Raw genomic sequence first — 54,891 nt, forward strand, 5'->3', positions numbered from 1 at the left:
GCCGCCCTGCACGCGAAAAAAAACCTCGCGTGCAGGGCGGCGGCCGCGCGAAGCGGTCATCTTGTCAAGCGATTTCGACGTTCAATCGTAAAAAAATCGACAGGCTTAAGTCCGGTAGATTGGGGGGTGCATGCACTTGATGATGACCGGTATCAGAATCAGCGCGAGCCAAATGACAAATGGGGAAATGATGCTGAAAGGCTGGCGGGTCAGACAGAAGCGGATATCGCGAGCGAGTTGCGTGAGCCAGTGCGCGATTCACATAAGGGCATAGCGCCAATCCACGTCGATGACCCAACTCAGCACACCCGCACCAACCCCGACGGCAGCTACACGTGGGTAAAAGATGATTACCAGGGCAATGAAGTGCAAGGGCCAGACTAGCAACCGCAGATCGATCCCCCTGTTCCCGACATTGACGATGATGGGGGTGATGATGATGACGACGACGGCGGCGGCGATGGTGACGGCGGCGGTGGTGACGGCGGTGACGGTGGTGATGGTGGTGGTGACGGCGGTGAGGGTGGCGGCGACGGAGACGAGGGAGACGACGAGAATATGCCCTTAGCCGTTGCCCCTGGCGGCTCTGCATCGGACCGTAACGAGTGGGCTGCATTAATGAGATTCGTCAACAACGATGCAAGCGTCGAAGAAAACCCAAGCGCGGTACACGACGCCCCCATCCATGATGCGCCTGAAGCACTGGCAATTATTGGCACTCCTATGTGGGCACATATAATCGAACTCGTCTTGTAACTCGGCAACGACGCAAAACGCGCGATCAGCTCGGCCTCGCAGCGCTGGTAATGCGCGAGCAGGTCGGCGCTGATCATCTGCATGGGCGACTTGTCCGGGCCGTCGATCCGGTGCATCTCCAGGATCAGCGGTCCATCGCCGCTCACAAGCACCCGCGATCACGGCTTCGAGCTCCCCCTCATACTTGAAATGCACCAGGTGGTCGCGCGCCAAGGCCAGCACCTTCTCGCCGTCGCTGGCACCGGGATCGAGCGCACGCGTGGCGAACGTCGGCCGGGCCGGTGCCGCCGTCAGGCATGGGCAGTAGACCGGAACCTTGACCTCTTGCATGACCCGCGGCGCACCGGCGCAGGAGGTGAGTAGCACCAGAGCCAGCAGGATCAGCAGCAGGTATCTCATCGGATCGACTTCAGGATAAACACATCGACCGACTCCTCAGTCGCCATGGGCCGAGGCAGCGTGACGAGCACTATCTGGTACAGCGCCAACGCGTGGCGAAAACGCCGGCATCATCGCGCTTGACGTTGGTGCGACATATGTCACATAATAGTGGCACTCGTCGCACACATAAAGAGTCCCATGGCCATCCCCTCCATCTCCGAACTGATCGTCCTCAAATCGCTGTGGCGGCAACAGCCCCTGAGCGCGCGCGAAATCCACCAGCAGGTCGAAGCCGAACTTGGCTGGTCGTACTCCTCGACGCGCAAGACCCTCGAACGCATGCTGGAAAAAGGTTCCATCATCCAATCCACCCTGCACGGCGTGCAAGTCTACCAAGCCGTGCTGGAAAAAATCGGCACCCTCGCCTCCTTCGCGCACGACTTCGGCAAGCGCGTGATGGAGATGGACGCGCCCTTGCCGGTCACGATGTTCACCGGCAGCAAGCTCGTCGATGACGCCGAGCTGACCCGGCTCGAGCAACTGCTGAGCGACTGGCCCGACGACAACGGTGACGAGCAATGAGCCCGGCCGATTTGCTGATATCGCGTTTCCTGCTGGCCAGCGGCGGTTGCCTGGCCGCCGGCCTGGCCGTGTGGGCGGTGACCACGCTGTGCCGGCGCAAGCTCCCCGATTTCGCCGCGCAGCGCTCCCTGTGGCTGCTGAGCCAGATCACGATCGTGGCGGCCTTCCTGGTGATCTTGCTGCCGCATAGCGAACGCCTGCGCATCATCCCGCAGATCGACCTGGAGCCTGCCACGCAAGCGAGCGTGCCCACCCCAGCCACCACGGCCACAGCGGCGCCAGCGGCCAGCAACCCGGCCAAGCCAGGCATCCAGGCGAACGACAAACCCTGGCTTGCCAGCGGCGCGCAAGCCTGGCTGCTGGTCTACCTGCTCGGCCTGGGCTATTCGATCATCAAGCTGGTGCATGCCCGGCGCATGCTCAACGGCCTGGCCGCGACCGGATCGCGCATGGACGCCCGGCACCCGCACGAGGGCTTCGCCGGCCCCGCGCAAGCGGCAGGCACGCCGGACGTGATCGAAGTCGACGCCCCCATCTCGCCCATGCTGTTCGGCCTCATCAAGCCGCGCCTGCTGCTGCCGCGCCACCTGCGCAGCCTGGCGCCGGTGCAGCAGGAATTGATCGTGGCCCACGAACTGACCCACTTGCGACGGCACGACTTGCAATGGATGAGCGCCGGCGTGCTGCTCCAGACCCTGCTCTGGTTCAACCCCTTCATGCGGCTGCTGCGGGTGAACCTGTCGTGGGCGCAGGAACTCGGCTGCGACCGCGACGTGTTGCGCGGTCGTCCCCAGGTCCAGCGCAAGGCCTACGCGGCGGCATTGGTGGCGCAACTGCGCCTGCAGCACCACACGGTGGCGACAGCGCTGGCCTTCGGCGGTGTCAGCGAGCGCAGCGTGGCGGCCCGCATCGCGCTGATCCGCGAACCGGCCAGCACCCCCCGTACCCCGTGGGCACGTTGCGCCGCGCTTGCCAGCCTCGCAGGCATCGTGCTGGGCAGCCTTGCCTTCCAGCCCGCGCTGGCCTGGCGCATCGACGCCGCCCCGCATGCGGTACCGAACGCATCGCTGTCGCGGGCCAGCGCCAGCGCGCCAACCGCCCTGCTGAGCTGCACGGAAATGATCGACGCCGCCAGCGGCCAGCGGCTGGTACACGAAGGCCAGTGCGACGAGCGCGTGACGCCGGCGTCGACCTTCAACATTGTCGTCAGCCTGATGGGCTACGACAGCGGCTTTTTGCGCGACGAGCACGCCCCGGTACTGGCGTTCAAGGAGGGCTATGCCGACTGGATCGATTCCTGGCGCGCCAGCACCGACCCGACCAGCTGGATGCGCAATTCCACCGTGTGGTACGCCCAGCAAGTCACATCCCACCTTGGCGCGGCACAAGTCCAGCGCTATATCGATGGCTTCGACTACGGTAACCGCAAGGTACTGGGCGAGGCCGGCAAGGACAAGGGCCTCCCGCTTTCCTGGATCAGTTCGACCCTGGCAATTTCACCTGTCGAACAGGTTGCCTTCCTGCGCAAAATGGTCAAGCGCGAGCTCGGGCTGACGCCGGCAGCGTACGACATGACCGCCCGCATCACCAGGCTCGACAACCTGCAAAACGGCTGGGAAATCCACGGCAAAACCGGCACCTCGGCGCCAGTCACCGTTGCTGGACAAGCTGACACCAAGCACGAATATGGCTGGTTTGTTGGCTGGGCAAGCAAGGACGGCCGCACCGTGATCTTCGCGCGCCTGGTGCTCGATCCACGCCAGGAAGGGCACGCGGCCGGCACCAGGACCAAAAAAGCCTTCCTGCGCGACCTGCCCGCCCGCCTGGATGCACTTAACTAAACCCACCTCACCAAGGAGACAACATGAAACACCTGCTCATTGCCACGCTGCTGGCCGCCTTGCCGCTCACGCCAGCGCTTGGCGCCGACTGGAACGACCCGCAAGAACCGTTCGCCCTCTTCGGCAACACCTACTACGTCGGCGTGCGCGGCCTGAGCGCGGTACTGATTACCTCCCCTGCCGGGCACATCCTGATCGACGGCGGCAGTCCCGAGTCAGCCGTCCAGATCGTGCGGCACATCGGCCAGCTGGGCTTCAAGATCGGGGACGTGAAGTACATCCTCAATTCGCACGAGCACTTCGACCACGCCGGTGGCATTGCCGAACTGCAGCGCCTGTCGGGCGCCACCGTGCTGGCCAGCGTACACGGCGAGCAAGTCCTGCGCACCGGCGCCACCAGCAAGGGCGACCCGCAATACACCAACCTGCCGCCGACCACGGCCACCGTGGCCAGCACGCGCGCCGTCAAGGATGGCGACATCGTCAAGCTCGGCCCCTTGTCGGTCACCGCGCACGACACGCCAGGCCACGCGCAGGGCGGCACCAGCTGGACCTGGCGCTCGTCCGAGGGCGGCAAGACGGCCGCCATGGTGTATGCCGACAGCCTGAACGCGATCAGCGCCGGCCCGTTTCGCTACAGCGCCAGCACGACCTACCCGCAAGCGCGCGCCGAGCTTGAAAAATCGATCGCCACCGTCGCCGCGTTCGATTGCGATGTGCTGGTCTCGGCCCATCCAGAAGGGAGCGAGCTGTGGGAGCGCCTGGCCCAACAGCCGACACTGGGCAACGCCGCCTTTATCGACCGCAACGCCTGCCGCGACTACGCCAACGCTGCGCGCGACAGGCTGGCACGCAAGCTGGCCGCCGAAGCCGCCCAACAGTAAACACCCTTTGCATCGACCACCGCCATCAGAAAAGGAAGCACCGCTGTGTCCACTTCGCCGAAAAAATTTACCAGCCACATCGCCCTGGCCCTCATCGCGGCATGCTGCGTGCCCCTGTCCAGCCGGGCTGCCGACGACAGCGTGCGCCTGCGCGCCATTGTCGACAAAGCCATCGGCCCCATCATGACCGAGCATGACGTACCGGGCATGGCGGTGGCCGTGACGGTGGGCGGCAAGGCCTATTTCTTCAACTACGGGCTGGCCTCGATCAAGGACCAGACCCCGGTGAGCGAGGCGACCCTGTTCGAACTGGGCTCCATCAGCAAGACGCTGACGGCAACGCTGGCCTCGTACGCGCAGGCGAACGGCAAACTGTCGCTGGACGCGCACCCGAGCGCCTACATGGCGCAGTTGAAAGGCAGCGACATCGACAAGGCGAGCGTGCTCAACCTGGGAACCTACACCGCCGGCGGCTTGCCGCTGCAGTTTCCAGAAGACATAAAGGACGCGCAGATGCCCGACTACTTCCAGCAATGGAAAGCACAAGCGGCTCCCGGCACGCAGCGCCGCTACTCCAACCCCAGCCTGGGCCTGTTCGGGCAGGTGACCGCGCTGGCCTTGGGCAGCGATTTTGACGATGCGATGAAACAGCTGTTCGCGCAACTGGGCCTGACCAGCAGCTACCTGCACGTGCCATCGAGCGCCATGGCCAACCAGGCGTGGGGCTACGACGAGAACCAGAAAGCGCGCCGGATGGACCCGGGCGTGCTGGCGAAGCCAGCCTACGGCGTGCATTCGAGCAGCGCCGACATGATCCGCTTTATGCAGGTCAACATCGCACCGGGCCAGCTGGACGAGCCGGCGCGGCGCGCGGTGCAAGGCACCCATGTCGGCTACTTCAAGGTGGGCCCGATGGTGCAGGGGCTCGGCTGGGAGCAATATCCCTGGCCTGTCAGCCTCAAGCAACTACAGGCCGGCAACTCGCGCGGCATGATCACGCAAGCGAACGCGGCCAAGCGCATCAGCGCGCCCAAGGCGCCCTCCACGCCGACGCTGTTCAACAAGACCGGTTCGACGGGCGGATTCGGTAACTACGCGGCATTCGTGCCGGCGAAGAAGATCGCCGTCGTGATCCTGGCGAACAAAAGTTACCCGATTCCCGACCGCATCAAAGCGGGCCATGCGATCCTGGAGCAGCTTGCGCCATAATGCGCCCCTGGACGCGGCCCTGATTCCGGGCCAGATTGGCGCTCTGCGAATAGGTAATTGAGCGGAAGCGCCCCGAACCGCGCGAACATCGATTGCCATGCGGCATGCGACACCTGCGCTGCCTCATCGCCCCAGTCGCCATCGCGCTGCGGCAGATCGAGCGCTTGCGCATACAGCCGCGCCAGGTGACGGCGGGCGATCGGCACCTGCGCCTCGCCCGGCTGCAAATCGCCTTCGGCCCACTGGCAAAAATCCCGGGCCGAATGGACGAAGATTGTTGTGCTATCCATCTTGCCCCTGTTCACGCAGCCATGTGAGTTGGCGGACACTGGAAATCCCTCATGGCGCGACCTCTGCCCGCGCGGCGCAAACCAGCGCCGCGATGGCCGCCCGCAACGGGCCGGCCAGCGCCGGATCGGCCGCGATGTGCGCTGCATCGAATCCCCGGTTGGCAAGCGCAATCACCGGTGAGGCCGCCGCAATCACCTTCCACCCCATCGTCGTGAGGATTTCCGCCAACGCGGCATGCGCATGCACCGCCCGCGCCGACGTATTGATCAGCGCCACCGGCTTGCTGCCCAACTCGGCGCAGCCAACCAGCCAGTCCAGCGCATTCTTGAACGCACCGGGCACGCCATGCGCGTACTCCGGACTGGCCACGATGACGCCATCGGCCGCGCTCAGCAAGCCACGCAGCGCGCGCACGACTGGCGGCGGCGCGGTCTCGATATCGGGATTGAAAAACGGCAACTGGTCCACGCCCTCGTACAGCACAATCCGCACGCCTGCGGGCGCCAGCGCGACTGCGGCGCGCAGCAGCATCGTATTGGCCGAGTCCCGACGCAGGCTGCCTGACATGGCAATCAAGGTAATCATTCGTGGAACGTTGCCGATGAGAAAAACACCATCGTAACAGAGCCGGCCGGCCGCGAAGCGCCATGCGCGTCAGCGCTGAGCGCGTTTCGGCAAGCGCCGCCAGCGACGCGCAAAGCCGTTGATGCGTCAACGGCCTTGTCGTTTGAAACGTGCAGCCTCAGGAAGAAGGACCGCGATCGGCCGTGGCCGGATCAATTGACAGCAGCTTGAGCATGGCTTTATTGAAAGCTGGCAAGTCATCCGGCTTGCGGCTGGTGATCAGGCGGCCGTCGATGACCACTTCTTCATCGGTCCACTCGGCGCCGGCGTTGCGCAGGTCGTTCTGCAGGCTCGGCCAGCTGGTCATGTGCTTCGCCTTGGCGACGCCGGCGTCGATCAGGGTCCAGGGACCGTGGCAGATGGCGGCAATCGGCTTTTCTTCGGCGCCGAAGGCGCGGATGAAGTCGATCGACGCCTTGTCGAGGCGCAAGGCGTCCGGGTTGGAGACGCCACCGGGCAACAGCAGCGCGTCGAACTCGCGCGGCAAGGCTTGCGCAATGTGCAGCTCGACCTCGAAACTGTCGCCCTTGTCGGCATGGTTAAAGCCCTGCACCTTGTCACCCTTGGCCTTGGGCGAAATCAAGGTCACCGTCGCGCCGTGTTCTTCCAGGAAACTACGCGGCGAGGTATATTCGATTTGCTCGACGCCATCGGTCATCAGTACCGCAACGCGTTTGCCCTTGAGGGCCTGGCCATTGTTTTGTTCCATGTGAACTCCTTTGCACTATTAATTTATAGCTAATATCGAAGGAGGAGTGTAAAAGCCCTTGCGCAACCGTGTCGCCCGCTTCGACATGAGGGGACCTCGAAAAACCTACTGCGCGGCGTCATTTTCGCCCTGCGATGCTCACCGTACCTTCGTACGGCTGCGCTTCTCGGGCGAAACTGAAGCCGCTCGCTACGGTTTTTCGAGGCCCCCACTATAGCGCGCCGAGCACCCGCAAGCGCGTGCGCAGCCGGCTCACCTCGTCGGCCAGGTCGAGCACGAGGGCGGCGATTTCTTCGTTGGCGTCCAGGTCGCGCTCCAGGCTCACCAGGCGCCGCGCGCGCTGCAAGTCGCCGCTGCGAAAGCGCCACAGCGCGCGGGCTGGTTCGTCGATGCCCAGGGCGATGATGTCGTCCGCGCCCAGCAAGCCGTCGCACACATGGCGCACCACCCAGTCAGGTTCGACGCCGCAGGTGTACGCCAGTTCGTGCAGGTCGAGCGCCGCGTCGTCGAGCAGCACACCCACGATGGTGATCGTTTCCATCGCTTAGGCCCCCGCCTGCGCGCGCGGATTAAACGCCATCTCGCGCGCCATGGTGCGATACAGTTCGCGCGCCCGGTCGCTGGTGGCCGGCGGCAGCACCACCTCGACAATGAGATACAGGTCGCCCGCCGGATTGCCCGGAATGCCGCGTCCCTTGAGCCGGAGTTTGCGCCCCGTCTGCGAGCCGGCCGGCACGATCACCTCGAGCTGGCCGGACGGCGTCGGCACATGGATGGTGGCGCCGAGCGCGGCCTCCCACGGCGCCACCGGCACGCTGGTGTACACGTGGCGGCCCTCGACCCGGTAGCGCGGAGCGGGATGGAACTGGATTTCCAGGAACAGGTCGCCCGCATCCGCGCCGCCGCTGCCCGGATGCCCCTGGCCCGCCAGGCGCAGTTGCTGGCCCGGCAGCACGCCCTTGGGAAGGTTGACATTGACGGTGCGTTCGCGCGTCACCACCCTGCCCTGCGCATCATGCTGGGGCACGCGCAGGGTCACCGCGCGGGTCGAGCCGTGATAGGCGTCGCTCAGGTCGATGGCGATGGCCGCGTGGATATCGTCTCCGCGCGCCTGAAAGCCTTGTGCGCCGGGACGCCCACGGCGGCCCACGTGGGCGAACAGCTCGGAAAAGAAATCGCTGGAACCGGCCGCGCCGCCGTTATCGACACCGGAGCCCCAGTCGGGCGGCGGGCGGAATTGCTCACCGGCGCGGCGGGTGCGGCCAAGCGCGTCGTAGGCGGCGCGCTTGTCGGCGTCGCCCAACACGCCGTAAGCCTCGTTCACTTCCTTGGTCATGTGCTCGGCGTCGGGCGCGCGGCTCACGTCGGGATGGTATTTGCGTACCAGCTTGCGGTACGCCTTCTTGATGTCCTCGGCGGTGGCGCCTTTGTCGATACCGAGGGTCTTGTAGTAGTCCTTGTATTCCACGGGCGGCGCTCCAGGATCGGTTTTTGATTATCCTACAACGCGGCCGAAGGACGCAGCGCACGCTTGCCTTGTGTATTTACCAAGCGATTGACCAAGCTGTTTACCGGACGCGGCGCACCGACGAAATCATGTTGCCCATAGGACCGAGACGCTCGTAACGGCCGGGCCCGTAAGTCATGCAGCGCCCGCCGAAATCGGCGTGCTTGCAAAACTCCCAGCGGCCGCGATGCACGATCAGGGCGTCGGCGCGGTCGTTGAAACCGACGTCGGTCAGGTCGCGCGTATCGTCGCGCAGCACCAGGCGCTGGCCCGAAAAGCCGCTGGACGAAAACAGCTCCACATCGCCATCGCGCTGGCCGCCGCCGTCATCGTCGACCAGGCGCGCCGACGACACCCGCCCGCGCAGGCCGCGTCCCAGGTCCTCGTAACGGCCCGGCGCGAAGATGCGGCAGGTACCGCGAAAGCCGGCATCGCTGCACAACTGCCAGTTGCCTTCGATGACCTGGGCGCTGGCGGCGCTGTCGTTGAAATCGATCTCGTCGAAATCGTCGGCGGCGCGCCGCAGGCGCTTGGCGTCGCCGTCCAGGCCACGTTCCGAAAACAGCGCAATCATCCCGCGCTTGCCGTCACGCGGGCGGGCGCCGCCATGTCCGCGTTCGGGCATGATCTCGCGCGCCGACGAAATACGGTCGTTGAAGCGCTCCAGGGTCGGATACTCGCCCTCCTCGTACACCGCGCAGCGTCCTTCGAAGCCGACGTCCTCGCACAGCTCCCAGCGCCCCGAGCGCACGATCATGCTCGAGGCGCGGTCATTGAAGCCGGTATCGACCAGGTTGGGGGTGGTGGCGCGCAAGGTCATCTCGCGGCCATCGAAACCATCGCGCGAAAACAGGGTCAGTTCGCCGGCGTGGGCAAAAGCGGTGGCGCCGAGCAGCAGCGCGAGTGCGAAGGGAGTTTTGAGCATGGGATGGTCCTCGATATGCGATGCCCCGATTGTGGACCATCCCGCGCCCGCGGCGCCAGTGGCCAGGCACGAAGATGTGTAACAAGTCTTTACGCGGCTCTTGTTAAAGCAACACCCGCCGACCCTGCACGCCATTAGCCGGTAAAATCCCTGTTTGCTTCCAGCGCCGCTCCCATGTCCGCCATTCTCGCCCAGCCCGCCCCTATCCGAACCGAAGTTGCCGCCATGTGGCGCCTGTCCTGGCCCGTGCTGGTCGGCCAGCTGGCCAGCGTGGGCATGGGCGTGGCCGACGTGGCGATGACGGGCCACGTCAGCGCCAGCGAACTGGCCGCCGTGTCGCTCGGCGCGTCGGTCTGGTCGATCATCCTGGTGACCGTAATGGGCACCATGATGGCGATTAACACCGTGGTCGCGCACGAAACCGGGGCCGGGCAGTTCGGCCGCATTCCGCACGTGGTGCGCCAGGGGCTGTGGATGGGCCTTGGCGTGGGCCTGGTGGCCTGCCTGGCGGCCAACCTGTCGACGCTCGTGTTCGACCATATCGGCTTGACGCCGGACGTCGCCGCCAATGCGTCCATGTTCGTCCATGCGATCAGCATCGGCATGCCGGCCTTTGCCTGCTACCGCGCGCTGTACGGCTACACCGCCAGCATCAACCAGACCAAGCCCGTGATGGTGATCGCCGTGTGCGGGCTGCTGTTTAACATCTTCGTTAACTGGCTGCTGGTGTTCGGGAACTGGGGCATGCCCAAGCTGGGCGGGATTGGCTGCGCGGTGGCCACCGGGATCTGCCTGTGGCTCATGCTCGGCGCCATGCTGGCCTGGATCCGCATCGCCCCGGCCTACCGCCAGACCTACCCGTTCACGCAATGGGAAAGGCCCAACTGGCGGGAAATCGGCAGCATGCTGCGCCTTGGCCTGCCGGTCGGCGTGACCTACCTGGCCGAAGTGAGCGCCTTCGGCGCGGTCAGCCTGATGATCGCGCGCTTTGGCGTGGTGCAGGTCTCGGCCAGCCAGATCGCGCTCAATTTTTCGTCGCTGGTGTTCATGGTGCCGCTCAGTTTCGGCATCGGCCTGATGACCCGCGTCGGCCACGCGCTCGGCGAAGGCAACGCGGTGCGCGCGCGCTTCGTGGCCTGGGTTGGGGTGGGCATGTCGCTCGCCTTTGCGCTGCTGTCGGCGGCGCTGATCGCCGTATTCCGCTGGGAGATCGCGCGCGCCTACACGTCCGACCCGGCGGTGCAGGAACTGTGCGCCCACCTGCTGCTGTTCGCGGCGCTGTTCCAGTTGTCCGACGCCACCCAGGTTGCCACCTCGAGCGCCATCCGCGGCTACAAGGTCACGCGCCAGCCGATGCAGATCCAGCTGCTCGCGTTCTGGGGCTTCGCCATGCCGCTCGGGTATGTACTTGGCCTCGCGCCAGGGTGGTTCGCCTGGTCGCCGGCGGCGCCGATGGGCGCCGCCGGTTTCTGGATCGGACTGGTACTGGGCCTGACCGTGGCGGCGGTGCTGCTCACGTGGTCTTTACAGCACCTCTCGCGCACCCGCGCGCAGGCCTGAGCGGGTGCGACCGGGGCCGGCCCCGGGGGTGCCCACGGGTGCGGAACTCTGGTATTGTCCTCAGTTCTCCACATCCACCTTACCCGAGACATCCATGCGATTTCTGCTCTGTTTTTTAGCCGCATTGTCCAGCGTTCCCGCATCCGCCGAACGCCTGACACTGGACCGCATCCACGCCGACCCGGCGCTGGCGGGACCGGGCGTGCGCAACCTGCGCGTGTCGCCCGACGGCGCGCGCGTGACCTACCTGCGCGGCCGCCAGGACAACCAGTTCCAGCTCGACCTGTGGGAATTCAACATGAAGGACAAGACCTCGAAGCGCCTGGTCGACTCCAAACTGCTGGTTCCGAACGAGACCATCTCGCCCGAAGAACAGGCCAGGCGCGAGCGCGCGCGCACCGCCAGCTTGAGCGGCATCCTCAATTACAGCTGGTCGCCGGACGGCAAGCAGCTGCTGGTGCCGATCGGCGGCGACTTGTACCTGGTCGACGCGGCCAAGCCGCAGGCCGCGCGCAAGGTCGCCTCGGGCAATGTGGCCGATCCGAAGATTTCGCCCAAGGGCCGCTATGTCTCGTTCGTGCGCAAGCAGAACCTGTACGTGATCGACCTGGTCTCGGGCGCGGAAAAACAGCTCACCACCGACGGCGCCGGCACCATCTTCAACGGCGAAGCCGAATTCGTGGCGCAGGAAGAAATGGGCCAGCGCACCGGCTACTACTGGGCGCCGGACGATTCGGCCATCGCCTACAAACGCTACGACGAGTCGCCGGTGCCGGTGGTGCGCCGCTTCGAGATTTTTGCCGACCGCACCGACGTCGTCGAGCAGCGCTACCCTGCAGCCGGCGATGCCAACGTGCTGGTCGAGCTGATGATCGTTTCGCCGGCCAGCGGCGCGCAGCGCAAGGTCGACCTGGGTCCGAACCGCGACGTGTACCTGGTGCGCGCCGACTGGAGCGCCAACAGCAAGCAGCTGGTGTACCAACTGCAGTCGCGCGACCAGAAGCGCCTCGACCTGATCTCGGTCGATGCCGCCACCCTGGCGCAACGCACCCTGCTCACCGAAACATCGACAACCTGGGTCAGCATCCATGACGACCTGCGCTTCCTGTCCAAGCGCAACGCCTTCCTGTGGGCGTCCGAGCGCAGCGGGCGCAATCACCTGTATTTGTACGACCTCGATGGCAAGCTGCTGCACCCGGTATCGGGCGGCGAATGGGGCATCGACAATGTGCTGGCGGTGGACGAAAAGGCCGGCCGCGTGTACGTCGCCTCGAACCGCGACGCGGTGATCGACAAGCAGACCTACGCCCTGGCGCTCGACGGCAGCGGGGCCGACAAGCCGGTGCGCATCACCAAGGGCGACGGCTGGCACGAAGCGGCGTTCTCGCGCAACGGCGAAGTGTTCGTCGACACCTTCTCCGACCCATCGACCCCGCCGCAGATTTCGATCCGCCGGCCGGACGGTTCGATGGTCGGCTGGCTCGAACAGAACGAGCTCAATGCGGCGCACCCGTATGCCAAATACAAAGCCGACCACCTGGCCACCGAATACGGCACCATCAAGGCCAACGACGGCCAGACCTTGTACTACTCGATGATCAAGCCGTCGGACTTCAGCGCCGCGAAAAAATATCCTGTGTACCTGTCGACATATGGCGGGCCGCATTCGCAGCACGTCTCGCGCAAGTGGGGCAACTACTTCGACCAGTACATGGCGCAGCAGGGCTTCGTGGTATTCCGCCTCGATAACCGCGGCTCGTACCGGCGCGAGCGCGCCTTCACCGATGCGATCTACAATGGCCTGGGCAAGCACGAAGTCGAGGATCAGCTGACCGGGATCGACTGGCTGGGCAAGCAGGGTTTTGTGGACGCCAAACGGATCGGCGTATTTGGCTGGAGCTATGGCGGCTACATGACACTGCGCCTGCTGGCGGCGGCATCCGACAAGATCGCGATGGGGGTCTCGGTCGCGCCGGTGACCGACTGGGCGCTGTACGACACCCACTACACCGAGCGCTACGTGGGTGGCACGCCGAAAGGGCAGCCGGACGCGTACAAGGCCAGCGGCGTGTTCGCGCACCTGGACGGCTTGACCTCGCCGCTGCTGCTGGTGCATGGCATGGCCGACGATAACGTCCTGTTCACCAACACCACGCGCCTGATCGATGGCCTGGTCAACCGCAACGTGCGCTTCGACCTGATGACCTACCCGGGCGCCAAGCACGGGATTTCATCGCGGCCGGGGCAGCGCCACGTGTACGGCACCATCGAAGCGTTCTTCAAGAAGAACCTGGCCGACGCGCCGAAGTAAGCGGAAGAAAGCGCCAGACCAAAAAAAGCCGCGAAGTTCGCGGCTTTTTTCATAGGGAGCGGACCAATTAGTTGGTCGCATCCTTGACGGCTTCTTTGAGGTCGCCGATTTTTTCCTGGGTTTTGCCTTCGATCTGGTTTTCCAGGCCTTTAGCTTGCTGTTCGGTGCTACCGACCAGTTTGCCAGCTTCTTCCTGAATTTTGCCGCCGATGTCTTGCAGTTTGCCGTTGACTTGATCTTTGTTCATGGTGAAGCTCCTTGAAGTGCTCATAGCCAAGAGTGGCGATGTAGTGAAGCCATCTTACTGCTGAGTTCAAAACAGATCAGTTCGTTTCCGCACATAAGCCAACAATTAATTCTACTCAACAAAAATCCCCAACCGGGGTCAGAGCTTTAATTAGCAACAAACCGCGATTGCTGCACACCGGCTCGCTTCGATCAAAAGGGAATTCCCAGCTAAAGGCGGAAAATGGGATAAATACTTGCAAAAAAGCATCAAATAGCGCGCGGATGCGGTAAACGACATCGGGGTCAGAGCTTTAACTAGAAATATTTCTAGTTAAAGCTCTGACCCCGGTTGTAGGGGGAATCAGCGCTGGATCAGCGGTTTCCTTGGTCCTTGAGCACTTCTTTGGCGTCGCCGAATTTTTCCTGGGTTTTGCCTTCGACTTGCTTCGACAGCCCTTTGGCTTGCTGTTCGCTGCTGCCGATGACTTTGCCGACTTCTTCCTGGATCTTGCCGCCGATGTCTTTCGCTTTGCCTTTAACTTGGTCCTCGTTCATTTTCGGTACCTCATATGGTGAGTGAAACTGCGGGGCGCACCGACTGTGCGACGGACCCAGAATAGGACATTCCTCTGAACCGTTCCGTTCGCTATCTAACCATACGGCTTGCGCCAGACACTCGCCAACCAAGGCTGCTGTTCGCGCGGCAAGCCTTCCGGGCGATAGTAATGATGCAGCGAGGAAAAGCCGGCCGCTGTCATGTACGCCTGCCAGGTGGCGAAATCATAATAGCTGCCGTAGCGCGGCCCGTTCCAGCCTTCCCGGTTGTCGCCGCGCGGGTTGGAACTGAACAGCACGCCGCCCGGTTTCAGGGCCGCGTACACATCGTCGAGCACCTTCGGCAACGCGCGGCTGGGCACGTGGAACAACACCGCGTTGGCGAAAATGCCGTCGAACAGGCCGGCCGGCAGATCGAGATGCACGAAGTCCTGGTGCCACACTTCGCAGCCGCTGTAGGCGCGCGCCATGGCCGCGAACTCGCCCGAACCATCGAGGCCGATGGCGCGGTGGCCAAGGGCGCTGAAGGTCTTGAGGTCGCGCCCCGGCCCGCACCCCAGGTCGAGCAGGGTGTACGGCGCCGCGCCTTCGATGGCGCCCAGCAGCGCGCCGATGTTCTGGCTCACGTCATGGTCCACCGTGCCGCGGAAGAACTGCTCCGCGCTGGCGTCGTAGTGCGCCAGCGTCAGGCGCGTGATGGCGTCGATGTCCTCGCTCATGGCGCCCCTACCACACCTTCACGCGCTCGGCCGGCGCCAGGTACAGGGCCTGGCCCGGCTTGACGTCGAACGCCTTGTACCACGGCGCGAGATTGCGCACGATGGCGGTGCGGTATTCGGCCGGTGCGTGGCCGTCGGTCAGCACGCGCTGGCGCGCGGCCGCTTCGCGCACCTTGGTCTGCCAGGCCTGCGCGTAACCGAGGAAGAACTGCTTGTCGGCGTCGGCCGGCGCATCCTGCCCCAGCGAGGCCTTGTAGGCGTCGTACGCCGCCGCCACGCCGGCCAGGTCGGCCAGGTTTTCGCTCAGGGTCAGCTGGCCGTTGACCGCCAGGTCGGGGAACGGCTTGTAGGCGCTGAACTGCGCCACCAGCTTGTCGGCGGCGCCTTTGAAGTGGGCCATGTCTTGCTTGGTCCACCAGTCGCGCAGGCGTCCCTTGGCGTCGAATTGCGCGCCCTGGTCGTCGAAGCTGTGGCTGATTTCGTGGCCGATGATCGAGCCGATGGCGCCGTAGTTGGCCGCGTCGGACGCCTTCGGGTCGAAGAACGGCGGCTGCAAAATCGCGGCCGGGAAGTTCATGCCGTTTTGCAGCGGCAGGTTGACCGCGTTGACCAGTTGCGGCGGCATCGCCCACGCGGTGCGGTCGACCTTTTGCTTGAGGCGCGCGATCTCCTGCGCGTAATGGAATTGTTCGGCGCGCACGGCGTTGCCAAGCGCGTCCCCCGGCAGCACTTTCAGGCCCGCGTACGAATGCCAGCGGTCCGGGTAAGCCACGCCGACGTGCATGGTCTTGAGCTTTTCCTGGGCCTGGGCGCGGGTGGCCGGGGCCATCCAGTCCAGCTGGTCGATGCGCTTGCTGAAGGCGGCAATGATGTTGCCGACCATTTTCTGCACGCGCGCCTTGTTCTCGGCCGGGAAGTGGCGTTCGACATACAGGCGGCCAACAGGTTCGTCGAGCGCTTCGTTGGTGGCGGCCAGCGCGCGCTTCCAGCGCGGCGATTGCTGCGGCGTGCCGCTCAAGGCCTTGCCGGAAAATTCGAAACGCTGGTCGGCGAAGGCTTTTGGCAGGGTCGCGGCAAAGTGATTGACCTGGTGGAAGGCGAGGAAGTCCTTCCAGGTCGCTACGTCGGTGCTCTCGACCAGCGCGGCGGCGCCGGTCAATGCGCCCGGGTGCCAGACGATGAAGGTCGGCTCGCCTGCCAGGCCCGCGCTCTTGAAGAACGCGTTCCAGTCCATGCCCGGCGCCTTGGCGGCGAAGTCCTTCCGCGTCCAGCTGTTGTTGGCCTTGACGATGTCGGCCGAATCTTCACGGCTGGCGTGCGAGCGGGCGATCTTCATTTCGAGCTCGAACACCTTGGCGGCGCGCGCGTCGGCGTCGGCGTAGCCGGCCAGCTTGAGCATGGCGCCGATGTGCTGCTGGTACTTGGTGCGCAGCTCGGCCATGCGCGGGCTGTCGGTCAGGTAGTAGGCGCGGTCGGGCATGCCCAGGCCGCCCTGCAGCAGGTAAGGCGTGTTGCGGGCCGGGTCGTTCAGGCCCTGGGCGATCCACAGGCCGAACAGGTTTTCGGTGAAGAAGTTGGTGGCGTTGAGCGGATCGACGTCGGCCCGCAGCGATTGGCCCAGCGCGCGCGTCAGCGACGCCTTGTCCTTGATGGCGTCGATTTTCGCCAGCAGCGGCTTGAGGGGCGCGACGCCTTTCGCTTCGATGGCCGCTTCGTCCATGAAGGTGTTGTAGAAGTCGGCGACCTTGCGCGCGTCGCCCCTGGCTTTTTTATCGGCCGAGACTTCCTCGATCAGCTTGACGATGCGCGCATTGGTCGTTTCGGCCATGGCGGCAAAGGCGCCCCAGCTGCTGCGGTCGGCCGGGATCTCGGTCTTGGCGAGCCAGTCGCCGTTGGCGTAGGCAAAGAAGTCGTCGCCCGGCAGCACCGGGGCGGTGATGGCTTTGGCGGCCGGCGCCGCGTCCTGGCCGGCGCCATGGGCGGGCGCGAAGGCGAGCGAGGCGCCGCACAGGGCGAGGGTCAGGGCGGTCTTGAGCGGGGTCCAGTGTGTTTTCATGTGTGCTTCCTTGTTCCGATGTTCGGTTATTTTAGCGCCGCGCGCACCTGCGGCAGCAAACGGGTTTTCTGGGCGGCGCGGGTGCGGATGGCATTGGCCACGCGTTGCGCTTCGACCTGGGCATCGGGGCCAAAGTTCTGCTTCACGTACGCTTCCATCATGTCGGCGTGGGCCGGATTGGAGGAGGACGATACCACGCCCGGGAAAAAGCGGTTCTGGCCAACCGATTCCTGGTCCTTCATCAATGCCGCGCGGTTGGCGGTGGCAAAAGCCCATGCCAGCTCCACGTGTTCGGCGCGCGCCACGGCCGGCACCAGGGTGGAGGTCAGCTGCGCCGGCAGCTCGGAAGAGAGCGCCATGTTCAGGGTGCGCCGGGCCAGGACCGGGTCGTGCGCCAGGGTCATCGAGCGCGCGTAGCGGTTGCGTTCTTCGTCAGTCTGGGCTTGCGCCACGCGGCTGGCCAGGGCCTCGTAGGTGGCGGCGTCGCCGTAGCGGCCGGCCACGCGCATGACGAAGTCGATCATCGACGGCGGCACGCTGGCCGGGTCGTTGAGGAAGCGGGCAAAGCGGGCGCGCCCTTCGGCGATCACGGCCGGGTCGCCAATCTTGGCCAGCGCGCCGGCCAGCAGGGCGCGCAACTGGCGCTCTTCGGTCGATTCGCCCGCCTTGTCGTCCCAGCCGAGGCGCGCGAACTTGGGTTCGGCCAGGCTGGTGATGTAGCGCCGCACCAGCGCCCGTTCCGGCTCGCCTTCGGCCAGGGTGTCGAGCGTGGCGAGGTTGTCGAGCATGGCGTTCCATACCGCCAGCCGCGGTTCGTCGGCGTAGGCCGATGCCAGCTTGATGTAGCTGGCCAGCTGCAGGCGGTCGGCCTGCACCAGGCTCCAGGTGTCGCCCAGCAGCTTGAGGCGGGTGGTGTCGGGCAGCTTGGCGGCCTGCCCCGCCAGCGCGTCGAAGCCGGCCTTGTCGTACTGGACGCGGAAGTAGCCGACGCTGGCCGGGTCGATCACCAGTGTACCGTCGCACGACGGCTGCGTGATGCTGGTGCTGGCGCCGGAGAACAAGGCGTAACTGGCCTTGCCGCCCACGCTGCCCACTTGCACCGGCACGTTCCACAGGCGTTTTTCAGGCGCCGCTTCGTCGAGGCGGAACTGTTCCTGCGAGAGCGTCACTTTGCGCTTGCCGTTCTCGCAGCTTTGCTCGACCTTCAGCAGCGGGAAGCCGGGCTGGGTGGTCCAGTCGGAGGCCAGCTTTTCGACCGGTTTGCCGGAGGCTTTTTCGAGCGCGGACCAGAGGTCGGCGGTGGTGGTGTTGCCGTACTGGTGCTTGGCCATGTAGGCGCGGATGCCCTTGCGGAAGGGTTCTTCGCCCAGGTAGGCTTCGAGCATGCGCAGGAAGGCCTGGCCCTTGGCGTAGGTGATCGCATCGAAGGCGTCGGCGGCCTGCGCTTCGGTCAGCACCGGGGTCTGGATCGGGTGCGTGGTCTTGCGCGCGTCGAGGTTCATGACGCTTTCGCGCTCGGCCAGGGCGCCCAGCTGCACGCGCCACTCGGGATGGAAATGGTCGGTGGCCTTGGTCGCCATCCACGAGGCGAAGCCTTCGTTGAGCCACAGGTTGTCCCACCAGCCCATCGTCACCAGGTTGCCGAACCACTGGTGCGCCACTTCGTGGGCGTTGATGCCGAACGAGGTCTGGCGCACGCTGTCGGGGCTCTTTTGCGGGTCGACCAGCAGGGTCGATTCGTTGTAGACGATGCCGCCCCAGTTTTCCATGGCGCCGTTAAAGCCGCCGGGGATGGCTATCTGGTCCAGTTTCGCCAGCGGGTAAGGAACGCCGAAGTAGTTGTTGTAGTAGCGCAGCAGGTCCTTGGTGGCGCCCAGCGCGTAGGCGGCCGAGGGCAGCTTGCCTTCGGTGGTGACGATGCCGATCTCCACGCCGTCCTGCCTTGCGCTGACCCGTTCCAGTTCGCCCGCGACCAGCACCAACAGGTAGCTCGGCATCTTGGGGGTGACGCCGAAGTGGAAGCGTTGCAGGCCGCCGTCGAGCTTTTCCTGGCGCTCGAGCGGGGTGTTCGAGTAAGCCTTGAAGCTGGCCGGCAGGTCGACGGTGAGCTTGAAGGCGGCGCGGAAGGCCGGTTCGTCCCAGGTCGGCAGCAGGCGGCGCGTGTCGGTCGGCTCCATGTTGGTGGCGATCATGGTACGGGCGGCGCTGCCGGCCTTGTACTTCATGTGGAACATGCCGCGCGCTTCGCGGTTGATCAGGCCGTGGAATTTGAGCGCCAGGTTGTAGCGGCCCGGCGCGAGCGGCTGCGCAAGCGCGAAGCTGAGCGTTTCCTGTTCCTTGTCGACGACCGGCGTCAGTTTGAGCGCGCCGATGTTCTTGCCGGACAGGCTGGCGGCGTCGATCTCGATGTCGACCGCGTTGAGCATGATGCGCGAGGTGGTCTTGAGGACTTCGATTTCGACCGTTTCGGAGCCGAGGAAGGTATTGGCGGCCAGGTCGGGGATCAGGTGGGCGGCGTACTGCACCGGCACGATATCCTTGGGCAGCTTGCCCGGCGTGGTGGCAAAGGCGTACGGGGCTTCGGCGTGGGCGGCGAAGGCGGTGCAGGCCAGCGCGATGGCGGCGCCGAAGCGGCGCTGTTTCAATAATGTCATCTCGGTTCTCTTTTCGTGGCGGCGCCAGGGCCGGCGCATTTTTCCCAGCCTGCACTTTAATCGAGCGCGGAGAGAAATGCTTGTCAATTGCGATGAACTGCATGATATGCCGCCAGAGCAGCGAAAAGCGGGAATGGCACGCAGGCCGCCGTCCGGCCGCTACCAACCTTGGCGCGGCCCGGACCAGCCGATGTCCTCGGTCAAACGGGCGCGCGCGATCGGCGCATCGCCTGGTCCGACGCTCAGGCCTGGTCGTACGAGAATTGAATCCCCGCCGTACCGCCGGTCTCGATAAACAGCTTGATGAACGCCGGCACGGTGTCATGGCGCGCCCAGTCGCGCTGCAGTTCGCAGAACATCTGCACCACGCTGATCATCTTCCCGCCGGCCTGCTCGATGCGGCGCAACGCAGCCTCGTGCGCCGCGCTGGAGGTGCCGCCGACGGCGTCGACGACAACGTAGACGTCATAGCCGTCGCGCAGGGCGTCCAGCGCCGGGAAGGTGAGGCAAGCCTCGGTCCAGAGTGCCGTCATGATCAATGGAACACTGGACACCGATGTGCAGGACTTGAACGATCTGTTTTACTTTGTGCAGGTGGTCGAACATGAGGGGTTCGCCCCGGCCAGTCGGGCGATCGGCGTTCCAAAATCCAAACTGAGCCGGCGGATTTGCATCCTCGAAGAACGGCTCGGGGTGCGTTTGCTGCAGCGCTCGACGCGCCAGTTTTCCGTCACCGGGATCGGCACCAGCTATTTTTTGCATTGCAAGGCGATGCTGGTCGAAGCCCAGGCGGCCCAGGATGCGGTCGACCGCACCCGGGCCGAGCCGAGCGGCGTGGTGCGCATCGCTTGTCCGATTGCGCTGCTGCATGTGCGGGTCGGCACCATGCTGGCCGAATTCATGGCGGCGCATCCCATGGTGACCCTGCACCTGGAGGCCAGCAAACGGCGCATCGACCTGGTGGCCGAGGGGACCGACGTCGCCATCCGGGTCCGGGTGCCGCCCTTGCAGGACAGCGACCTGGTCATGAAGGTGCTGAGCACGCGGCGCTGGTGTGTCGCGGCCAGCCCGGCCTTCCTGGCGCGCCACCCGGCGCTCCACCTGCCCGCCGACCTGGGCGGCGTGCCAACCCTGGACTGGGGCAGCCCCATGGCGCAACCGACCTGGCACCTCGATGGCCCGGACGGCGCGGTAGCCAGTGTCCGCCACACTCCGCGCCTGGTGACCGACGACATGATCGCCCTGAGGGCGGCGGCGCTGGCCGGTGTGGGCGTGGTGCAGTTGCCGCTGATGATGATCGCAGAAGAACTGCGCCAGGGGACGCTGGTCATCCTGATGCCGGACTGGTTTCCCCGGGGCGGGATCATTCACGCCACCTATTCGTCGCGGCGCTGGCTGCGCCCGGCCGTGCGGACCCTGATCGACTTCCTGGCGGCGCGCTTCGCCCAGCTCGACGAGGTGTGATCGGCGCGGTGGTGGCGTGCCCGCAGAAATCGCTATATAGTCACGCTGCCCATGAGTCTATCTCAGTAGACCGGAGTCGCTGCTGACGCGCCTGGCAAGCGAGTGCTTCCTCGCGCCTTGCCCTCGCTTGCCATGCATCGCCTACGCGTATGTCGCCTACGCGTATGTCGCGATCCGCTTCCCCGATCTACTGAGATAGGTTCGTAGCGCCATGCAATCAACTGGAGACAGAATGACCCTTGAAGCCCTGCTGCAAAATCCGAACGCCCTGCCCTCCGCGCCGAAAGTGGTCGCGGAACTGATCAGCAGTTTCGACGACCCGGATGTGGCGGTCGAAGAAGTCGCGCGCAAGCTCTCGCTCGACCCGGTCCTGAGCGCCAAGCTGCTGCGGCTGGCCAACTCGGCCTACTATCACGTCTCGCGCCGGATCGGCAATGTGGGCGACGCGGTGCGCATGCTCGGGTTTGTGACGGTGCGCACACTGGTCATCAGTTCGGGCCTGGTGGGCAGTTTCAAGACCGTGCCGGGACTCGACCTGAAGCATTTCTGGCGCTACAGCCTGCACACGGCGGTGGCGGCCAAGTGGATCGCCAAGCAGATCGGCGCCAATACCGACCTGGCCTTCACGATCGGGATGATGCACGGGATCGGGCAACTGGTGATGCACGCGGGCGTGGCGCAGCAGGCGCGCGAGCTCGATCAAACGGTCGGGCCGTACGACAACGGCCGGATCGCGGCCGAGCGGGCGCTGTTCGGCTACGATTTCGGCATGGTGGGGGCGGAACTGGCGCTGCGCTGGAAGTTCCCCGACCTGTTTCACCAGACCTTGCGTCATTTTCCCGATCCCACGCCGGAGTCGCCCTCGTACCGGATGGCGTCGGTGATTCACCTGGCCGTGCTGCGCGCGCGCTATGAAGAGCGCCAGCCGAACGATGAGGAACTGGCGGCATGCTTCACCCAAGCGCTGGCCACCGGGCTGGGCGTGGCGCCGGAAGCCTTGTTCGCGGGGATTCCGCCGCTCGGGGAGCTCAGTGGCGGGCTGGAAGAACTGATCAATTAAGCATTTTTTCAACCTGGCAAAAAATATTTCGGATTTTTTTGAAAAAACCCTAAAGTTCCGCCCGATCCCGACGTTATGGAAGGACACGCGGTAATCTTTATCAATTTTTGGCCAGGTGAGCGCATGACCTCCAACGAAGTTCTCTCGATGTACGAAAATATTGCTGGCCTGACTGGCAAGATGGCGCTTGCGGCAAAAGCAGGCGACTGGAATGGCATGGCGAACCTGGAAACGCAGTGCAAGCAACATGCGGCGGCGGTCAAGACCGGCGTGCCTGCACTCGATGGCGCGCCCCGCATGCGCAAGATCGACTTGCTCAAGCAGATCATGGCCAATGACCGCGCGGTGCGCGAAATTACCGAACCGTGGCAGTTGTCCGATGTGATGTGCGCGACGCACTGAGCTGCTTGAAAATGTGACCGAAAAGATGTCAACGAAAGCGCCCGAGGGCGCTTTTTTGCTGGCTCGCTCCGGTCATTACCAGCTTTACCCCGCCACAGCCACCTTCAAGGCCAGCGCAATCCCCTCGGCCGCCTGGGTAATCTCGGGCAGCGACGGAAAACTCGGGGCGATGCGGATATGGCTGTCGTCCGGGTCGACCCCGTACGGATACGCGGCGCCAGCCGGCGTGAGCGTAATGCCGGCTTCCCTGGCCAGCGCGATCGTCTTCCTGGCCGCACCCGGCGGCGTGATCAGGTCGATAAAATACCCGCCCTTCGGCACCGTCCACGATACGCCCGGCACATCGCCCAGGTGCGCCCCGAACTGCGCCAGCACGGCGTCGAACTTGGGCTTGAGCAGCGCCGCGTGGCGCATCATGAGCGCTTCCACGGTCGCGCTGTCTTTCAACAGGCGCACGTGGCGCAGCTGGTTGATCTTGTCCGGGCCGATGCTGCGAATGCCCGCATGCCGGGTCCACCAGGCGATATTGGCCGGCGACGACGCCAGCGCGGCAATGCCCGACCCGGCCCAGCTCACCTTCGAGGTCGATGCGAACACGATCGCCCGGTCCGGGTTGCCCGCCCTGGCGCATGCGCCGATGACCTCGGCGACACGCACGTGTTCGTCGGTCAGGTGATGGAAACGATAGGCGTCGTCCCACATCAGCCGGAAGTCGGGCGCGGCGGTTTGCATGGCGGCGAGACGGCGCACCACCTGGTCCGAGTAGACCGCGCCGGACGGATTGCTGTACTTCGGCACGCACCACATGCCCTTGATGCTGGCGTCATTGGCCACCAGGCGCTCGACGACCTCCATATCCGGCCCGTCGTCGTTGAGCGGCACGTTGATCATCTTGATGCCGCGCGCTTCGCAGATCGAAAAATGGCGGTCGTAGCCCGGCACCGGGCACAAGAACACGCTCTGCTGGCCAACCCAGGGCTGGCCGCCCGGCACGCCGTTCAACAGCGCAAACACGATCACATCATGCATCAGCGACAGGCTGGCGCTGCTGTCGACAACGACCTGGGCGCTTGGGACGTCGAGCAGGCTGCCGAACAGCGCGCGCGCTTCGGGCAGGCCCACGCCCAGGCCATCATTGCGGGCGTCGGCGCCATCGGCCGCGCTAAAGCCGGGCAAGGCGTCGAGCAGGTCGTTGGAGAGGTCGAGTTGTTCGGGAGATGGTTTGCCGCGCGACATGTCGAGCTTGAGTCCGCGTTGCAGGAACAGCGCGTATTGCGCTTGTGCCGGGTGTGTTGCCGTCGTCATGTGCTTGCCTTCAGTGAAGGGGGTCACCGAAGAGTATAGCTTGAAGGAAAATTGATCGCTGGGGGAGGACAGAATTCTGGAGAGCGATCACCAGGTATCTCCTGGTGTCGCCTCTTGCCGGTTGCATCCGGCGTCCGCTGGCGCATCGTTGGCTGGCGGACCGCTTCCGGGGACAGGCGTTTCTTCAACGATTATCTGCTTGCCGCGCCACGCTATCGTTGGTGGCTGCGCCAGATCCTGGGCCCGTTTTTGCAGTCCCGCAGGACCACGGAAACCAGTATAGCGCAGTTTTAAAAGTTGTGTAGACGACTTTGTGCGCGTGTACATCTTTTTTTCAACATTTTTATATATGCAAGGAAATCAGCTCGCATCGGGCTCGGCATCAACCGCCGCCGCGGGCGCTTTCGGCTTGCGTTTGAAGCGCGCGGCGAGTCCGGCGAACATGCCCGTTTTGGCCGCTGCGGGCGCGTCGGCCGGTGCGGCGCCCTCGGCGGACAGCGCAGCCTTGCGCTTGCGCCGGCGTAGCAGCAACCAGACGGCCACGGCGGTCACCAGGATCGCGCCTGCGGCAATGCCGATCAGCATCCAGGGAGACTCCTCCCCTTTCTTGGCGGCGTTCTTTTTGGCGAGCGCCGCGCGCGACAGGATCGGCGGCGCGGCCGAGCCGGCCGCATGACCGGCCGGCGCGGCCGCATGGCTGGCGGAAGCCGCGTCATGCCCGGCCGCCGCCGCATGGCTGGCGACGACACTCTTGCCCTCGATCGCCCGTTGCAGCAGTTTGACCTTTTCTTCGAGCTCCACAATCCGGGCCGACAGCACGCCATTCTTGCGGTCGAGATCGACGCACGTCTTGAGTTGATCCTCACTGATCTGGGGACAGGATGGCGACCCGGCCGATGGCAGTTGCAAGACCCGCACCGGGCGCGGCGCTGGCGTTGGCGTTGGCGCAAGCCTGGCGGGCGCGGCAGGCAAGGACGCAGGGACCGGGACCGGGACCGGGTCCGGTGCCGGAACAGGAAGCGGAACCGGCGCGGGCGGCGGCGCCGGCTGCGGATCGCGGCTGAGCCACAAGGTCACTGCGCGCACTTCGCGCTTGCCGCCTTCGCCGAGCATGAGGAACAGATGCACATAATCGCTCTCGACCGGCTTGACCGAGGTGATGTGCAGAAACTGGCGACCGTCGCGCCGCATCACCGACAAGGTCAGGTTCGACAGCACCGGATGCATGCGCACATTCGCGCCGCGCCACACATCGGCGTCGGCCAGGCGCACCTGCACGCTGGCGCCGCGCTCGGGCGATTCGGCCAGCGCCGTCAGTTCCACATCGGCCACCAGCGGCTGCCCGATGTACGAACGCACCTGGGCCTCGCCCAGCTCGGCGGCGTGGGCGCTGGCCAGCGCGCCGGCCAGTATCAGGCGGAGAATCAAGATAATGCCGGACCGGGCCAGCCGGGCGATTCGCGAATGGTGCATATATGGTAATGTTGTCCAGCTAATGACGAAGGAGCGGAGAAATCTGTAGCCCTGCCGTAATTAACGTACGCCGAGATAAACTCTTTAACCGCAATCCCAAATAAACAGGTAACGAAATGGAAACAAGAATCGAAAAGGACAGTTTTGGCCCGATCGCGGTCCCGTCCGAGCGCTTGTGGGGCGCGCAGACGCAACGCTCGCTGGAGCACTTCGCCATCTCAAGCGAGCGCATGGCGCCCGAGCTGGTGGCCGCCCTGGCCCAGGTCAAGCGCGCCGCCGCCGCCGTCAACCGCTCGCTCGGCCGGCTGCCGGCCGAGCAGGCCGACGCCATCGTCAAGGCCGCCGACGAGGTGCTCGACGGCCAACATCCCGACGAGTTCCCGCTGGTCGTGTGGCAGACCGGCTCGGGCACGCAAAGCAATATGAACATGAACGAGGTGCTGGCCAACCGCGCTTCCGAACTGAGCGGCGGCGCGCGCGGCGAAGGCCGCCTGCTGCATCCGAACGACCATGTGAACCTGGGCCAGTCGTCCAACGATATTTTCCCGACCGCGATGCACGTTGCAGCGGCCCAGGCCGTGGTGCAGGCGCTGCTGCCAGCCCTGGCGCGCCTGCGCGGCACGTTCGAGATCAAGTCGCGCGAGTTCGCCGACATCGTCAAGATCGGGCGCACCCACTTGCAGGACGCAACCCCGCTGACCCTGGGCCAGGAATTCTCGGGTTATGTGGCCCATCTGGAATACTCCGAGCACGCGATCAAGTCCACCCTGCCCGGCCTGCTGCAACTGGCCGCCGGCGGCACGGCGGTCGGCACCGGCCTGAACACGCACCCGGATTTTGCGGCCCGCATCGCGGCCGAAATCGGCTCGCGCACGGCGCTCAGCTTCAAGACCGCGCCCAACAAGTTTGCGGCCCTGGCCGGGCATGACGCGCTGGTCGGCACCCACGGCGCCCTGAAAACCCTGGCCACGGCCTTGATGAAAATCGCCAACGATGTGCGCTGGATGGCGTCCGGCCCGCGCTCGGGCCTGGGCGAGATCAGCATTCCCGAAAATGAGCCGGGCAGCTCGATCATGCCGGGCAAGGTCAATCCGACCCAGTGCGAAGCGCTGACCATGCTGTGCTGCCAGGTGTTCGGCAACGATGTCGCCATTACCATGGGCGGCGCCTCCGGCAACTTCGAGCTGAACGTGTTCAAGCCGATGATCGCCCATAACTTTTTGCAAAGTGTACGTTTGCTGGCCGACGGCATGCGCTCGTTTAACGAGCATTGCGCGCACGGCATCGAGCCGAACCGCGAACGCATCGGCGAACTGATGGAACGCTCGCTGATGCTGGTGACGGCCCTGGCGCCGCACATCGGCTACGACCGCGCGGCCCAGATCGCCAAGAAGGCGCAGCACGAGGGTACCACCCTCAAGCAGGCGGCGCTGGCGCTCGGTTTTGTGACGGAGCAACAGTTCGAGGAGTGGATCGTCCCGCTCGAGATGACCCGCCCGGGCGTGTAACGTACGGCGTGTAACGTACGGCGTGGAAGGCGCGGCGCGGCGCGGGCAACGTTGACGCGCCGCGCCGATGCCGCCACACTGCGCTTCTTTCATCTATTTTTAGGACGAGCGGTAAATGCAGAAAGTCACTTTTGACCTCACAGGCGAGTTCGTCGAACTGAACCAGTTATTGAAGCTGTCGGGCCTGTGCGACAGCGGCGGCGCGGGCAAGAACCTGGTCGCCACGGGCGTGGTATCGGTCGATGGCAAAAAGGAATTGCGCAAGACCGCCAAGATCCGCGATGGCCAGGTGGTCGGCATCGGCGATGTGCGCATCAGCGTGCGCAGCAGCGGGACGGACGGCGCCTGATTGCGCCAGCGCAGTATAAACACCTTGTAATCGGGCAATATTAGAAATATGCTGAGTAAGGACGGCGGCGGCACGGGCGTTCTTGCGCGGCGACAAACACAAAATTGCATGTTTTGTCTATATTCTAAGACGTGATTAACCGATTCAAGGTGGCCACCATGGATAACCCTGAAGAAAACCAGCAAACCCAGGAACGATTGATCGGCGACCTGCGGCTGGTCATCGAAAATGCGGAAGAGTTGCTGAAGAACACGGACCAGTACACCAGCGTGTTATACCGCAGTGCCCGCGCCAAGCTGGCGCTGGCACTGAACGCGGCCACCGAAGAACTCGCCCGATTCGAGGACGAGCAACTCGGACGCATGATCGAAGCGAGCAAAACCGCCAATGCGGACAATGCCGACCTGTCCGGCGAAGCGCGCATCATGCGTGCTTTCAATTAAACAAGCCAGCGGCGTCTTCCCCGCGCGCCGCTGCTTCGGTCCTCGCCCGCGCGCGTCATCGGGCTGCTACAAATACCCCGTCTTCCATCCATCGAACAAGTTTTGCATGTGATCGAGCAACCAGGTGTGGCCTTTTTTCATGAGCACGAAGCGGCACTGCAAGTGAGCGTGGTGGGTGGCGTACACGCACACCTTGCGCGCCGTCAGCCATTCGACGTCGATGACGCTGTGCCCCGCATACGTGGGCGGCGTGCCGAAACTGGACGCGACGGCCTGTCCCGAGGTGCTGTGCCTGGGCGTACAGTATTGCGCAAAAATGGCGCTGCGGACCGGCTGGCGCCAGTCGGTCAAGAGCGGGTCCGCCTTGTCGAGCGCGAGCTGGGTTTCCCAGGCGCTGATCCCGTCCCAGAAACCGTGCAGCGCGGCCAGCGCGGCCGCCTCCTCGCCCGCGCCGGGGATGAAACCGGGCGGCGTGCGACTGGCCAGGCGGCGCTGTTCGCGCATGAACGCTTGCGCCAGGCCGGGTGCCAGGGAGTCGTGCGCATACAAGCCCACGGTGGGATGGGCCGCCAGCGCCAGCAGGCCGTCGCGGCTGATCGCGCTGCCGCTCAGGTCCACATGCGACAGCGGCGCGATGGCGGCAATGTACGGGATGCAGGCATCGTCGACCCGGGTGTTGCGCAGCGACAAATTGCGCAATGTGGCGTGCCTGGCCAGGGCCGCGAGGCCGGCGCCGCTGATGCCGGTGTTGTCCAGCACCAGCCAGTTCAGGGCGGGCACGCGGGCGATAGCGGGCAGGACGGCGTCCGTGACCGCGCTGGCGGCCAGCCACAGGCGTTCCAGCCTGGGCAAGGCGCACAGGGCGCTCACTTCCTCATCGCCGATGGCGCAGCCGGTAAAGGTCAGGCCGCGGATCGATGGTTTGCTGAGCAAGAAGGCAATGTCGGCGGCGCTGAAGGCGCGTTCGTTGAAGTCCAGAAAAGTTGGTCGTGCGGGAAGATCGAGCATGGCCGGCGCTCAGGCGTTGGCGATGGCCGAGGCGCGCTCCTGCTCCCACGCTTCCTGCCAGGCAATGGCGCCCGGCTTTTCGAACCATTGCTGGAGGTAATCGGCGAGCCCGGCCGCTTCGGGCATCGGCGAACTCGACAGGTAGGCCATGGTGACGTCCAGCCCGGCGCCGACGAAATACTCGGCTCCCAGCAAGGTCCCGACATCCATGTTGATGTGCTTGGCTTTCCACAGCAACAAGCTGTCGGCCACGTCGCCGGCGCGGTACAGCAGGAAGGCGCACTGGTAGATGCCTTCGTAGTAATCCATATCGTCTTGCACGATGTGGTCCCAGAGGGCTGTGCGCAGGTTGATTTCCTCGTCGAGCAACTCGATCAGCAGCACGCGGTACGGCGCCAGGGTCGCACCGACCAGTTGCTTGTAGATCGCCCGGCGCACTTCCGGCGCGAGCAGCGCGGTCGCGACTGCGGGGGAAACAGCATTGCCATTGCTCTGGTACTCGGCGATAACTTGATCAGCGCTCATTGACATGAATGAAATCGATATAAAGAATGATTATAGCGTGAGTAAAACGCAGCCCTTTTGCACGGGGGCCGCGCCCTGGAAAAATGGCCAGCTTCCGCACAGAAAGACAGGCAATCCGGGATTCAGGGCGCCAGCAGGATGCCGAGCGCAATCCACTGCGCCAGATGCGCCCCGATGTCGAATTGCTCATCGAGGGCGAATGCGGCATCGAGCGCCTCACCCATTGTATATCCGCCGGCCAGCGCGGCGAGCGCGCCTGCGTGCGCGGGGGTGAGCGCGAGCAGTTCCACCTTCCAGCGCGGGCGGGCGAGCAGGGCCGCGCTGGGGCGATCCATAACCGCCGGAAAGGCGACGCCGCTGTCGGGCTGGTGCGCTTGCCACAGGTGTACCACCGCCCAGCTTGACGCGATCAGGCTGCAGGCCGGATGCAGGGCGTAGCGCGCCTGTTCGAACTGGTCCGGCGTGAGGGCGGCCAGCGCGGCGGCGCCGATGGGTTCGGCGTCAAGCGCGTAATGGGCGCGGTGCATCGCCCACTCGAGGCGCGCCATGTCCGGCAGGTAAGGATAATCGGCGACAGGGGGGAAACCGTCGAGGAAGCGGGCAAAACTGGCGCCGAAGCGGTTCAGGTCGGCGTCGAGCGAGGGATGGGCCATGCCGTAGGCCCGCGCCAGCGCGCCGAAAAACGCCTCGCCGACCAGTTGGCGCAGCACCGGGCAGGCCGCCGCCAGGGCTTTGTTCCAGGTCACGCCAAGGTTGCCTCGATACAAGCCGAAACGGTCCGCGTTGGCGCCGCCCCTGAACTGCGCCAGCGCCTCGGCTTCGCGGTCATAGTCGAACAAGGCTTGCGCGAAACGTTGCTGGGTATCGGCCAGGGCGTCCGGGGCCAGCGCCTGGCCGTGGCGGCCGCGCCAGGGGTTGGCGACGTTGATCACCGGGTAAGCGCTGGCGATGCGCTGCGCCTTGCGCGCTTCGCCCAGCAGCACCTCGAGCGCGGGCACGTCGGTATCCCATTCGATCAGGGTCGGCAGGCGGCCGAAGCGCGCCAGCGCCGCTTCATACAGGGCCCACACGGGCGCGGCCACCACGTCGCCATGATGATCGACCACTGCCTGCGGCGTGACCAGATGGCCGGCCAGGTGGATTTCGCCCACGCTGCCGGGGGCGATGGCCGCGATCGCCGCCAGCGCGTCTTCGCCGTGATTGCACTGGTTGACGTAGAGATTGTTCACATCGAGCAGCAAGGCGCAACCGGTGCGGCTGGCCAGCTCGGCCATGAACTCGGCTTCGCTCATGGTATCGTCGTTAAAACGCACGTAGGTGGAGACATTTTCCAGCAACATGCGCCGATGCAGCCGGTCTTGCACTTGCTCCACCCGTTGGCACAGCAAATCGAGCGCGGCGCCGCTGAGCGGCATCGGCAATAAATCGTTCAGTTGGCGGTCGGCAACGGCGCCCCAGCACAGGTGTTCGGACACGAGCATGGGCTCGACCCGCTCGACCAGCGCGCAGACACGGTCCAGATGGGATGTTGAAAACCCGCGCGCCGAGCCAAGGCCGAGGCCGACGCCGTGCAGGCTGATGGGATAATCGCGGCGCAGTTCCTGCAATACATGCCAGTCCCAGCCCGCGCGGTCGAGAAAGTTTTCGGTGTGGACTTCAAGCCAGCCGACTGCGGGCCGTTGCGCGAGAAACTGGCGGTAATGGGGGGCGCGCAAGCCGACCCCGGCGCCCGGCGAGGCGGGACCGGCAACAGGATCGACCGGTAAGGCCCCGCCCCGCATGAAATAGCCGGCTTACTTGCCGGACAGTTTGCCGCCGGCTTTTTCACAGCTGCCCTTGGCCACCCATTTCCACTCTTCCGGCGCCTTGTCGACGGTCGATGCCCCGGCGCAGCCGTGCGAACCGGTCGCGCTGGCGCAATCGTTCTGGCCAGCCTTGGCGATGCCGTAGCACTTCTCCTTGTCGGCCTTGTCGCCCTTGGACATGGGCGCATCGTGCGCGGCGGCCATGCCGGAGGAAACAGTACACACGCCGGCGAGGGCGGCGGCGATCAGGGCTTGACGTTTGTTCATCGTGGATCTCCTTGAGTATGATGGAAGTGGAACAGGAACTGCCGGGTTGAAGGCGATTGTAAAGCGGCCCACGCGATTGTCCGGCGTGCCTTTCAGTTCCTTACAACTTTTCCCGTGCGCGCCAATTTTAACGTAAAAAAGCCCGCTTCCTCCATCGATGGGAGGGCACCGGGCGGCGCGGCGCGTCCGGGGCGCCGGATCAGGCAGTCGTATTGATCCTGTTGCCGAGATTGGCCGGCAGGCGCTGCGGTTGCGGCAGCGCGTCGATCAGCTGGGCAGCAACCTGGCCCTCCATCTGTTGCGCTTTCTTCAACACGGCGTAGCCCACTTCCTGCTTGATACCCGTTTCGGCCATGCTGGTGGCCAGTGATGCAATTGATGAAACATCCATGAGAGTCCTCCCGTTTGATTGGCTATCAGGGATGGTAACGACGCGGCGCGCCCGAACTTGAGGGGGACCTCGAAAAACCGTAGCGAGCGGTGCAAGTTTCGTCGGAGAAGCGCAGCCGTACGAAGGTACGGTGAGCATCGCAGGACGAAAATTGCGCCGCGCAGTAGGTTTTTCGAGGTCCCCTTTAGGCTGGCGCCGGATTAATTCTGGCCTTGACCCATGCCAGCACGCTGGCCGGGTCGTTCAGGTCGAGCCAGGCGAGATTGTCGGGCAGGTGATCTGGCGGCGGCGCATCCGATGCCACAGCGACAATATGCGGATCGTTCGGATACAGCGGCGGATGCCCCAGCGAGGGTCGCTGCACCTCCAGCTTGGGGATGGCTTCCCATTTGTAGCCTTCGACCAGGGTCAGGTCGGCCTGGCCCAGCAGGGCCAACTGCTCGGCCAGGGTCGGTTCCGGCTCGCCGCGCAGCTCGCGAATGACGGCCACGCGGAACGGCGAGGCGATCATCACCTGCGCCGCCCCGGCCATGCGCAGGCGCGCGCTGTCCTTGTGGGGCGGTTCGAGCATCACGTCGTGATGGCTGTGCTTGACGACATTGATGCGCAAGCCATCGGCAGCCAGCTGGCGGACCAGGGTTTCGAGCAAGGTCGTCTTGCCACTGCCTGAGCAGCCGATTACACCGAGTAAGTTGTGCATGCGCGGCCTTTCCGCCGTGAAGTGAGATCGCAATTATACAAAGGTCGCCACCATCAATACGGATGGCGGTAGCGCTGGCCCTTGTAGCTCATCACGGCGGACTTGGGCAGCAATTTTTCCAGCACCAGGCCGGGCGCCACTTCCTCGCCTTCGCGGCGCAAGACTTTATCGATGAGCAAGAGGCGATCGGCCGGATTCCTGGAATAGATATAGCCGCCCACCGCGATCGGCGGAATCTCGCTGCGCAGCGCCTCGGGCAGTTCGCGCAGGGTGCGCAGGGACTCTTCCGGAGCGGTAACAGGCTTGTCGGCCTTGACCGTGTCGGTCCTGGCCGGCCCGTCTATTTTGAGCGGCGTTTCCTTCTTGACCGGCGCTTCCTTCTTCACCGGCTCTTCCTTCTTCACCGGCGCTTCCTTCTTGACCGGCTGAGGCTTGACCTCGGCCACTTTGACCGGCTCGGCCTTGGGCGGCGGCGCGGCTTGCACCACTGGCGCCGGCGGCGGGGCCGGCACGGGAGCGGGCGCGACTGGCGCGACTGGCGCGGTAGCCGGCGCGGTAGCCGACGCGGTAGCCGACGCGGTAGCCGACGCGGCCACCTGCACCAGCGGCGCCGGCGGCGTTGCCGATTGCTTCCAGGCATACACAGCAGCCCCGGTGGCGCCCAATGCCAGCAGCGCCAGCCCGATCACGACAGGGTTGGCGCCAGCGCCGGCCCGTTCCGGCTCGGCGACATGCATCGGGGTCGCGTGGATGGTCGGCGCGTTGCCGAGCTGGCGTTCGGCCTGCGCCTTTTTCAGTGCTTCGAGAATATAGGACATCTTATGGTTTCCCCGTTGCGCCAGCCGCCAGCAAGCGCGGTTCGGCCACGCCGGTCAGCTGGTTCAGGCGCATGTAGGTGCGCGGACCGGCCACGCCGTCCGCCTTGAGGTTTTGACGGGCCTGGAACGCGCGCAGCAGTTCCAGGGTCGGCGCGCCCAGCGGGCGATCGGCCGGCGGCGGGGCCAGCCCGTTGACCTTGGCCAGGCGCGAGGCGATCCAGTCCACGTCGGCCCCCTGCTCGCCCGCGCCGACCTGGTCGCGGAAGTAACGCGGCATGACCCAGAAGGTCACGAAGCTGCCGTCCGAACGGGTGGCGAGCGCGCCGAAGTCGAGCGTCTGCTCGCTGCCGTCCACGTTCAGGCGCACGGTGCTCTCGTCCATGCCGGTCACCAGCGCGTAGCTCACCACCGGCCCGTCGCGCAAGGTCAGCACGGCCGGACGGTCGAGCAGGCGCAGTTCGTACAGCCCGCCCTTGCCCTGATGGCAGCGCAGGTTCAGTTTCAATGCATCGTCGCAGGTCGCGCCGGCGGGCAGCGCCACGCCCCAGAGCGCCGACAAGGCGTGCAGCGCAGCCGCTTCGCTGGCGTGGGTGAGCGGCGCGACGGGCGCACGCGGCGCATGCGCCGGCGGCGCCGGGGGTGGCGCGACGGCGGCGAGCGCCTTGACCGGCGCCGGCGCCGCCTGCACCGCCACAGCCCTGGCGGGCGGGCGCAGTTGCCATGCCGCCGCCGCGCCGATCACGGCGCTCGCCAGCAGGCCGGCCGCAACATACTGCCAGCGCATCCTGGACGCGGCCGCCGTGGCGCCGCCCGAAAACACTTCGCTGCCGGCGCGGCGCAGGATCTGGCGCGTCACTTCGCGGCTGTTTTCGACATACGCCCCCAGCAGCGCGCGGTCGCACAGCAAGTTGATGCGGCGCGGCACGCCCTGCGACAACTGGAACACCTGCCCCATCAGCGAACGCGGAAACGGCCGCGACGCCCCGCCCCCGGCCACCGCCAGCCGGTGCGCGACGTAGCTGGCGGTTTCGGCTTCGGTGAGCGAGCCGAGGTGATAGCGCGCGATGACGCGCTGGGCCAGCTGTTCGAGTTCTGGCCGGGCCAGGATCGCACGCAGCTCCGGCTGGCCGATCAGGATAATTTGCAGCAGCTTGCGCTCGCTGGTTTCCAGGTTGGTCAGCAGGCGCAACTGTTCGAGCACGTCGGCCGACAGGTTCTGGGCCTCGTCGATGATCAACACATTGTTCTTGCCCTGCGCGTGGCTCTGCAACAGGTAGCGGTTGATGGCGTCCACATAGCTCTTGACGCTGACCGCGCCGGCCGGCGCCGGCGGCAGGTCGATGCGGAATTCATCGCAGATCGACAGCAGCAGTTCCTCGACCGTCAGCTTGGGATTGAAGATGTAGGCCAGGCGGCAGTCGGGGGGAATCTGCTCGATGAAGCAGCGGCACACGGTGGTCTTGCCGGCGCCGATTTCGCCGGTCAGCAGCACGAAACCGCCGCCGCTGCCGACCCCGTACAGCAGGTGCGCCAGCGCCTCGCGGTGGCGTTCGCTCATGAACAGGTAACGGGGATCGGGGGCGATGGAAAACGGTGATTGCTTCAGGCTGAAGAATTGCTTGTACATGGATTCCCTGGAAGTGCATCACCCGCGCTAGCGGCCGACGGGCAGCGGCTTGTATTTGGCGCAGTAAATCTTGGACTTGGTCTTGAAGTAGACGATCTTGCTGCCGGGATTGGACGCGCGCACCGGATATGGCGAATTGTCGATTGACAGGTGCCGCACGCCCACGGCGTTGCGGATCGATTCTTCGAGCTTGTCGGGCGTGGTGTCGGCCACGGCGGCCACGAACACCAGTTCGCTGGTATCGTCGCTGATCATGATGTCGGTCACCGGCGCGCCCCACAAGGTGCCCTCGGCCTTGAACCAGTAAGCGCCGCCCTCATGCTTGTAGGACGGGCCGAAGGCGCTCACCAGGTAATCGTGGAAGTAAGCATTGTCGAGATGGCTGCGACACAGGATGGCGCTGCCGATCACGGGGCCGAAGGTCGACGGCGCCGCCAGCGCGGCCAGCGGCGCGGCGGCGGCCAGCGCCAGCAGGGCCATGGCGCAGCTGCGCCCGGGCAGTGCGCGCGAGCGGGCAGCACCAGGTAAAACCTGCTTCGAACCGATCGCCAGGCGCATCCGACCTCCGCGGGAGAACGTGCTTACTGACGCGCGCGCTCTTCCTTCTTGACCTTCTTGGCTTCTTTTTTCTCTTTCACCGACTTGGCGGGCTCTTTTTTGGTTTCTTTCTTGTTGTCTTGCGCTTTACTCATTGCGGGCTCCTGATAACGATTTATAGCTTGGACAGCCAATTGCGGTTGGCAGCGATTTTCTGCTTGGCCGACGCCGGCAGCATCTCGTAACAGCCGGGATACTGCTTGAGCGCGTGCTCGCGGATTTCTTTCTGCACACCGTTGATAATAAACACATATACGACGGCACCGTCGTCAGTCTGCCGTGTGCCCATATAGCGAATCATTATTCCTCCTGTTAATCCGTGAGCGGAGCGAATAAACCTCTGTTGTCTCACATCGTCACATTATGACACTGCCCGGCGCAATTTCGCTACCCGGCGCAAAAATCGCGGACGAAAAAAAGCCCGCGCGGAGGCGGGCTTTCGAGATGGGCCGCTAGTGCCCGTGCAACTTCTTGCTTTTGTAAAATTTGCCAGAAAGCATATCGCTGATGCCACTCTGGAATCACTAAATTCCGACTAGAAATATAGCACATGACATTGGCATGACATGAACAAAATGTCAGCGAGTGTGGCGAGAAAGAAACGCCTCAGACTTGCGCCAGCCAGGGGTCGCTTTCCGGGCGCGGAAACTGGGCCGTCATGAAATCGACAAAACTGCGCACCTTGTACGACAGCAAACGCCGGCTCGGATAGACCAGCGACACTTCCAGGCGGCCCAGATGGTGACCCTTGAGCAGTTGCACCAGCCGTCCACTGCTCAGGTCGTCTTCAAGGGTCAGCGAGGAACGCACCATGATGCCCATGCCGGCGATGGCCGCCTGGCGCAGCACCGAGATATTGTTCGATATCACGCGTGGGGTGATCGGCACATCGACCCGTTTGTTCTCCCACGTCACCGGCCAGCTGTGGCGCAACTGCTCGAAGGCGAAATTGAGGCAATCGTGCGACGACACGTCGACCGGCGTAAGCGGTTCGCCGCGCCGCGCAAGGTAGTCGGGCGAGGCGCACAGCACCACGTTGGACGTGGCCAGGCGGCGCGCAATCAGGCTGGCGTCGAATTTTTGCAAGCCCATGAAGATACCGACATCGAAACCTTCTTCGACGATATCGACCGCATGGTCGGCCAGGGTGACGTCGAGCACCACCTCCGGCACGGTGGCGGCGTACAGCGGCAGCAGCCTGGCCAGCTGGTACTGGCCGAAGCCGGGATGGCAATACACCCGCAAGGTCCCGCTGGCCTTGCGCGACGACGAGGACGCGACCGCGTCGGCATCGTCGATATCGGCCAGGATCTGGCGCACCCGCTCCAGGTATTGGCGGCCGGTTTCGGTCAACGAGAGCTTGCGCGTGGTGCGGTTGAGCAAGCGCGTGCCGAGGTGGGCTTCCAGGTCGGCGATGTTGCGCGTCACTACGGTGTTCGACATCTCCATCGCCTCCGCCGCGCGGGCAAAGCTGCCCTGCTCGACCACTTTGGCAAACACACGCATTGATTGAAGCCTGTCCATCCCCGCCTCCGACTGTGGATTATCCCAAATTGCGCAATGTTGCATTGCGAGTATTCGCCTTTTTTGCGGATACCGCAACGTATAGACTGCTTCACATGGACCAGCAATCGCAAACAAGCAACTCGTCAGCGCCGCCAGGTCCCAGCGACGTCCACGCAGTTTCCACTCAATTACTGGAGAAACACCATGAAATCATTGTCCTTCATTGCTGCTGTTGCCGTGTTTTCTGTTGGAAACTTTGCTGCTACCGCTGTTGCGGCCGATGTCACCGTGGCCAGCGCAAGCGTCAGTGCGGCGGCGAGCAGCATCAGCGCCACCCGCCTGAACGTGCCGCTACTGGCCGTGCCGGAGCTGGCCGTGTCGTCGACCCGCAGCCGCGCCGAGGTGCGCGCCGAAGCGCTGGCAGCGGCCAAGAATGCCCGTCCAACCCTCAATACCCAGCTCGACCTGATCTCGAACTAAGCGTGGATTGAGATCGATTATTCCGAATTTAGCAATTGTGCATTGCGTCATTCGGTCTTTTTCGAATCAATCAGACGCAATACACTGACCTTAATCAAAGAGCACCGCTCTTGCCGCCGCAGACAAACGCGACGTTGAATGAATACTGGAGAAATATTATGAAAGCATCGACCTTGTTTACCGCTGTTGCAGCCCTGGTCCTGAGTGCTTCGGCCTTTGCCGCCGACGCCCCTGCCGCCAGCACCGCTGTTTCCGCCGCCGCCGCATCGAGCCTGAGCGTGCCAGCTGTCACCATCAGCCAGTCGACCAGCCGCAACCGCGCCGACGTGAGCGCCGAAGCTGTTGAATTCGTCAAGAACTACAAGACCGCTTTCGCCATCCAGCTGGAACAGTACAAGAACTAATTGAGTACCCCTCGCGGCGGCCAGCCCCTGGCCGCACGCTCGCAGCACAGTTCACACCGGAAAACCCGACGCCCCCTCGGGTTTTCCGACCTCCCCTCCCCCGTTTTTTTCGTGCCCGCATCCCCATGCGCCCGTGCCCGCCCGTGCCCGCCCGCGCACAGCCGCTTCCCGACCGTTCACGCCGCCGATTCGTCCGTTCGTCGCCTGCTACGCGCGTGCGCGCCCGGATGGCCGTATTGTTCATGTTCCGTACTCAACGCCGCCCAGCGGCCACATGCCATGACCACCTTGTTCAACTACCTCACCTGCGCCACCGTCCTGTGCGCCGCCGCGGCCGCCGCCCACGCCGAGGACATCTACGATGTGCGCAAGGTCGCGCCCTTCCACGCGATCGACGTGTCCGGCCCTTACACAGTCGAGATCAAAGGCGTGGGCACGCAAGAACTCGCGCTGTCGGGCCCGCGCAAGGAACTCGACGACATCGACACCATCGTCAAGGGCGATACCCTGATCGTGCGCCCGCGTGCGCCCGGCGGCATCAACATCCGCTTCAACCGGAAGGAACGCGTCACCATCAAGATCAGGGCGCCCGGCCTGCACAGCCTGTCCAATGCCGGCAGCGCCGACGTGTCGGCACGCGATGTCGAGAGCGCGCAATTCGCACTGAACGTGAGCGGCTCGGGCGATGTCGAGATGTTCCAACTGAAAACCGCGAAGCTGAACGTGAGCATGCAAGGCTCTGGCGACGTCGACCTCGGCGGCGACGTCGGCGTCTTGCAGGCCAATGTAAACGGCTCAGGCAGCTTCGACGCCTGCAGCATGAACCTCAAGCGCGCCAGCGCCGTGCTGCGCGGATCGGGGGAAGTCTGCGTCCCCGGCGGCAGCGAGGAATTCCTGGGTGAGTTGCATGGCTCGGGCGAGCTGACCGTCAAGCAACTGCAGGCCGACAAGGCGCGCCTGGTGGTGACCGGTTCCGGCGAGATCGACATCGACGGCGCGGTCGGCACGCTCGTCGCCGACCTGAACGGTTCGGGCAGCATCGACGCCGAAGAGCTGGTGGTGCAACAGCCCAAGGTGACCGTACGCGGCTCGGGCAACGTGGAAGTACGCGTCAAGGCGGCCGGCAACGGCGCCGCGCAACTGATGCGCTATGACCGCAAAGGCGCCAGGGCGACGCGCGGCTGATGGTGCGACCGGTAACACCGTGCGTGCCTGAAACCACATCGCGGCGAACGCGTTAGCGCAAGCTGCCTGGCAGTCAGGCAGGCAGATACAATGGGCGCATGTTAAAAACAACCATGCGCTCTGCCGCCCTCCTGATTTTCATCGGCGCCTGCAACGCGGCGCTTGGCTCGGATACCAGCACACTCCAGGCCAAGCCCGATGCGGCGTTCCTCCAACTCGTCGACGCCACGCGCTTCCTGGCAAATTACAAGGAAATGGCGGCCGTATCGGCGCGCGTGTCCACCAAGCGCGCGCAAGGCGACCAGAACCCCTACGCCGCATTCCTGGCCAAGGTCGCCGTCGCCGACCTGAGCGACATACGCGACTGCATGGGCCGGGCCTACGCCAGCGGTCCGATCACGCCCACGGACGCCGTGCAACTGGTCCGGATATTCAATTCGCCGCTGGGGAAAAAAGTGATCGACATCACCCACAGGTCGATCATCGCCAAGCTCGATCAAGACGCTTTTCCGCGTGTGGATTGGTCGTCAGTCACCGATGACGAGCGCACCGAGATGCCGTCCATTTTCGAAAATCCCGCCTTCCAGCACTATGCTGCGGTGATTTCCAACCCGGCTTTCGAACAGGCCACCATGGCGTGCCTGGTATCTTCCAAGGTCGGCAAAGCGAACGGCTTCAAAGGCTGAACGACCGTTCGGCCCAGGCGCGCCGCCCCATGCCGCCGCCCTCCCCGGGCGTCGGCGCGCGCTTCTCCGTGCATACCAAATTGGCACTAAACCAGAGCCAGCACAATACCATTCCCCTTGCTCAGAAATACGTTTAAAAACAATTGGTTAAACCGATAATGGCAAGTTGCGGCAGCATGCCAATTCGGTATTTTATAATACCACTTAAATACCTGTTGACAAGGTGGTTAGGCGATCATATAGTGCCCACACCTTCCCCACTTCAGAACCCGGACAACAGCAAACATGATCGAATATCTCATCGGCGTCGATGGCGGTGGAACCGGTACCAGAGTGCGCCTGGCGCGCGCCGACGGCAGCCAGCTGGCACAAGGCCAGGGCGGACCGTCCGGTCTCTCGCTCGGCATTGCGCAGGCGTGGAAGTCGGTCGCCGAAGCGATCGCCTCGGCCTTTGGCGCGGCCGGCATCGCGCAGCCGCCCAAGGCCGGCATCGGCATTGGTCTCGGCATGGCCGGCGTGCATAATCCGCTGTGGGCCGAACAATTTATCAGCGCCGATCCGGGCTTCGGCAGCATGCGCCTGGCAAACGACGGCCACACCACCCTGATCGGCGCGCATGGCGGCAATCCCGGCACCATCGTCGCCATCGGCACCGGCAGCGTGGGCCAGGCCTTGCTGGCCGACGGCAGCTTTCGCGAAGTGGGCGGCTGGGGTTTTCCGACCGGCGACGAAGCCGGCGGCGGCTGGATGGGCCTGCGCGCCATCGCCCATATCGAAAAAGTCATCGACGGCCGCGCGCCGCACAGCGCCTTTGCGCAAGCGGTGATCGACGCCTGCGGCGGCGAGCGCAATGCGATCCAGGTGTGGATCGGGGGCGCCACCCAGACCGTGTTCGCCTCGCTGGCGCCACTGGTGGTGGCGCATGCGGCTACGTGCGACACCGCGCGCGCCATCCTGGCCGATGCCGGGCGCGAAGTGGCCTTGATGGCGCACGCGCTCGACGCCACCGGCCAACTGCCGCTGGCCCTGTGCGGCGGCCTTGGCGCGCCGCTGCGCGCTTACCTGCCGCCAGACCTGCTGGCACGCAGCGTCGCTCCCCTGGGCGACTCCGCCAGCGGCGCGCTGCGCATGATCGAACTCCACGTGAGAGGACACTAACCATGCTTGCGCAGCTCAGCGATTTCAAGCCCGACGCCGACAGCGTCACCCCACTGTATATGCAGCTGGCGAACAAGCTCTCGGCCGGCATCACCAGCGGCGACTGGCGCGCCAACGAAGCGCTGCCGTCCGAGCGCATGCTCTCGGACATGCTCGACATCTCGCGCGTGACCGCGCGCAAAGCCATCGACATGCTGTGCGAGCGCGGCATGCTGACGCGCCGGCGCGGCTCCGGCACCTACATCACGCCCAAGCTGGAACAGCCGCTCTCGCGCCTGACCAGCTTTTCGGAAGAACTGAGCCAGCGCGGCTTCACGGCCGGCTCGCGCTGGCTGGAACGCGAGATCGGCGTGGCAGCTCCCCTGGAACTGCTCTCGCTCGGGCTCTCGCCCAACATGCCGGTGGCGCGCCTGCGCCGCCTGCGTACCGCCGACGATGTGGTGATGGCGATCGAAACGACCACCATCCCGGCGATCCACATGCCCGATCCGCACGGCGTGACCGATTCGCTGTACGGCTACCTTGAGGCGCGCGGCGCCATTCCGATGCGCGCGCTGCAGCATATCCGCGCCGTCAACGCCAATGCGGAGCAGGCGCGCCTGGCCGGCCTGGCGCCGGGCGCGGCGATGCTGCACATTACCCGTGTGAGTTACCTGGACAGCGGCGCGGCGGTGGAACTGACCCACTCGTTCTGCCGCAGCGATTATTATGAATTTGTAGCGGAGTCGCGCCGATGAGCGATGCAATCAAGGGCAATATCCTGACCAGCAGCGGCTGGATCAACGGCGCGATCAGCTTCGGCCAACGGGTCACAGGCATGCATGGCGGCGCGGTCGATCCGGCGGTCAACGGCGACGACTACGTCATCCCCGGCTTCATCGACCTGCACGTGCATGGCGGCGGCGGCAAGGACATCATGGAAGCCGGCGACGCGCCCCATATCATCGCGGCCATGCACGCCAGGCACGGCACCACCTGCCTGCTGGCCACCACCATGACGGCGCCGCCGCACGAAATCACGCGTGCGCTCAAGGCCATCGGCGCGGCCTGCGCCGAGCGCCGTCCGGGCGCGGCGCGCATCCTCGGGGTACACCTGGAAGGCCCGTACATCAACTCCGGCAAGCTGGGAGCGCAGCCGAACTACGCGCGCGCCGCCACCCTGGCCGAAGTGCAGCAACTGGGCACACTGGCGCCGATGCGCCTCATTACCGTGGCGCCCGAAATCGCCGGCCACCTCAATTTAGTCAGGGAACTGAGTAACGCCGGCATCCGCGTGCAGATCGGGCATACGCTCGGTTCCTACGAAGATGGCGTGGCCGCGCTGGAGCACGGCGCGGCCGGCTTTACCCACCTGTTCAACGCCATGAGCGGCCTGCATCACCGCGAGCCGGGCATGGTCGGCGCGGCGCTGGCGCATGCGCAGTACGCCGAACTGATTCCCGACCTGCTGCACGTACACCCGGGCGCCATCAAGGTGGCGCTGCGCGCGATCCCGCATCTGTACTGCGTCACCGATTCCACCGCCGCCACCGGCATGCCCGACGGCGACTACAAGCTTGGCCGCCACAGCGTGCAGAAATGCATGGGCGGCGTGCGCCTGCCCGACGGCACCCTGGCCGGCAGCACCTTGACCATGGACCAGGCGCTGCGCAACCTGGTGAGCCTGGGCCTGACCCTGGAAGACGCGTCGCACCGGGTCTCGACGTATGCCGCCGACTACCTCGGCGAAACCGAACGCGGACGCCTGGCGCCGGGCGCCTTTGCCGACATGGTGGTGCTGGACCGCGATTTGAAAATCAAAGCTGTCTATATCGAAGGAGAAAAGTGTGACCTCACTGATGCTTAAAGAAGCCCTGTCCGCCGCCGACTGCGTCGCCCTGCAACTGGAAAACGACGTCGAACGCTATGCGGAACTGGGCCGCAAGCTGAGGACCACCACCTTCAACACCGCGCTGACGGTGGCGCGCGGCAGCTCCGACCACGCCGCCAACTACTGCGCCTACCTGATCATGGCGCGCATGGGGCGCATCGTGGCCTCCCTGCCGATGTCGCTGGTGACCTTGTACAAGTCGCCGCTGGTCACGCGCGACACGCTGACCATCGCCATTTCGCAATCGGGCCAGAGCCCGGACGTGGTCGAACCGATCAAGTACTTCCGCGACGGCGGCGCCACCACCATCGCGCTGGTCAACGATATCGATTCGCCGCTGGCCGCCGCCGCCGAGTGGGCCATGCCGCTGCGCGCAGGCAAAGAGCAAAGCGTGGCCGCCACCAAGAGCTTCATTACCAGCCTGGTGGCCGGCGCGCGCCTGGTGGCGCAGTGGCAGAACGACCCGGAACTGAGCGAAGGCCTGGCCGCCCTGCCGGACGCATTGCGCAGCGCTACCGAGGTGGACTGGTCGGCGGCGCTGGACGTGCTCACGCCGGCGCGCAACATCATGGTGGTCGGACGCGGCATCAGTTTTCCGATCGCGCTCGAATCGGCGCTCAAGTTCAAGGAAACCTCGGCCTTGCAGGCCGAAGCCTTCAGCGGCGCCGAAATCAAGCACGGCCCGATGGCCCTGATCGAAGATGGCTACCCGCTGCTCATTTTCGCAACGCGCGGACCGACCCAGGCCGGCCTGATCGCGCTCGCCGCCGAGATGCGCACCCGTGGCGCGCGCGTGCTGCTGGCAGCGCCCGCCGACGTACCCGAGCGCGACCTGACCCTGCCGATTGCCGCCACCCCGGACCTGGACCCGATCGTCGCGGTGCAGGCCTTCTACGTGATGGCGGCGCACCTGTCGAAAGCGCGCGGCATGGACCCGGACCGTCCGCGCCACCTCAGCAAAGTCACCAAGACCAACTGACCCGGCCCCGCCATCGATGAAAACGATACTGCTGACGGCATGGATGGCACTTGGACTGGCCGCACCCACCGCCGCCGCCGCCGCCGAGACGACAATCGAATTCTGGACCTTCAGCATGAAGCCCAAGTTCACGCCGTTCTTCGACTCGGTGGCGCGCAATTACGAGGCGGCCAATCCGGGCGTGAAGATCGAGTGGATCGATTTTCCGTGGGATGTCATCCAGACCAAGCTGGTCACGCGCATCGTGGCCGGCACGCCGCCGGCGCTGGTCAACCTGAACGTGCCCTGGGCCGACGAATACGCGCGCGACGAACTGCTTACGCCCATCGACGCCCTGCTCGGCGCGTCCAGGGCCAGCTACATTCCCAGCACCCTGGAAGACCTGCGCTTCAAGGGCAAGACCTACGGTTTCCCGATGTACAGCAACGTCGCCGTGATCGCCTACAACCAGCGCATTTTCAAGGAGGCGGGCTTGACGCGCGGCCCGCAAAGCTTCGACGAACAACTGGCGTTTGCGCGCCAGATCGCGGCGCGCACCGGCAAGGCCGGCATCGCCCCGGCGCTGTCGAAAATCGATGGCCTGTTCATGTGGCAGGGCCTGGCCGTCATCAAGGATGGCAAGGCGGTGTTCAATTCGGCGCAGCATGTGGCGCTGGTGCAAAAGCTCGCCGCGACCTACAAGGCCGGCGGGCTGCTGAAAGAAAGCCTGTTCGCCGAAGATAACTTCCCGGCCGTGGTCGACGCCTACAAGGGCGGACGCCTCGGCATGCTGCTCGCCCCGCCGACGGCCCTCAAACGCATCCAGGCCGACGCCAAGGAGATCTATGCGATGACCGGCGTGGCGCCGGCGCCGCTCGGCCCCACCGGCATCGCCGACGGCGGCTGGCTGATTCACTTCGCGATCCCCAAGGGGGTCGATGCGAAGCTGCTGCCGGCGGTCGGCAAGTTCGCGCTGTACCTGACCAGCGACGCCAACCAACTCGCCTTTGCCAAACAGGCCAGCGTATTCCCCACCGCCGTCAAGGCGGCCGCCGATCCGTATTTTTTGGCGCACCCAAGCAACGCCGGCGCCGCCGAAAAAGCCGTGGAAGCGGGAGCCCGCTCGATGGCGCACTCGCACACCTTGTACGTGGCCGGGATCGACGACTACGACGAACTGCGCCGCTCGCTGGTCAAGGCGGTCGAAGCGGGCGTCACCGGCAAGCAGGACGTGCGGCAGGCGCTCGACCAGGCGGTCGCGATCTGGAACAAGAAGCTGTCCAAACAGCGGCCGCACTGATGAAGACACGGCGCCACACCCTGCAAGCATGGCTGTTCCTGGCACCGGCACTGGTGCTGCTGGCCGTGTTTTCGTTCTGGCCGGTCGCTTACGGTTCGTTCCTCGCATTCACCGACTATTCCCTGATCCGGCCAACCTCGTTCGTTGGACTGGATAACTTCCGCTACATTTTCGATAACGAGATGTTCGTCACGGGGCTCAAGAATTCACTGCTGTTTTTGGTGATGGTGCCGTTCGTGCAGGTCGGCGCAGTGGCGCTGGCGGTGCTGGTCAATAACCAGCTGCCCGGCATCCGCTGGTTCCGCGCCGCCTTCTACGTGCCGGTGGTGACGACCGTGTCGGTGGTGGGCATCATGTGGGGCTTCATGTTCCATGAACAGGGCACGCTCAATTACGTGTTCATGCAACTGCGCCTGGCCAACGCGCCGATCGGCTGGCTGACCGACGACACCCTGGCCCTGTTCGCGGTGATGTTCGTCACGCTCTGGCGCGGGCTTGGCTGGTACATGGTGATGTACCTGGCCGCGCTGCAATCGATCCCGGCCGACATGCAGGAAGCGGCCATGCTCGATGGCGCCAACCGCTGGCAGCAGTTCTGGAAGATCACGGTGCCGATGCTCAGGCCCACGATCGCCGTGTGTACGATCCTGTCGGTGCTGGCCGCGCTCAAGGCGTACCAGGAAGTGGACGTGCTGACCCAGGGCGGGCCGATGAATTCGACCTTCACCGCCCTGTACTACGCCTACGACCAGGGCCTCAAGCACCTCAAGCTGCCGCGCGCCCTGGCCGCCAGCCTGGTAGTGTCGAGCATCTGCATCGGCATCGCGCTGATGTGCCTGCGCTACCTCAAGCCGAAGCACCGCTGATGCGCGCCCCTGCGCTGGCCACGTTCGGCCATTACCTGATCCTGTGCGCGCTCGCGGTGGTGTGCGTGTTCCCGTTCTGGTGGACCCTGGTCACGGCCATGTCGACCGAAGGCAATGTGTTCGCCTTCCCGCCCACCTTCTGGCCGCGCAAGCCGTCGCTGGAGAACTTTGCCGAGGTGTTCCGCGCGATTCCGATCCTGGCGTTTTTCAAGAACTCGGTGCTGATTGCCGTGTGTACCGTGTTCTGGAAGCTGGCATTGTGTTCGCTGGCGGCGTACCCGCTGGCGCGCATGCGCTTTCGTGGCCGCAAACTGGTGTTCGGGATCATCCTCGCCACCCTGGTGCTGCCGTCGGAAGTGAATTTTCTGGTGAACTTCATTACGGTGACCAAGCTGTCGCTGGTGGACACCTACACCGGCGTGATTCTGCCGAACGTGGTGACGGCGGTGGCCATCCTGCTGCTCAAGCAAGCCTTCGAGGAAGTGCCGCAAGACCTGATCGACGCCGCGCGCGTGGACGGCGCCTCGGAATGGGTCGTCTTCAGCAAGATCATGCTGCCGCTGATCGCGCCGTGGCTGGCCACGGTCGGCATCCTGACCGCGGTCGAGGCCTGGAACGAGTACATCTGGCCCTCGATCGTGATGAGCAAACCGGATGAATTTCCGCTGTCGGTGGGCGTGCTGTATTTGCGCGGCACCTTCGGCAGCAGCACCCGCGTGATCGCCGCCGGCACCGTGCTGACGATCCTGCCCACGCTGGCCGCCTTCCTGTTCACGCAGCGCTTCTTCATGCGCGGCATGGACGGCGCGGTCAAGTGACGTAGTCAAATGACGTAGTCAAATGACGTAGTTAAGTGACGTAGTTAAGCAACCCACCCAAGGATGTCGATGGAACTGACTAAAACAACCAGAAAAGAACGCAGCCCACTGGCCTGGGTCCCCAGCTTGTACCTGGCGCAGGGCCTGCCCTTTTTCGCGGTGGCGATGGTGGCCGGCCAGATGTTCAAGAGCATGGGCGTGGCCAACGACGACATCTCGCACTGGACGGCGGCGATCATGTCGGCCTGGATTTTCAAGCCGCTCTGGAGCCCCTTCCTGGAACTGGCAAGCAGCAAGAAAATCATCGTGGTCAGCTTCCAGCTGATCGGCGGCGCCTGCCTTGGGCTGGTGGCGCTCGCGCTGCACATGCCGTTCTGGTTTGCCGCCTGCGTGGTCATGCTCACTTTAGTCGCCATGTCATCGGCCACGCACGACGTGGCCTGCGACGGCCTGTATATCTCCAGCCTGACGCAGACGCAACAAGCGGCCTACGCCGGCTGGACCGGCACCTTTTTCAACGCCGGGCGCTTCATCTCGTCGGGCGGCCTGCTGCTGCTGGCCGGGTATTTCGAGAAGACCCTCGGCGTGACGTCGGCCTGGACCATCGTGTTCTGCATCCTGGCGCTGATGATGGTCACGCTCGGCCTGTACAACGGCTGGGCGCTGCCGCTGGCAAAAAATCCGGTCGGCGCCGATATCACCGCAAGCGCGATCGCGCGCACGCTCAAGGAAGTGATCATCGACTTTTTCAAGAAGCCCGGCATCTGGGTTTCGGTCCTGTTCATCATCCTGTTCCGCGCCGGCGAAGCGCAGGTGCAGACCATCGGCCCGCTATTCCTGCGTGAAGCGCGCAACCTGGGCGGGCTGGGACTGAGCACCATCGAAGTGGGCGGCGTGTACGGCACCGCCGGCACCGTCGCCTTTGTGGTCGGCAGCATCGCGGGCGGTTACTTTACGTCGTGGCTGGGCCTCAAGCGCGCCATCCTGGTGCTGATCCTGGCGGTGAACCTGCCCAACCTGGTGTTCTACTTCCTTGCGACCACCCTGCCGACCGACCTGACCCTGATCGGCGCTGCGCTCAGCGTGGAGATGTTCGGCTACGGCTTCGGCTTCGTGGGCCTGATCCTGTACATGATGCAGGTGGTCGCGCCGGGCAAATACCAGACCGCGCACTATGCGTTCGCGACCGGGATCATGCAGCTCGGCTTTTCGCTGTTCAAGTGGATCAGCGGCGATATCCAGATCGCACTCGGCTACCACAACTTCTTCCTGTGGGTGCTGGCGGCGGCGGTGCCGGTGGCGATCCTGTCGCAGATGATTCCGATGAGCGCAAGCGAACGCCAGCAGGCCGAGCTGGCCGCCGCCAAGCCGTCGGCGGCGACCTGACATGGCGGCCGTCACCCTCAAGGGCGTCGTCAAGCGCTATGACGACAAGCAGACCATTATCCACGGCATCGACCTGACGGTCGCCGATGGCGAATTCGTGGTCTTCGTGGGGCCGTCCGGCTGCGGCAAGTCGACCTTGCTGCGCATGATCGCGGGGCTTGAAGATATCAGCGGCGGCGAGCTGCATATCGGCGGCCTGCTGGCCAACGATGTGGCGCCGGCCAAGCGCGGGCTGGCGATGGTGTTCCAGTCGTACGCGCTGTATCCGCACATGACCGTGTTCGAGAACATGGCGTTCGCGCTCAAGCTGGCCGGGCACAAGGGCGAGGAGCTCAAGGCCCAGGTCGGGCGCGCCGCCGGGATCTTGCAGATCACCCACCTGCTGCAGCGCCGGCCGAAGGAGCTGTCGGGCGGGCAGCGCCAGCGCGTGGCGATCGGGCGCGCCATCGTGCGCAAGCCCGAGGTGTTCTTGTTCGACGAACCGCTCTCGAACCTCGACGCCAGCCTGCGCGTGCAGATGCGGGTGGAACTCTCGCGCCTGCACAAGGAACTCAAGACCACCATGATCTACGTGACGCACGACCAGGTCGAGGCGATGACCCTGGGCGAGCGCATCGTGGTCATCAACGGCGGGCGCATCGAGCAGGTGGGCACGCCCTACGAGCTGTATAACAATCCGGGCAACCTGTTCGTGGCCGGCTTTCTGGGTGCGCCGAAGATGAACTTTCTCGCCGCCGGGGTGGCCCATATCGGCGCCATCGGGGTGCGCGTGCGCCTGGCCGACGGCACGCTGGTCGACGCCGACGCCGACGGCAGCGAGGCCCTGATCGACGACCAGGTCACGCTGGGAGTGCGCGCCGAGCACATGACGGTGCTGCCGCAGGCCACGCAGCAAGCCACGCAGCAATCCAATGTGGTGGCCGCCGTGGTCGGCCACGTGGAGTACCTGGGCGACCAGACCATCGTCTACGCCAGCATGCCGGGCGACCCGGCCCTGATCGCGCTGCGCCAGCCGCAGGGCGGCGCCATGCTGCGCGCGGGCGAGCGCATCGCGCTGCATTTGCCGCCCGCGCACTGCCATCTGTTCGACGCCCACGGACGCGCGTTTGCCCGTGCATAAACCGGTTCGCACGGAAATCAGCGTGCAAAGATAAAGTTTATGTAACAATATGCGCTTCGTCCGAAATTCGCATCCGAGGTCCCCTGAGTCGGATGTCGCATTTGCAGGTCACGTGTCCACGGTTCGGCGCTCTGATGCGTTATAGCGTCAGGCTGTCTTTATGTCTTTGATTGAAGGATTTTCCATGTCCCAGTTTCGTCTCGCTCGTATCAGCCTGATCTTGGCCGCCATTGGCCTTAACGCCGTCCCCGCCCTGATGACCAGCGCCAGCGCACAAACCGCTCCGGCAACGCCTGCGACCAGCGCGGCGCCGACCAAACCCGACACCGTTCGTCCGGACCTGTACAAGCTGCTCGAGCCAGGCATGATCAAAGGCTTGATCGACGGTAAAAAATTCGCCGAAGTCCAGGAAAAAGTCACCGCCGCCGAAGCCTTCGCCAACCGTACCCCGTACGAAACCTACGTCATCGAACGCATGAAATTCGCGCTGGCCTCGGCCAGCGGCAACGATGCCTTGGCCATGAGCTCGCTCGAAGCGATCATCAACTCGCCAAGCACGCCGGCCGCCGACAAGCCGGAATTCATCCTGGCGATGGGTAACATGCAGTTCAACGCCAAGAACTATCCGAAGGCGATTGAATGGATGAAGCGCTACATCAGCGACGGCGGCTCGCCGACCCGCGTGCGCGGCTCGATCGTGCGTGCCTACTTCCTGAACAACGATTTCGCAGCGGCCAAGACCGAAGTGACCGCCATGCTGGCCGAATCCGAAAAGGCCGGCAAGGTGCCGCCAGCGGACGACCTGCGCCTGCTGGCCACGATCGCCGGCAAGCAGAAGGACATGGCGACCTACACCGCCACCGTCGAGAAGCTGGTGGCCTCGTATCCGACCGAAGAACTGTGGGCCGACCTGCTGCACCGCATGTACGGCAAGACCAGCTTCAACAGCAAACTGCAGCTGGACGCGTATCGTCTCGAGACGACCGTGCTCAAGCAAATGGAAGCGGAACAGTATGTCGAGATGGCCGAACTGGCGCTGTTGGCCGGTTTCCCGATCGAAGCGAAGAAAGCGGTTGACGCCGGTTTCGCCGCGAATGTGCTGGGCACGGGCGCCAACGCCGCCAAGCACAAGTCGCTGCGCGAGCGCGCCAACAAGAACGCCGCGGACGACGTCAAGAACATCGCTTCGGGCGAAGCCAGTGCGTCCAAGCTGAAAGACGGCACCGGCCTGGTCAACCTCGGATACGCGTACTCGACCATGGACGAGCACGCCAAGGGTATCGACCTGATCGAAAAAGGCATCGCCAAAGGCGGCCTGAAGCGTCCAGAAGAAGCCAAGCTCAAGCTGGGCATGGCGCTGGCCAAGGGCGGCCGCAAGGATGATGCGATCAAGACCTTCGAAGGCATCAAGGGCACCGATGGCATCGGCGACCTGGCGCGTTACTGGGTGATGTGGCTGAAGCGTCCTGCCGATACGGCAGCGGCTGCGGCGCCAGTGGCCAAGTAATTCACGGCATGGCCGTTTGAGGGGGCGGGTGCCGGCGCAAGCCGGGCCCGCCCGTTTGCCGCTTGAGCGGCGATACCCGCCATTGCCGGCCGGTCTCAATGGTCCATCTCAATCCGGAAAAAACGAGCAGCAACGGCGTTGAAGCAGAGGAAAACATTCTGCTTAAAAGAGCAGCATAGCTACGAATTCAGGCGGCAACTGGCTTGACGGCCACCGCGTGTCGCAAGGGCAGCGTGCCGCTACAGACTTTCGGGAACCCGGAGTGCTCAAGGAAAGGTATCCCCGCAGCCGCACTTTGCACTTGAAACGGTGCCGTCATACTTGCAAGCTACGAGCCAAATCCCATGGGGTCATGCGGATATTCGGATCAAGCCGGATTAACTCCAGCGCCCATTCTACGAAAACCCTCACGTTCATCGACAGCTGCTTCTTGCTGGGATAGATCAGATGAATCGGGCGTGCGGGGAAGGCCCATTGCGGCAATATTGGGATCAGCAGCCCGGAACGCACCGCGCTCTCGACGGCAAACGGCGAGCCTGGGCAGATGCCGCTGCCTGCGATACACGCGGCAATCGCTACGTCCGGATCATCAAAGCGCAGCCCGTCGCCGGCTCGAAGCTCACACGACTCCGCAGCGGTTCCCAGCCGCCACGCAAATGCATTGCGTTGACCGCCGAACCACGAAAGCAGCTGGTGCGCAGTCAAATCCAGCGGATGGGCCGGCTTTCCTGCCGCCCGGATATAGGCAGGCGCTGCATACAGGCCAAACTGCACCTCGCAAACTGGCCGCGCAATCAAGGTTGAATCGTCCAGGCGCCCGCCGCGGATGGCTACATCGATGCCATCCTCCAGCAAATGGCTGATCCGATCATTGCTGCCGAGCCGAACCGAGAGCTCCGGATACAGTCTTTTAAATTCATGCAATTTCGGTGCGATTACCCAGCGCGCGACCGAGGCCAGGCATTCGATCCGCACGCGTCCACGCGGCGTGGCCGTGCTGCTTCTGAGCGCGTCTTCCACGTCGTCGATCTCCTGCAGGATGACCTGGCAGCGCTCAAAATATGCCTGGCCATCGTCGGTCAATGTCAGCGCCCGTGTCGTTCGGTGCAGCAGACGCACCTCCAGATAACGCTCCAGGCCGGAGATACGCTGCGACACGGTTGTCTTTGGCAGACCCAGCGCGTCGGCGGCCTTGGTAAAACTGCCGGCCTCTGCCACTGCAGTGAAAGTCAGCATCGCTGAAAGCTTATCCATAACTGTTCAATAAAATGGAACAAAGTGTGATTGTTTCATATATATATCTGGTTTTCAAGAACAGATAAACTGTTTTTGTCACCGCGAGAAACACTGCGGCGGCGGCGTCAGGCGCTGGCGAACGCAGAAACAGAACACACTTTTTCAACACCAGAAAGGACGAAGCAATGGCATACCTTCTACAAGTCGATTTCCCTTACCAAGGGCCGTGGGGTGAGGAGATGGGCGAGGCCATGAAAGATCTGGCGCACTCAATCGCCAAGGAACCTGGTCTCATCTGGAAGATCTGGACCGTAAACGAAAGTACCAACGAGGCGGGCGGCATCTATCTGTTTGAGGATGCTGACAATGCCAACCGCTACCTTGCCATGCACACCGCACGGCTGCTGCAGTTCGGCGTGTCGCACGTGAACGGCAAGCTGTTCGAAGTACATCAAGCGCTGTCAATGATCGATCGCGGCCCCATCCTCTCATCCGGCCCAAGGCTGGACATCGGACATAGTTCATTCAGCAAACTTAACAACTGTGAACTCGCTTGAGAAGCAGACGGAAATGCGCGCGATCGAGGCCGGTTACGCGCCGCTTCCCGGCAAACCACCAACGATTTGCATGCGCATGGCAGCCCGTCACTGATCGTTAAGGCGCTTGATCCACATCAAGAATGCGTCACGCGATTCCGGGTCGTCCATGCTGACGGTAATTGAAACGATCTCGGACGCCCGTTCTGGAATGCTCAGTCCGAGTGTCCCTTCAACATAGTTTTGAAACAGCAGAGGTGGCGGAGTGTCGTCGTCATCGTCGTCGCAGCGCTCCTCGAATACCTCATCCGGAGTTCGTTCGAACTCGTCGGGCCAACAGAGTTCGGTATAACCAATTGACAGCAAACGCAACAGGTCTTCCATATTTTCTGTCAGCACACAAAGCATCATCGACCCGGAACCCGAGCCCAGATGAACGATCCGCTGTCGCCCATCGTCGTCCAGCCACAGCCCGGCCCAGGATCCATCTCCCCCGGTTCTGAGGAATATCACCAGGCGGTCGTTGACCTCGGGATCATCGCGGCGTGTCCAGCCGGCGGTAGCGGCAGGGCGCGGAACGTGGAAGGCGGTTGACGTGACATCGCCATATTCGGGCTCAGGGTACACGGTCATATACCGGCTCCCATCGCGGCGCGTCCGGACGCAGCCGTGTTCTTCCATGAATTGCAGGGCTTGCCGCAACACCTCCGGCAGTGGATTTCGTTTTGGAAAGGCGGCTGCCATTTCGTCGGTGAATTTCATTTTTTCCCCAATCAAACCGGTGGCCAGCAGGAGGTGACTTTGACGTCGCATTTGCGTGATGATGATACAGCACCGGGCCATCAAGGCGTACCGGCTGCTCATCATCGATGAAATCGGCTACCTGCCGATGAACCGCGAGCAGGCCAACCTGTTCTTCCAGGTAATCGCGGCACTGTACGAAAAAGGCAGCCTGATCGTGACGAGCAACCTGCCGTTCGGCCAATGGGACGCGACGTTTGCGCAGGACGCGACGTTGACCGCAGCGCTGCTGGACCGGTTGCTACACCACGCGCATATCGTGCCGATCGCTGGCGAAAGCTACCGGCTCAAGCACCAGCGGCAGGCCGGTACCGTCAAGGGCATTAGTGCCGGCAAGGCTGGCTGAACGAGCTATGAAAAGAGTGAAAATCCAGCGCGTGCTGGTGATGGAGGTGTATCAGTTTTAAATCGCTGCGGACGCCAAAACTGTATCAGTTTTAAATCGCTGTTGACACCGTACCGCTCCGTCTCAATGAAGTGTTGCGATTGATCGCCTAGCTCGGCGGCTTCCTTGGCCGCAAGAGCGACGAGGAGCCCGGGGTGTTAGCGGGCTTGTAAAAGCGCGCAAATCTGGGTGCCATTGCGCGTGGCTTTTCGCCATGCGCGCGGCCGTAGACGCCTGCCGCGGGCTCCCACTGGGGGAAGATCGTTCCCCAGCGGGCTTGATGCACAAATCGCGAAATAGTCAAGCTACCCCGTCCCGGGCACGGCGGGGAATTTAACAAAAACCGCGTGCAAAGCCCAAATTTGCGCGCTTTTCAAAGCCCGTTCACACGGGGTCAAAACAATCTGGCAGGGATTGCAGCGCGTCATGGATGTGGCCACCGCGTTGCAGTCAATGCGCGAGGGGCATGGCTGAGTTGTGTATAACGATATGGCTCAGGGGCTGGCTGCGAAAAGCCGCAATCAACCCTACTCCCTTGAGCGTAAAGGCATTTTTGCTGCCCCTCAAGGGGTCGCTACGCCGGGCTGTGCCCGCCCTTGACCGCAACAGAAATGCCGTGCATACGATGCATGCAACACGACAGCGTCCATTACGACATTGTCAAGTTCCACTCGAAGCGGCATTGGCCCATATTTCCCCGCAATAGGTCAGCGACGATGACAATGCTTTTCGGGCTGCAAACTGTCGAATTCTAGTGGCAATGCACATTGCCTATAACACCCATAACTATAACGAGGCCTTGAGATCAAACAAGAACATGGCCGAAATTTTGAAAATACCACAGTTGGACAAATTTATATTTTCATTAACATTTTAGCTGGCGAAATATGCGAAGATTGATCCATGTATAATTCATAAGGTGATTAGCGCTGATCTTCAGCTAACCGACACCACGCTTCGGTTCGGTTGCCCGTGGCGACGTAACCGTTCACGTCCCGGACGGAATCGGCGGCAGCGAGGGTGTGGCAACGCCCTTTCTGGCGGCGGCGATCACAGTGGCGATGTAGACCCAGGAGGAAACGGCCCGCTTGCGGCAAGTCTCGATGACGCTGGCGAGCAATGCAAACGCCCGGGTGCCAGCCTCGCTTCTGGTGC

General features: G+C 64.1%; 56 protein-coding genes and 3 pseudogenes. 32 read left to right on the forward strand and 27 right to left on the reverse strand.

From position 1 onward, the window contains the following. Positions 1-384 (forward strand): hypothetical protein (locus F1735_RS16780; protein ID WP_167237993.1); only part of this gene is annotated, 384 nt, incomplete at its 5' end. Between the two features lie 31 nt (positions 385-415). Next, complete coding sequence (locus F1735_RS16785; protein ID WP_167237994.1) at positions 416-568, forward strand: hypothetical protein; 153 nt, start codon at positions 416-418, stop codon at positions 566-568. A 47-nt stretch (positions 569-615) separates the two neighbouring features. Here the strand turns inward: F1735_RS16785 and F1735_RS35520 are convergent, their stop codons facing one another. After that, positions 616-1,155, reverse strand: coding sequence for a hypothetical protein (locus tag F1735_RS35520; protein WP_187364276.1), 540 nt, complete (start codon positions 1,153-1,155; stop codon positions 616-618). 180 nt (positions 1,156-1,335) lie between these two features. On the opposite strand from F1735_RS35520, the gene F1735_RS16795 reads away from it, so the two are divergent. The 5 genes from F1735_RS16795 (at position 1,336) to F1735_RS35715 (ending at position 5,970) form a co-directional block, all read left to right on the forward strand. Then, positions 1,336-1,719 carry a BlaI/MecI/CopY family transcriptional regulator gene (locus F1735_RS16795; RefSeq protein WP_187364277.1) on the forward strand — a complete coding sequence of 128 codons (384 nt, stop codon included), beginning with the start codon at positions 1,336-1,338 and terminating at the stop codon, positions 1,717-1,719. Continuing rightward, on the forward strand, positions 1,716-3,560 hold the full coding sequence (gene blaOXA / locus F1735_RS16800) for a class D beta-lactamase (protein WP_167237995.1): 1,845 nt from the start codon (positions 1,716-1,718) through the stop codon (positions 3,558-3,560). Before F1735_RS16795 ends, blaOXA begins: the two co-directional genes overlap by 4 nt. Before the next feature lie 23 nt (positions 3,561-3,583). Further along, positions 3,584-4,444: a subclass B3 metallo-beta-lactamase gene (gene bla / locus F1735_RS16805; RefSeq protein ID WP_167237996.1), complete on the forward strand. Its 861-nt coding sequence runs from the start codon at positions 3,584-3,586 to the stop codon at positions 4,442-4,444. Positions 4,445-4,522: 78 nt separating this feature from the next. After that, positions 4,523-5,653, forward strand: a complete 1,131-nt coding sequence (gene ampC / locus F1735_RS16810) for a class C beta-lactamase (protein ID WP_373888538.1) — start codon at positions 4,523-4,525, stop codon at positions 5,651-5,653. 104 nt (positions 5,654-5,757) lie between these two features. Further along, positions 5,758-5,970, forward strand: coding sequence for a hypothetical protein (locus F1735_RS35715; RefSeq protein ID WP_222853005.1), 213 nt, complete (start codon positions 5,758-5,760; stop codon positions 5,968-5,970). A 22-nt stretch (positions 5,971-5,992) separates the two neighbouring features. Here the strand turns inward: F1735_RS35715 and F1735_RS16820 are convergent, their stop codons facing one another. The 5 genes from F1735_RS16820 to F1735_RS16840 form a co-directional block, all read right to left on the reverse strand. Beyond that, positions 5,993-6,529 (reverse strand): NADPH-dependent FMN reductase, encoded by a 537-nt coding sequence (locus F1735_RS16820; RefSeq protein ID WP_167237998.1) that lies wholly within the window; start codon positions 6,527-6,529, stop codon positions 5,993-5,995. 157 nt (positions 6,530-6,686) lie between these two features. After that, on the reverse strand, positions 6,687-7,277 hold the full coding sequence (locus F1735_RS16825) for a type 1 glutamine amidotransferase domain-containing protein (protein ID WP_167237999.1): 591 nt from the start codon (positions 7,275-7,277) through the stop codon (positions 6,687-6,689). A 211-nt stretch (positions 7,278-7,488) separates the two neighbouring features. Then, complete coding sequence (locus tag F1735_RS16830; protein WP_167238000.1) at positions 7,489-7,818, reverse strand: chaperone modulator CbpM; 330 nt, start codon at positions 7,816-7,818, stop codon at positions 7,489-7,491. 3 nt (positions 7,819-7,821) lie between these two features. Continuing rightward, entirely contained in the window at positions 7,822-8,745 is a 924-nt protein-coding gene (locus F1735_RS16835) for a DnaJ C-terminal domain-containing protein (RefSeq protein WP_167238001.1), read from the reverse strand. Between the two features lie 100 nt (positions 8,746-8,845). Next, positions 8,846-9,709, reverse strand: coding sequence for a beta/gamma crystallin-related protein (locus F1735_RS16840; RefSeq protein ID WP_167238002.1), 864 nt, complete (start codon positions 9,707-9,709; stop codon positions 8,846-8,848). 225 nt (positions 9,710-9,934) lie between these two features. On the opposite strand from F1735_RS16840, the gene F1735_RS16845 reads away from it, so the two are divergent. Beyond that, positions 9,935-11,269 carry an MATE family efflux transporter gene (locus F1735_RS16845; protein WP_167238003.1) on the forward strand — a complete coding sequence of 445 codons (1,335 nt, stop codon included), beginning with the start codon at positions 9,935-9,937 and terminating at the stop codon, positions 11,267-11,269. Positions 11,270-11,363: 94 nt separating this feature from the next. Continuing rightward, on the forward strand, positions 11,364-13,580 hold the full coding sequence (locus tag F1735_RS16850; protein ID WP_167238004.1) for a S9 family peptidase: 2,217 nt from the start codon (positions 11,364-11,366) through the stop codon (positions 13,578-13,580). A 67-nt stretch (positions 13,581-13,647) separates the two neighbouring features. On the opposite strand, the gene F1735_RS16855 is transcribed toward F1735_RS16850, so the two are convergent. From F1735_RS16855 to F1735_RS16880, 6 genes and pseudogenes are all read right to left on the reverse strand, one after another. Next, positions 13,648-13,827 (reverse strand): CsbD family protein, encoded by a 180-nt coding sequence (locus F1735_RS16855; RefSeq protein WP_166896229.1) that lies wholly within the window; start codon positions 13,825-13,827, stop codon positions 13,648-13,650. Between the two features lie 353 nt (positions 13,828-14,180). Beyond that, positions 14,181-14,363, reverse strand: a complete 183-nt coding sequence (locus F1735_RS16860; protein ID WP_166874069.1) for a CsbD family protein — start codon at positions 14,361-14,363, stop codon at positions 14,181-14,183. Positions 14,364-14,458: 95 nt separating this feature from the next. After that, a complete protein-coding gene (locus F1735_RS16865) occupies positions 14,459-15,082 on the reverse strand; it encodes a class I SAM-dependent DNA methyltransferase (protein ID WP_167238005.1) in 624 nt (207 codons plus the stop codon). 7 nt (positions 15,083-15,089) lie between these two features. Next, complete coding sequence (locus F1735_RS16870) at positions 15,090-17,138, reverse strand: M13 family metallopeptidase (protein ID WP_167238006.1); 2,049 nt, start codon at positions 17,136-17,138, stop codon at positions 15,090-15,092. Between the two features lie 26 nt (positions 17,139-17,164). Beyond that, the gene (locus tag F1735_RS16875; protein WP_167238007.1) at positions 17,165-19,792 is read right to left on the reverse strand and encodes a M1 family metallopeptidase; all 2,628 of its coding nucleotides are present in this window, start codon (positions 19,790-19,792) and stop codon (positions 17,165-17,167) included. 242 nt (positions 19,793-20,034) lie between these two features. Continuing rightward, positions 20,035-20,331, reverse strand: a pseudogene (locus F1735_RS16880) (isochorismatase family protein); the annotation flags it as partial. Here F1735_RS16880 and F1735_RS16885 point away from each other — a divergent pair. The 3 genes from F1735_RS16885 (at position 20,324) to F1735_RS16895 (ending at position 22,718) form a co-directional block, all read left to right on the forward strand. Then, positions 20,324-21,256: a LysR family transcriptional regulator gene (locus F1735_RS16885; protein ID WP_187364278.1), complete on the forward strand. Its 933-nt coding sequence runs from the start codon at positions 20,324-20,326 to the stop codon at positions 21,254-21,256. The pseudogene F1735_RS16880 and the gene F1735_RS16885 sit on opposite strands and share 8 nt — an antisense overlap. 232 nt (positions 21,257-21,488) lie before the next feature. Then, positions 21,489-22,316, forward strand: a complete 828-nt coding sequence (locus F1735_RS16890; protein ID WP_167238008.1) for an HDOD domain-containing protein — start codon at positions 21,489-21,491, stop codon at positions 22,314-22,316. A gap of 123 nt (positions 22,317-22,439) precedes the next feature. Then, entirely contained in the window at positions 22,440-22,718 is a 279-nt protein-coding gene (locus F1735_RS16895; RefSeq protein ID WP_167238009.1) for a flagellar protein FliT, read from the forward strand. A gap of 84 nt (positions 22,719-22,802) precedes the next feature. Here F1735_RS16895 and F1735_RS16900 read toward each other — a convergent pair whose 3' ends face one another. Both F1735_RS16900 and F1735_RS16905 read right to left on the reverse strand, forming a co-directional pair. Continuing rightward, positions 22,803-24,023 carry an aminotransferase class I/II-fold pyridoxal phosphate-dependent enzyme gene (locus F1735_RS16900; protein ID WP_167238010.1) on the reverse strand — a complete coding sequence of 407 codons (1,221 nt, stop codon included), beginning with the start codon at positions 24,021-24,023 and terminating at the stop codon, positions 22,803-22,805. A gap of 360 nt (positions 24,024-24,383) precedes the next feature. Beyond that, positions 24,384-25,451 (reverse strand): type IV pilus assembly protein FimV, encoded by a 1,068-nt coding sequence (locus F1735_RS16905; protein ID WP_167238011.1) that lies wholly within the window; start codon positions 25,449-25,451, stop codon positions 24,384-24,386. A gap of 161 nt (positions 25,452-25,612) precedes the next feature. Here F1735_RS16905 and fumC point away from each other — a divergent pair, with 161 nt between their 5' ends. The 3 genes from fumC (at position 25,613) to F1735_RS16920 (ending at position 27,796) form a co-directional block, all read left to right on the forward strand. Beyond that, positions 25,613-27,004 carry a class II fumarate hydratase gene (fumC, locus tag F1735_RS16910; RefSeq protein ID WP_167238012.1) on the forward strand — a complete coding sequence of 464 codons (1,392 nt, stop codon included), beginning with the start codon at positions 25,613-25,615 and terminating at the stop codon, positions 27,002-27,004. A 115-nt stretch (positions 27,005-27,119) separates the two neighbouring features. Further along, the gene (locus tag F1735_RS16915; RefSeq protein ID WP_166874095.1) at positions 27,120-27,353 is read left to right on the forward strand and encodes an RNA-binding S4 domain-containing protein; all 234 of its coding nucleotides are present in this window, start codon (positions 27,120-27,122) and stop codon (positions 27,351-27,353) included. Positions 27,354-27,511: 158 nt separating this feature from the next. Further along, positions 27,512-27,796 (forward strand): DUF883 family protein, encoded by a 285-nt coding sequence (locus F1735_RS16920; RefSeq protein ID WP_166896210.1) that lies wholly within the window; start codon positions 27,512-27,514, stop codon positions 27,794-27,796. A gap of 66 nt (positions 27,797-27,862) precedes the next feature. Here the strand turns inward: F1735_RS16920 and F1735_RS16925 are convergent, their stop codons facing one another. The 11 genes from F1735_RS16925 to F1735_RS16975 form a co-directional block, all read right to left on the reverse strand. After that, complete coding sequence (locus F1735_RS16925; RefSeq protein WP_167238013.1) at positions 27,863-28,804, reverse strand: NTF2 fold immunity protein; 942 nt, start codon at positions 28,802-28,804, stop codon at positions 27,863-27,865. A 9-nt stretch (positions 28,805-28,813) separates the two neighbouring features. Further along, positions 28,814-29,329 (reverse strand): hypothetical protein, encoded by a 516-nt coding sequence (locus F1735_RS16930; RefSeq protein ID WP_167238014.1) that lies wholly within the window; start codon positions 29,327-29,329, stop codon positions 28,814-28,816. A gap of 122 nt (positions 29,330-29,451) precedes the next feature. Further along, on the reverse strand, positions 29,452-31,110 hold the full coding sequence (gene bufB / locus F1735_RS16935; RefSeq protein ID WP_167238015.1) for an MNIO family bufferin maturase: 1,659 nt from the start codon (positions 31,108-31,110) through the stop codon (positions 29,452-29,454). Between the two features lie 12 nt (positions 31,111-31,122). Next, positions 31,123-31,401: a BufA1 family periplasmic bufferin-type metallophore gene (locus F1735_RS16940; protein WP_167238016.1), complete on the reverse strand. Its 279-nt coding sequence runs from the start codon at positions 31,399-31,401 to the stop codon at positions 31,123-31,125. Positions 31,402-31,600: 199 nt separating this feature from the next. After that, positions 31,601-31,792 carry a YjfB family protein gene (locus F1735_RS16945; RefSeq protein WP_167226751.1) on the reverse strand — a complete coding sequence of 64 codons (192 nt, stop codon included), beginning with the start codon at positions 31,790-31,792 and terminating at the stop codon, positions 31,601-31,603. 184 nt (positions 31,793-31,976) lie between these two features. Further along, positions 31,977-32,492, reverse strand: a complete 516-nt coding sequence (gene mobB / locus F1735_RS16950) for a molybdopterin-guanine dinucleotide biosynthesis protein B (RefSeq protein ID WP_167238017.1) — start codon at positions 32,490-32,492, stop codon at positions 31,977-31,979. Positions 32,493-32,545: 53 nt separating this feature from the next. Further along, positions 32,546-33,310, reverse strand: a complete 765-nt coding sequence (locus F1735_RS16955; protein WP_167238018.1) for a general secretion pathway protein GspB — start codon at positions 33,308-33,310, stop codon at positions 32,546-32,548. A 1-nt stretch (position 33,311) separates the two neighbouring features. Then, positions 33,312-34,937, reverse strand: a complete 1,626-nt coding sequence (locus F1735_RS16960) for an ExeA family protein (RefSeq protein ID WP_167238019.1) — start codon at positions 34,935-34,937, stop codon at positions 33,312-33,314. A gap of 27 nt (positions 34,938-34,964) precedes the next feature. After that, positions 34,965-35,495, reverse strand: coding sequence for a hypothetical protein (locus F1735_RS16965; protein ID WP_229505823.1), 531 nt, complete (start codon positions 35,493-35,495; stop codon positions 34,965-34,967). Positions 35,496-35,649: 154 nt separating this feature from the next. Beyond that, complete coding sequence (locus tag F1735_RS16970) at positions 35,650-35,835, reverse strand: hypothetical protein (protein WP_167238020.1); 186 nt, start codon at positions 35,833-35,835, stop codon at positions 35,650-35,652. A gap of 305 nt (positions 35,836-36,140) precedes the next feature. Next, positions 36,141-37,058, reverse strand: a complete 918-nt coding sequence (locus F1735_RS16975; protein ID WP_167238021.1) for a LysR family transcriptional regulator — start codon at positions 37,056-37,058, stop codon at positions 36,141-36,143. Between the two features lie 186 nt (positions 37,059-37,244). Between F1735_RS16975 and F1735_RS16980 the strand changes: the two genes are divergently transcribed. From F1735_RS16980 to F1735_RS17045, 14 genes are all read left to right on the forward strand, one after another. Beyond that, positions 37,245-37,520 carry a hypothetical protein gene (locus tag F1735_RS16980; protein ID WP_167238022.1) on the forward strand — a complete coding sequence of 92 codons (276 nt, stop codon included), beginning with the start codon at positions 37,245-37,247 and terminating at the stop codon, positions 37,518-37,520. A 158-nt stretch (positions 37,521-37,678) separates the two neighbouring features. Continuing rightward, entirely contained in the window at positions 37,679-37,924 is a 246-nt protein-coding gene (locus F1735_RS16985; RefSeq protein ID WP_167238023.1) for a hypothetical protein, read from the forward strand. Between the two features lie 279 nt (positions 37,925-38,203). Further along, positions 38,204-39,109, forward strand: coding sequence for a GIN domain-containing protein (locus F1735_RS16990; protein WP_167238024.1), 906 nt, complete (start codon positions 38,204-38,206; stop codon positions 39,107-39,109). A gap of 113 nt (positions 39,110-39,222) precedes the next feature. Beyond that, positions 39,223-39,795 (forward strand): hypothetical protein, encoded by a 573-nt coding sequence (locus F1735_RS16995; protein ID WP_167238025.1) that lies wholly within the window; start codon positions 39,223-39,225, stop codon positions 39,793-39,795. Between the two features lie 285 nt (positions 39,796-40,080). Then, entirely contained in the window at positions 40,081-40,953 is an 873-nt protein-coding gene (locus F1735_RS17000) for a BadF/BadG/BcrA/BcrD ATPase family protein (RefSeq protein WP_167238026.1), read from the forward strand. 2 nt (positions 40,954-40,955) lie between these two features. Next, a complete protein-coding gene (locus F1735_RS17005; RefSeq protein ID WP_166874143.1) occupies positions 40,956-41,690 on the forward strand; it encodes a GntR family transcriptional regulator in 735 nt (244 codons plus the stop codon). After that, positions 41,687-42,799, forward strand: coding sequence for an N-acetylglucosamine-6-phosphate deacetylase (gene nagA / locus F1735_RS17010; protein WP_167238027.1), 1,113 nt, complete (start codon positions 41,687-41,689; stop codon positions 42,797-42,799). The genes F1735_RS17005 and nagA overlap by 4 nt, the downstream gene beginning before the upstream one ends. Continuing rightward, positions 42,792-43,802: an SIS domain-containing protein gene (locus F1735_RS17015; RefSeq protein WP_187364280.1), complete on the forward strand. Its 1,011-nt coding sequence runs from the start codon at positions 42,792-42,794 to the stop codon at positions 43,800-43,802. Before nagA ends, F1735_RS17015 begins: the two co-directional genes overlap by 8 nt. A gap of 16 nt (positions 43,803-43,818) precedes the next feature. Beyond that, entirely contained in the window at positions 43,819-45,081 is a 1,263-nt protein-coding gene (locus F1735_RS17020; protein WP_167238028.1) for an ABC transporter substrate-binding protein, read from the forward strand. Continuing rightward, positions 45,081-45,947, forward strand: a complete 867-nt coding sequence (locus F1735_RS17025) for a carbohydrate ABC transporter permease (protein ID WP_167238029.1) — start codon at positions 45,081-45,083, stop codon at positions 45,945-45,947. The genes F1735_RS17020 and F1735_RS17025 overlap by 1 nt, the downstream gene beginning before the upstream one ends. Continuing rightward, positions 45,947-46,765: a carbohydrate ABC transporter permease gene (locus F1735_RS17030; protein WP_167238030.1), complete on the forward strand. Its 819-nt coding sequence runs from the start codon at positions 45,947-45,949 to the stop codon at positions 46,763-46,765. The genes F1735_RS17025 and F1735_RS17030 overlap by 1 nt, the downstream gene beginning before the upstream one ends. Positions 46,766-46,834: 69 nt before the next feature. After that, entirely contained in the window at positions 46,835-48,151 is a 1,317-nt protein-coding gene (locus F1735_RS17035) for an MFS transporter (RefSeq protein ID WP_167238031.1), read from the forward strand. A gap of 1 nt (position 48,152) precedes the next feature. Then, positions 48,153-49,271: an ABC transporter ATP-binding protein gene (locus tag F1735_RS17040; protein WP_167238032.1), complete on the forward strand. Its 1,119-nt coding sequence runs from the start codon at positions 48,153-48,155 to the stop codon at positions 49,269-49,271. A gap of 184 nt (positions 49,272-49,455) precedes the next feature. Continuing rightward, positions 49,456-50,778: a tetratricopeptide repeat protein gene (locus F1735_RS17045; RefSeq protein ID WP_167238033.1), complete on the forward strand. Its 1,323-nt coding sequence runs from the start codon at positions 49,456-49,458 to the stop codon at positions 50,776-50,778. A gap of 315 nt (positions 50,779-51,093) precedes the next feature. On the opposite strand, the gene F1735_RS17050 is transcribed toward F1735_RS17045, so the two are convergent. Further along, positions 51,094-52,032 carry a LysR substrate-binding domain-containing protein gene (locus F1735_RS17050; protein WP_167238034.1) on the reverse strand — a complete coding sequence of 313 codons (939 nt, stop codon included), beginning with the start codon at positions 52,030-52,032 and terminating at the stop codon, positions 51,094-51,096. A gap of 167 nt (positions 52,033-52,199) precedes the next feature. Between F1735_RS17050 and F1735_RS17055 the strand changes: the two genes are divergently transcribed. Further along, positions 52,200-52,571, forward strand: coding sequence for a monooxygenase (locus tag F1735_RS17055; RefSeq protein WP_167238035.1), 372 nt, complete (start codon positions 52,200-52,202; stop codon positions 52,569-52,571). Between the two features lie 87 nt (positions 52,572-52,658). Here F1735_RS17055 and F1735_RS17060 read toward each other — a convergent pair whose 3' ends face one another. Continuing rightward, complete coding sequence (locus tag F1735_RS17060; protein ID WP_167238036.1) at positions 52,659-53,312, reverse strand: hypothetical protein; 654 nt, start codon at positions 53,310-53,312, stop codon at positions 52,659-52,661. A 73-nt stretch (positions 53,313-53,385) separates the two neighbouring features. On the opposite strand from F1735_RS17060, the pseudogene F1735_RS17065 reads away from it, so the two are divergent. Beyond that, positions 53,386-53,697, forward strand: a pseudogene (locus F1735_RS17065) (ATP-binding protein); the annotation flags it as partial. Positions 53,698-53,810: 113 nt separating this feature from the next. After that, positions 53,811-53,894 (forward strand): annotated as a pseudogene (locus F1735_RS37450) (IS4 family transposase); the annotation flags it as partial. Positions 53,895-54,891: the final 997 nt, after the last annotated feature.

The organism is Massilia genomosp. 1 (genome assembly GCF_011682185.1).
Classification (GTDB): Bacteria; Pseudomonadota; Gammaproteobacteria; order Burkholderiales; family Burkholderiaceae_D; genus Telluria_A; species Telluria_A rubra.

Excerpts from the sequence above, each read along its gene's own strand:
- nagA (WP_167238027.1), top strand. The coding sequence starts at position 41,687 with ATGAGCGATGCAATCAAGGGCAATATCCTGACCAGCAGCGGCTGGATC.
- F1735_RS16925 (WP_167238013.1), bottom strand. The coding sequence starts at position 28,804 with ATGCTCGATCTTCCCGCACGACCAACTTTTCTGGACTTCAACGAACGC.
- F1735_RS16900 (WP_167238010.1), bottom strand. The coding sequence starts at position 24,023 with ATGACGACGGCAACACACCCGGCACAAGCGCAATACGCGCTGTTCCTG.
- F1735_RS16915 (WP_166874095.1), top strand. The coding sequence starts at position 27,120 with ATGCAGAAAGTCACTTTTGACCTCACAGGCGAGTTCGTCGAACTGAAC.
- F1735_RS16990 (WP_167238024.1), top strand. The coding sequence starts at position 38,204 with ATGACCACCTTGTTCAACTACCTCACCTGCGCCACCGTCCTGTGCGCC.
- F1735_RS17030 (WP_167238030.1), top strand. The coding sequence starts at position 45,947 with ATGCGCGCCCCTGCGCTGGCCACGTTCGGCCATTACCTGATCCTGTGC.
- F1735_RS17040 (WP_167238032.1), top strand. The coding sequence starts at position 48,153 with ATGGCGGCCGTCACCCTCAAGGGCGTCGTCAAGCGCTATGACGACAAG.
- F1735_RS16865 (WP_167238005.1), bottom strand. The coding sequence starts at position 15,082 with ATGAGCGAGGACATCGACGCCATCACGCGCCTGACGCTGGCGCACTAC.
- F1735_RS16965 (WP_229505823.1), bottom strand. The coding sequence starts at position 35,495 with ATGCGCCTGGCGATCGGTTCGAAGCAGGTTTTACCTGGTGCTGCCCGC.
- F1735_RS16855 (WP_166896229.1), bottom strand. The coding sequence starts at position 13,827 with ATGAACAAAGATCAAGTCAACGGCAAACTGCAAGACATCGGCGGCAAA.
- F1735_RS16825 (WP_167237999.1), bottom strand. The coding sequence starts at position 7,277 with ATGGAACAAAACAATGGCCAGGCCCTCAAGGGCAAACGCGTTGCGGTA.
- F1735_RS16895 (WP_167238009.1), top strand. The coding sequence starts at position 22,440 with ATGACCTCCAACGAAGTTCTCTCGATGTACGAAAATATTGCTGGCCTG.
- F1735_RS17035 (WP_167238031.1), top strand. The coding sequence starts at position 46,835 with ATGGAACTGACTAAAACAACCAGAAAAGAACGCAGCCCACTGGCCTGG.
- F1735_RS16890 (WP_167238008.1), top strand. The coding sequence starts at position 21,489 with ATGACCCTTGAAGCCCTGCTGCAAAATCCGAACGCCCTGCCCTCCGCG.
- F1735_RS16920 (WP_166896210.1), top strand. The coding sequence starts at position 27,512 with ATGGATAACCCTGAAGAAAACCAGCAAACCCAGGAACGATTGATCGGC.
- F1735_RS17015 (WP_187364280.1), top strand. The coding sequence starts at position 42,792 with ATGCTTAAAGAAGCCCTGTCCGCCGCCGACTGCGTCGCCCTGCAACTG.
- F1735_RS35520 (WP_187364276.1), bottom strand. The coding sequence starts at position 1,155 with ATGAGATACCTGCTGCTGATCCTGCTGGCTCTGGTGCTACTCACCTCC.
- F1735_RS16840 (WP_167238002.1), bottom strand. The coding sequence starts at position 9,709 with ATGCTCAAAACTCCCTTCGCACTCGCGCTGCTGCTCGGCGCCACCGCT.
- F1735_RS17045 (WP_167238033.1), top strand. The coding sequence starts at position 49,456 with ATGTCCCAGTTTCGTCTCGCTCGTATCAGCCTGATCTTGGCCGCCATT.
- F1735_RS17050 (WP_167238034.1), bottom strand. The coding sequence starts at position 52,032 with ATGGATAAGCTTTCAGCGATGCTGACTTTCACTGCAGTGGCAGAGGCC.
- F1735_RS16830 (WP_167238000.1), bottom strand. The coding sequence starts at position 7,818 with ATGGAAACGATCACCATCGTGGGTGTGCTGCTCGACGACGCGGCGCTC.
- fumC (WP_167238012.1), top strand. The coding sequence starts at position 25,613 with ATGGAAACAAGAATCGAAAAGGACAGTTTTGGCCCGATCGCGGTCCCG.
- F1735_RS16995 (WP_167238025.1), top strand. The coding sequence starts at position 39,223 with ATGCGCTCTGCCGCCCTCCTGATTTTCATCGGCGCCTGCAACGCGGCG.
- F1735_RS16845 (WP_167238003.1), top strand. The coding sequence starts at position 9,935 with ATGTGGCGCCTGTCCTGGCCCGTGCTGGTCGGCCAGCTGGCCAGCGTG.
- F1735_RS17055 (WP_167238035.1), top strand. The coding sequence starts at position 52,200 with ATGGCATACCTTCTACAAGTCGATTTCCCTTACCAAGGGCCGTGGGGT.
- mobB (WP_167238017.1), bottom strand. The coding sequence starts at position 32,492 with ATGCACAACTTACTCGGTGTAATCGGCTGCTCAGGCAGTGGCAAGACG.
- F1735_RS16850 (WP_167238004.1), top strand. The coding sequence starts at position 11,364 with ATGCGATTTCTGCTCTGTTTTTTAGCCGCATTGTCCAGCGTTCCCGCA.
- F1735_RS17020 (WP_167238028.1), top strand. The coding sequence starts at position 43,819 with ATGAAAACGATACTGCTGACGGCATGGATGGCACTTGGACTGGCCGCA.
- bla (WP_167237996.1), top strand. The coding sequence starts at position 3,584 with ATGAAACACCTGCTCATTGCCACGCTGCTGGCCGCCTTGCCGCTCACG.
- F1735_RS17000 (WP_167238026.1), top strand. The coding sequence starts at position 40,081 with ATGATCGAATATCTCATCGGCGTCGATGGCGGTGGAACCGGTACCAGA.
- F1735_RS35715 (WP_222853005.1), top strand. The coding sequence starts at position 5,758 with ATGCGACACCTGCGCTGCCTCATCGCCCCAGTCGCCATCGCGCTGCGG.
- blaOXA (WP_167237995.1), top strand. The coding sequence starts at position 1,716 with ATGAGCCCGGCCGATTTGCTGATATCGCGTTTCCTGCTGGCCAGCGGC.
- F1735_RS16980 (WP_167238022.1), top strand. The coding sequence starts at position 37,245 with ATGAAATCATTGTCCTTCATTGCTGCTGTTGCCGTGTTTTCTGTTGGA.
- F1735_RS16955 (WP_167238018.1), bottom strand. The coding sequence starts at position 33,310 with ATGTCCTATATTCTCGAAGCACTGAAAAAGGCGCAGGCCGAACGCCAG.
- F1735_RS16930 (WP_167238014.1), bottom strand. The coding sequence starts at position 29,329 with ATGAGCGCTGATCAAGTTATCGCCGAGTACCAGAGCAATGGCAATGCT.
- F1735_RS16820 (WP_167237998.1), bottom strand. The coding sequence starts at position 6,529 with ATGATTACCTTGATTGCCATGTCAGGCAGCCTGCGTCGGGACTCGGCC.
- F1735_RS16960 (WP_167238019.1), bottom strand. The coding sequence starts at position 34,937 with ATGTACAAGCAATTCTTCAGCCTGAAGCAATCACCGTTTTCCATCGCC.
- F1735_RS16985 (WP_167238023.1), top strand. The coding sequence starts at position 37,679 with ATGAAAGCATCGACCTTGTTTACCGCTGTTGCAGCCCTGGTCCTGAGT.
- F1735_RS17005 (WP_166874143.1), top strand. The coding sequence starts at position 40,956 with ATGCTTGCGCAGCTCAGCGATTTCAAGCCCGACGCCGACAGCGTCACC.
- F1735_RS16885 (WP_187364278.1), top strand. The coding sequence starts at position 20,324 with ATGATCAATGGAACACTGGACACCGATGTGCAGGACTTGAACGATCTG.
- F1735_RS16970 (WP_167238020.1), bottom strand. The coding sequence starts at position 35,835 with ATGATTCGCTATATGGGCACACGGCAGACTGACGACGGTGCCGTCGTA.
- F1735_RS16860 (WP_166874069.1), bottom strand. The coding sequence starts at position 14,363 with ATGAACGAGGACCAAGTTAAAGGCAAAGCGAAAGACATCGGCGGCAAG.
- F1735_RS16975 (WP_167238021.1), bottom strand. The coding sequence starts at position 37,058 with ATGGACAGGCTTCAATCAATGCGTGTGTTTGCCAAAGTGGTCGAGCAG.
- F1735_RS16940 (WP_167238016.1), bottom strand. The coding sequence starts at position 31,401 with ATGAACAAACGTCAAGCCCTGATCGCCGCCGCCCTCGCCGGCGTGTGT.
- F1735_RS17060 (WP_167238036.1), bottom strand. The coding sequence starts at position 53,312 with ATGAAATTCACCGACGAAATGGCAGCCGCCTTTCCAAAACGAAATCCA.
- F1735_RS16875 (WP_167238007.1), bottom strand. The coding sequence starts at position 19,792 with ATGACATTATTGAAACAGCGCCGCTTCGGCGCCGCCATCGCGCTGGCC.
- F1735_RS16945 (WP_167226751.1), bottom strand. The coding sequence starts at position 31,792 with ATGGATGTTTCATCAATTGCATCACTGGCCACCAGCATGGCCGAAACG.
- F1735_RS16870 (WP_167238006.1), bottom strand. The coding sequence starts at position 17,138 with ATGAAAACACACTGGACCCCGCTCAAGACCGCCCTGACCCTCGCCCTG.
- F1735_RS17025 (WP_167238029.1), top strand. The coding sequence starts at position 45,081 with ATGAAGACACGGCGCCACACCCTGCAAGCATGGCTGTTCCTGGCACCG.
- bufB (WP_167238015.1), bottom strand. The coding sequence starts at position 31,110 with ATGCGGGGCGGGGCCTTACCGGTCGATCCTGTTGCCGGTCCCGCCTCG.
- F1735_RS16795 (WP_187364277.1), top strand. The coding sequence starts at position 1,336 with ATGGCCATCCCCTCCATCTCCGAACTGATCGTCCTCAAATCGCTGTGG.